This is a genomic window from Kitasatospora sp. NPDC040550 (assembly GCF_055594965.1).
The window spans coordinates 1-53,449 of the sequence record NZ_JBVIWC010000010.1 but is presented as its reverse complement, the minus strand read 5'-3'; the positions used below and the strand labels follow the sequence as shown (position 1 = coordinate 53,449).

At 73.2% G+C, this 53,449-nt stretch carries 60 protein-coding genes and 2 pseudogenes (1 of these 62 cut by a window edge); 33 read left to right on the top strand and 29 right to left on the bottom strand.

The window, feature by feature from the left end; genetic code table 11:
* A protein-coding gene (locus ACZ58X_RS16950) for a glycerophosphodiester phosphodiesterase (RefSeq protein ID WP_470334405.1) crosses the window boundary here: on the bottom strand, positions 1–347 show its 5' end (the start). The gene continues 445 nt to the left of window position 1, outside the view; 347 of the gene's 792 nt are visible here — the first part of the coding sequence; the start codon lies at positions 345–347; its stop codon lies off the left edge, out of view.
* Positions 348–436: 89 nt separating this feature from the next.
* Positions 437–799: a hypothetical protein gene (locus ACZ58X_RS16945; RefSeq protein ID WP_470334404.1), complete on the bottom strand. Its 363-nt coding sequence runs from the start codon at positions 797–799 to the stop codon at positions 437–439.
* A gap of 110 nt (positions 800–909) precedes the next feature.
* Between ACZ58X_RS16945 and ACZ58X_RS16940 the strand changes: the two genes are divergently transcribed.
* The 5 genes from ACZ58X_RS16940 (at position 910) to ACZ58X_RS16920 (ending at position 5,045) form a co-directional block, all read left to right on the top strand.
* The gene (locus ACZ58X_RS16940; protein ID WP_470334403.1) at positions 910–2,451 is read left to right on the top strand and encodes an ATP-dependent DNA ligase; all 1,542 of its coding nucleotides are present in this window, start codon (positions 910–912) and stop codon (positions 2,449–2,451) included.
* A 206-nt stretch (positions 2,452–2,657) separates the two neighbouring features.
* On the top strand, positions 2,658–2,876 hold the full coding sequence (locus ACZ58X_RS16935) for a ferredoxin (protein ID WP_470334402.1): 219 nt from the start codon (positions 2,658–2,660) through the stop codon (positions 2,874–2,876).
* Positions 2,877–2,969: 93 nt separating this feature from the next.
* Positions 2,970–4,181 (top strand): cytochrome P450, encoded by a 1,212-nt coding sequence (locus tag ACZ58X_RS16930; protein WP_470334401.1) that lies wholly within the window; start codon positions 2,970–2,972, stop codon positions 4,179–4,181.
* A 242-nt stretch (positions 4,182–4,423) separates the two neighbouring features.
* Positions 4,424–4,600 carry a hypothetical protein gene (locus tag ACZ58X_RS16925; protein ID WP_380402469.1) on the top strand — a complete coding sequence of 59 codons (177 nt, stop codon included), beginning with the start codon at positions 4,424–4,426 and terminating at the stop codon, positions 4,598–4,600.
* A 103-nt stretch (positions 4,601–4,703) separates the two neighbouring features.
* Positions 4,704–5,045 carry a hypothetical protein gene (locus ACZ58X_RS16920; protein ID WP_470334400.1) on the top strand — a complete coding sequence of 114 codons (342 nt, stop codon included), beginning with the start codon at positions 4,704–4,706 and terminating at the stop codon, positions 5,043–5,045.
* A gap of 117 nt (positions 5,046–5,162) precedes the next feature.
* On the opposite strand, the gene ACZ58X_RS16915 is transcribed toward ACZ58X_RS16920, so the two are convergent.
* From ACZ58X_RS16915 to ACZ58X_RS16905, 3 genes are all read right to left on the bottom strand, one after another.
* Positions 5,163–5,447: a DUF427 domain-containing protein gene (locus ACZ58X_RS16915; RefSeq protein ID WP_470334399.1), complete on the bottom strand. Its 285-nt coding sequence runs from the start codon at positions 5,445–5,447 to the stop codon at positions 5,163–5,165.
* Positions 5,448–5,600: 153 nt separating this feature from the next.
* Complete coding sequence (locus ACZ58X_RS16910; protein ID WP_470334398.1) at positions 5,601–5,837, bottom strand: DUF6296 family protein; 237 nt, start codon at positions 5,835–5,837, stop codon at positions 5,601–5,603.
* Positions 5,838–5,860: 23 nt separating this feature from the next.
* On the bottom strand, positions 5,861–6,097 hold the full coding sequence (locus tag ACZ58X_RS16905; protein WP_360230766.1) for a DUF2277 domain-containing protein: 237 nt from the start codon (positions 6,095–6,097) through the stop codon (positions 5,861–5,863).
* Between the two features lie 204 nt (positions 6,098–6,301).
* Between ACZ58X_RS16905 and ACZ58X_RS16900 the strand changes: the two genes are divergently transcribed.
* Positions 6,302–7,570, top strand: a complete 1,269-nt coding sequence (locus tag ACZ58X_RS16900) for an MFS transporter (protein ID WP_470334397.1) — start codon at positions 6,302–6,304, stop codon at positions 7,568–7,570.
* A 3-nt stretch (positions 7,571–7,573) separates the two neighbouring features.
* Here ACZ58X_RS16900 and ACZ58X_RS16895 read toward each other — a convergent pair whose 3' ends face one another.
* Positions 7,574–8,887: an alpha/beta hydrolase gene (locus tag ACZ58X_RS16895; protein WP_470334396.1), complete on the bottom strand. Its 1,314-nt coding sequence runs from the start codon at positions 8,885–8,887 to the stop codon at positions 7,574–7,576.
* Between the two features lie 48 nt (positions 8,888–8,935).
* Here ACZ58X_RS16895 and ACZ58X_RS16890 point away from each other — a divergent pair, with 48 nt between their 5' ends.
* On the top strand, positions 8,936–9,397 hold the full coding sequence (locus ACZ58X_RS16890; protein WP_380525108.1) for a MarR family transcriptional regulator: 462 nt from the start codon (positions 8,936–8,938) through the stop codon (positions 9,395–9,397).
* Between the two features lie 92 nt (positions 9,398–9,489).
* Here the strand turns inward: ACZ58X_RS16890 and ACZ58X_RS16885 are convergent, their stop codons facing one another.
* The 6 genes and pseudogenes from ACZ58X_RS16885 to ACZ58X_RS16860 all read right to left on the bottom strand — a co-directional run bounded on the left by ACZ58X_RS16885 (position 9,490) and on the right by ACZ58X_RS16860 (position 13,207).
* On the bottom strand, positions 9,490–10,008 hold the full coding sequence (locus ACZ58X_RS16885) for a gamma carbonic anhydrase family protein (protein WP_470334395.1): 519 nt from the start codon (positions 10,006–10,008) through the stop codon (positions 9,490–9,492).
* A gap of 58 nt (positions 10,009–10,066) precedes the next feature.
* Positions 10,067–11,419, bottom strand: a complete 1,353-nt coding sequence (locus tag ACZ58X_RS16880; protein ID WP_470334394.1) for a serine hydrolase domain-containing protein — start codon at positions 11,417–11,419, stop codon at positions 10,067–10,069.
* A gap of 185 nt (positions 11,420–11,604) precedes the next feature.
* Positions 11,605–11,811: pseudogene (locus ACZ58X_RS16875) on the bottom strand (DJ-1/PfpI family protein); the annotation flags it as partial.
* A 231-nt stretch (positions 11,812–12,042) separates the two neighbouring features.
* A complete protein-coding gene (locus tag ACZ58X_RS16870) occupies positions 12,043–12,189 on the bottom strand; it encodes a hypothetical protein (protein WP_470334393.1) in 147 nt (48 codons plus the stop codon).
* Positions 12,190–12,599: 410 nt separating this feature from the next.
* Positions 12,600–12,788, bottom strand: a complete 189-nt coding sequence (locus ACZ58X_RS16865; protein ID WP_470334392.1) for a hypothetical protein — start codon at positions 12,786–12,788, stop codon at positions 12,600–12,602.
* On the bottom strand, positions 12,785–13,207 hold the full coding sequence (locus tag ACZ58X_RS16860; RefSeq protein ID WP_470334391.1) for a deoxynucleotide monophosphate kinase family protein: 423 nt from the start codon (positions 13,205–13,207) through the stop codon (positions 12,785–12,787). Before ACZ58X_RS16860 ends, ACZ58X_RS16865 begins: the two co-directional genes overlap by 4 nt.
* Positions 13,208–13,551: 344 nt before the next feature.
* Between ACZ58X_RS16860 and ACZ58X_RS16855 the strand changes: the two genes are divergently transcribed.
* The 9 genes from ACZ58X_RS16855 to ACZ58X_RS16815 all read left to right on the top strand — a co-directional run bounded on the left by ACZ58X_RS16855 (position 13,552) and on the right by ACZ58X_RS16815 (position 18,211).
* Positions 13,552–13,863 carry a hypothetical protein gene (locus tag ACZ58X_RS16855; protein WP_470334390.1) on the top strand — a complete coding sequence of 104 codons (312 nt, stop codon included), beginning with the start codon at positions 13,552–13,554 and terminating at the stop codon, positions 13,861–13,863.
* A complete protein-coding gene (locus ACZ58X_RS16850) occupies positions 13,787–14,311 on the top strand; it encodes a DUF6879 family protein (RefSeq protein WP_470334389.1) in 525 nt (174 codons plus the stop codon). Before ACZ58X_RS16855 ends, ACZ58X_RS16850 begins: the two co-directional genes overlap by 77 nt.
* Positions 14,312–14,335: 24 nt before the next feature.
* Positions 14,336–15,184, top strand: a complete 849-nt coding sequence (locus ACZ58X_RS16845) for a helix-turn-helix domain-containing protein (protein WP_470334388.1) — start codon at positions 14,336–14,338, stop codon at positions 15,182–15,184.
* A gap of 98 nt (positions 15,185–15,282) precedes the next feature.
* Positions 15,283–15,501: a hypothetical protein gene (locus ACZ58X_RS16840; RefSeq protein WP_470334387.1), complete on the top strand. Its 219-nt coding sequence runs from the start codon at positions 15,283–15,285 to the stop codon at positions 15,499–15,501.
* Between the two features lie 46 nt (positions 15,502–15,547).
* The gene (locus ACZ58X_RS16835; RefSeq protein WP_470334386.1) at positions 15,548–15,676 is read left to right on the top strand and encodes a hypothetical protein; all 129 of its coding nucleotides are present in this window, start codon (positions 15,548–15,550) and stop codon (positions 15,674–15,676) included.
* A gap of 123 nt (positions 15,677–15,799) precedes the next feature.
* Positions 15,800–16,222 (top strand): hypothetical protein, encoded by a 423-nt coding sequence (locus tag ACZ58X_RS16830; RefSeq protein ID WP_470334385.1) that lies wholly within the window; start codon positions 15,800–15,802, stop codon positions 16,220–16,222.
* The gene (locus ACZ58X_RS16825) at positions 16,219–16,974 is read left to right on the top strand and encodes a hypothetical protein (RefSeq protein ID WP_470334384.1); all 756 of its coding nucleotides are present in this window, start codon (positions 16,219–16,221) and stop codon (positions 16,972–16,974) included. Before ACZ58X_RS16830 ends, ACZ58X_RS16825 begins: the two co-directional genes overlap by 4 nt.
* Entirely contained in the window at positions 16,941–17,681 is a 741-nt protein-coding gene (locus tag ACZ58X_RS16820; protein WP_470334554.1) for a protein kinase domain-containing protein, read from the top strand. The genes ACZ58X_RS16825 and ACZ58X_RS16820 overlap by 34 nt, the downstream gene beginning before the upstream one ends.
* A complete protein-coding gene (locus tag ACZ58X_RS16815; protein WP_470334383.1) occupies positions 17,678–18,211 on the top strand; it encodes a GNAT family N-acetyltransferase in 534 nt (177 codons plus the stop codon). Before ACZ58X_RS16820 ends, ACZ58X_RS16815 begins: the two co-directional genes overlap by 4 nt.
* Before the next feature lie 257 nt (positions 18,212–18,468).
* Here ACZ58X_RS16815 and ACZ58X_RS16810 read toward each other — a convergent pair whose 3' ends face one another.
* On the bottom strand, positions 18,469–19,035 hold the full coding sequence (locus tag ACZ58X_RS16810; protein WP_470334382.1) for a DJ-1/PfpI family protein: 567 nt from the start codon (positions 19,033–19,035) through the stop codon (positions 18,469–18,471).
* A gap of 328 nt (positions 19,036–19,363) precedes the next feature.
* Between ACZ58X_RS16810 and ACZ58X_RS16805 the strand changes: the two genes are divergently transcribed.
* The gene (locus tag ACZ58X_RS16805) at positions 19,364–19,912 is read left to right on the top strand and encodes an RBBP9/YdeN family alpha/beta hydrolase (RefSeq protein WP_470334381.1); all 549 of its coding nucleotides are present in this window, start codon (positions 19,364–19,366) and stop codon (positions 19,910–19,912) included.
* A 4-nt stretch (positions 19,913–19,916) separates the two neighbouring features.
* Positions 19,917–20,552: a hypothetical protein gene (locus ACZ58X_RS16800; protein WP_470334380.1), complete on the top strand. Its 636-nt coding sequence runs from the start codon at positions 19,917–19,919 to the stop codon at positions 20,550–20,552.
* Between the two features lie 108 nt (positions 20,553–20,660).
* Here ACZ58X_RS16800 and ACZ58X_RS16795 read toward each other — a convergent pair whose 3' ends face one another.
* Positions 20,661–22,970 (bottom strand): transglycosylase domain-containing protein, encoded by a 2,310-nt coding sequence (locus ACZ58X_RS16795; RefSeq protein WP_470334379.1) that lies wholly within the window; start codon positions 22,968–22,970, stop codon positions 20,661–20,663.
* A gap of 244 nt (positions 22,971–23,214) precedes the next feature.
* The gene (locus ACZ58X_RS16790) at positions 23,215–24,699 is read right to left on the bottom strand and encodes an alpha/beta hydrolase (protein WP_470334378.1); all 1,485 of its coding nucleotides are present in this window, start codon (positions 24,697–24,699) and stop codon (positions 23,215–23,217) included.
* A 198-nt stretch (positions 24,700–24,897) separates the two neighbouring features.
* On the opposite strand from ACZ58X_RS16790, the gene ACZ58X_RS16785 reads away from it, so the two are divergent.
* Positions 24,898–26,217, top strand: a complete 1,320-nt coding sequence (locus tag ACZ58X_RS16785; RefSeq protein ID WP_470334377.1) for a YibE/F family protein — start codon at positions 24,898–24,900, stop codon at positions 26,215–26,217.
* A gap of 30 nt (positions 26,218–26,247) precedes the next feature.
* Here ACZ58X_RS16785 and ACZ58X_RS16780 read toward each other — a convergent pair whose 3' ends face one another.
* Both ACZ58X_RS16780 and map read right to left on the bottom strand, forming a co-directional pair.
* On the bottom strand, positions 26,248–26,673 hold the full coding sequence (locus tag ACZ58X_RS16780) for an acyl-CoA thioesterase (RefSeq protein WP_470334376.1): 426 nt from the start codon (positions 26,671–26,673) through the stop codon (positions 26,248–26,250).
* A 61-nt stretch (positions 26,674–26,734) separates the two neighbouring features.
* Entirely contained in the window at positions 26,735–27,502 is a 768-nt protein-coding gene (map, locus tag ACZ58X_RS16775; protein ID WP_470334375.1) for a type I methionyl aminopeptidase, read from the bottom strand.
* A gap of 86 nt (positions 27,503–27,588) precedes the next feature.
* Between map and ACZ58X_RS16770 the strand changes: the two genes are divergently transcribed.
* Positions 27,589–27,858 (top strand): helix-turn-helix domain-containing protein, encoded by a 270-nt coding sequence (locus ACZ58X_RS16770; RefSeq protein ID WP_380408291.1) that lies wholly within the window; start codon positions 27,589–27,591, stop codon positions 27,856–27,858.
* Positions 27,859–27,945: 87 nt separating this feature from the next.
* Here the strand turns inward: ACZ58X_RS16770 and ACZ58X_RS16765 are convergent, their stop codons facing one another.
* The 3 genes from ACZ58X_RS16765 to ACZ58X_RS16755 form a co-directional block, all read right to left on the bottom strand.
* Entirely contained in the window at positions 27,946–29,340 is a 1,395-nt protein-coding gene (locus tag ACZ58X_RS16765; RefSeq protein WP_470334374.1) for an ABC transporter substrate-binding protein, read from the bottom strand.
* Positions 29,341–29,462: 122 nt separating this feature from the next.
* Positions 29,463–30,359, bottom strand: a complete 897-nt coding sequence (locus tag ACZ58X_RS16760; RefSeq protein ID WP_470334373.1) for a carbohydrate ABC transporter permease — start codon at positions 30,357–30,359, stop codon at positions 29,463–29,465.
* On the bottom strand, positions 30,356–31,276 hold the full coding sequence (locus ACZ58X_RS16755; protein ID WP_470334372.1) for a carbohydrate ABC transporter permease: 921 nt from the start codon (positions 31,274–31,276) through the stop codon (positions 30,356–30,358). Before ACZ58X_RS16755 ends, ACZ58X_RS16760 begins: the two co-directional genes overlap by 4 nt.
* A 261-nt stretch (positions 31,277–31,537) precedes the next feature.
* Between ACZ58X_RS16755 and ACZ58X_RS16750 the strand changes: the two genes are divergently transcribed.
* The gene (locus ACZ58X_RS16750) at positions 31,538–32,200 is read left to right on the top strand and encodes an SMI1/KNR4 family protein (protein WP_470334371.1); all 663 of its coding nucleotides are present in this window, start codon (positions 31,538–31,540) and stop codon (positions 32,198–32,200) included.
* A gap of 52 nt (positions 32,201–32,252) precedes the next feature.
* On the opposite strand, the gene ACZ58X_RS16745 is transcribed toward ACZ58X_RS16750, so the two are convergent.
* The 3 genes from ACZ58X_RS16745 to ACZ58X_RS16735 all read right to left on the bottom strand — a co-directional run bounded on the left by ACZ58X_RS16745 (position 32,253) and on the right by ACZ58X_RS16735 (position 35,300).
* Positions 32,253–33,014: an SDR family NAD(P)-dependent oxidoreductase gene (locus ACZ58X_RS16745; RefSeq protein WP_470334370.1), complete on the bottom strand. Its 762-nt coding sequence runs from the start codon at positions 33,012–33,014 to the stop codon at positions 32,253–32,255.
* Complete coding sequence (locus tag ACZ58X_RS16740; protein ID WP_470334369.1) at positions 33,011–34,576, bottom strand: MFS transporter; 1,566 nt, start codon at positions 34,574–34,576, stop codon at positions 33,011–33,013. Before ACZ58X_RS16740 ends, ACZ58X_RS16745 begins: the two co-directional genes overlap by 4 nt.
* Before the next feature lie 145 nt (positions 34,577–34,721).
* Positions 34,722–35,300: a TetR/AcrR family transcriptional regulator gene (locus tag ACZ58X_RS16735; protein ID WP_470334368.1), complete on the bottom strand. Its 579-nt coding sequence runs from the start codon at positions 35,298–35,300 to the stop codon at positions 34,722–34,724.
* A 152-nt stretch (positions 35,301–35,452) separates the two neighbouring features.
* Between ACZ58X_RS16735 and ACZ58X_RS16730 the strand changes: the two genes are divergently transcribed.
* A complete protein-coding gene (locus ACZ58X_RS16730; protein WP_470334367.1) occupies positions 35,453–35,920 on the top strand; it encodes a DoxX family protein in 468 nt (155 codons plus the stop codon).
* Between the two features lie 3 nt (positions 35,921–35,923).
* Here the strand turns inward: ACZ58X_RS16730 and ACZ58X_RS16725 are convergent, their stop codons facing one another.
* Both ACZ58X_RS16725 and ACZ58X_RS16720 read right to left on the bottom strand, forming a co-directional pair.
* On the bottom strand, positions 35,924–36,220 hold the full coding sequence (locus ACZ58X_RS16725; protein ID WP_360230722.1) for an MTH1187 family thiamine-binding protein: 297 nt from the start codon (positions 36,218–36,220) through the stop codon (positions 35,924–35,926).
* 167 nt (positions 36,221–36,387) lie between these two features.
* Positions 36,388–37,908 (bottom strand): SulP family inorganic anion transporter, encoded by a 1,521-nt coding sequence (locus ACZ58X_RS16720; RefSeq protein WP_470334366.1) that lies wholly within the window; start codon positions 37,906–37,908, stop codon positions 36,388–36,390.
* 618 nt (positions 37,909–38,526) lie between these two features.
* Between ACZ58X_RS16720 and gcl the strand changes: the two genes are divergently transcribed.
* Complete coding sequence (gcl, locus tag ACZ58X_RS16715; RefSeq protein WP_470334365.1) at positions 38,527–40,308, top strand: glyoxylate carboligase; 1,782 nt, start codon at positions 38,527–38,529, stop codon at positions 40,306–40,308.
* A gap of 148 nt (positions 40,309–40,456) precedes the next feature.
* Complete coding sequence (locus ACZ58X_RS16710) at positions 40,457–40,945, top strand: glutathione peroxidase (RefSeq protein WP_470334364.1); 489 nt, start codon at positions 40,457–40,459, stop codon at positions 40,943–40,945.
* 79 nt (positions 40,946–41,024) lie between these two features.
* Here the strand turns inward: ACZ58X_RS16710 and ACZ58X_RS16705 are convergent, their stop codons facing one another.
* Both ACZ58X_RS16705 and ACZ58X_RS16700 read right to left on the bottom strand, forming a co-directional pair.
* Positions 41,025–41,897, bottom strand: coding sequence for a glycosyltransferase family 2 protein (locus ACZ58X_RS16705; protein ID WP_470334363.1), 873 nt, complete (start codon positions 41,895–41,897; stop codon positions 41,025–41,027).
* A 452-nt stretch (positions 41,898–42,349) separates the two neighbouring features.
* Entirely contained in the window at positions 42,350–43,288 is a 939-nt protein-coding gene (locus tag ACZ58X_RS16700; RefSeq protein WP_470334362.1) for a LysR family transcriptional regulator, read from the bottom strand.
* Between the two features lie 96 nt (positions 43,289–43,384).
* Here ACZ58X_RS16700 and ACZ58X_RS16695 point away from each other — a divergent pair, with 96 nt between their 5' ends.
* The 6 genes from ACZ58X_RS16695 to ACZ58X_RS16670 all read left to right on the top strand — a co-directional run bounded on the left by ACZ58X_RS16695 (position 43,385) and on the right by ACZ58X_RS16670 (position 48,553).
* Positions 43,385–44,089, top strand: coding sequence for a succinate dehydrogenase cytochrome b subunit (locus ACZ58X_RS16695; protein ID WP_470334361.1), 705 nt, complete (start codon positions 43,385–43,387; stop codon positions 44,087–44,089).
* Positions 44,086–46,035, top strand: coding sequence for a fumarate reductase/succinate dehydrogenase flavoprotein subunit (locus tag ACZ58X_RS16690; RefSeq protein ID WP_470334360.1), 1,950 nt, complete (start codon positions 44,086–44,088; stop codon positions 46,033–46,035). Before ACZ58X_RS16695 ends, ACZ58X_RS16690 begins: the two co-directional genes overlap by 4 nt.
* On the top strand, positions 46,032–46,769 hold the full coding sequence (locus tag ACZ58X_RS16685; protein WP_470334359.1) for a succinate dehydrogenase/fumarate reductase iron-sulfur subunit: 738 nt from the start codon (positions 46,032–46,034) through the stop codon (positions 46,767–46,769). Before ACZ58X_RS16690 ends, ACZ58X_RS16685 begins: the two co-directional genes overlap by 4 nt.
* A gap of 388 nt (positions 46,770–47,157) precedes the next feature.
* Positions 47,158–47,469, top strand: a complete 312-nt coding sequence (locus ACZ58X_RS16680; RefSeq protein WP_470334358.1) for a hypothetical protein — start codon at positions 47,158–47,160, stop codon at positions 47,467–47,469.
* Positions 47,470–47,579: 110 nt separating this feature from the next.
* A complete protein-coding gene (locus ACZ58X_RS16675) occupies positions 47,580–48,188 on the top strand; it encodes a DUF6232 family protein (protein WP_470334357.1) in 609 nt (202 codons plus the stop codon).
* On the top strand, positions 48,185–48,553 hold the full coding sequence (locus ACZ58X_RS16670; protein ID WP_470334356.1) for a hypothetical protein: 369 nt from the start codon (positions 48,185–48,187) through the stop codon (positions 48,551–48,553). Before ACZ58X_RS16675 ends, ACZ58X_RS16670 begins: the two co-directional genes overlap by 4 nt.
* A 77-nt stretch (positions 48,554–48,630) precedes the next feature.
* Here ACZ58X_RS16670 and ACZ58X_RS16665 read toward each other — a convergent pair whose 3' ends face one another.
* The gene (locus ACZ58X_RS16665) at positions 48,631–49,569 is read right to left on the bottom strand and encodes a DUF2797 domain-containing protein (RefSeq protein ID WP_470334355.1); all 939 of its coding nucleotides are present in this window, start codon (positions 49,567–49,569) and stop codon (positions 48,631–48,633) included.
* A 177-nt stretch (positions 49,570–49,746) separates the two neighbouring features.
* Here ACZ58X_RS16665 and ACZ58X_RS16660 point away from each other — a divergent pair, with 177 nt between their 5' ends.
* Positions 49,747–50,379 carry a maleylpyruvate isomerase N-terminal domain-containing protein gene (locus tag ACZ58X_RS16660; protein WP_470334354.1) on the top strand — a complete coding sequence of 211 codons (633 nt, stop codon included), beginning with the start codon at positions 49,747–49,749 and terminating at the stop codon, positions 50,377–50,379.
* Positions 50,380–50,412: 33 nt separating this feature from the next.
* Here ACZ58X_RS16660 and ACZ58X_RS16655 read toward each other — a convergent pair whose 3' ends face one another.
* Positions 50,413–50,595, bottom strand: a complete 183-nt coding sequence (locus tag ACZ58X_RS16655) for a hypothetical protein (protein WP_470334353.1) — start codon at positions 50,593–50,595, stop codon at positions 50,413–50,415.
* Between the two features lie 297 nt (positions 50,596–50,892).
* On the opposite strand from ACZ58X_RS16655, the gene ACZ58X_RS16650 reads away from it, so the two are divergent.
* Together ACZ58X_RS16650 and ACZ58X_RS16645 are read left to right on the top strand one after the other, a co-directional pair.
* Complete coding sequence (locus ACZ58X_RS16650; protein WP_470334352.1) at positions 50,893–53,139, top strand: restriction endonuclease; 2,247 nt, start codon at positions 50,893–50,895, stop codon at positions 53,137–53,139.
* A 205-nt stretch (positions 53,140–53,344) separates the two neighbouring features.
* Positions 53,345–53,449 (top strand): annotated as a pseudogene (locus ACZ58X_RS16645) (ABC transporter ATP-binding protein); the annotation flags it as partial.

Below are 53,449 nucleotides of genomic sequence, written 5' to 3'. Positions count from 1 at the left end.
CGCACGGCGGGCGCCGCCTTCACGTCCACGTTGAACCGGGCGCCGGGGAACGCCCCGAGCAGGTCCTCCAGCAGCGGCACCGGCTCGGTGCCGCCGATCCGGGCCCGCCGGACGGTCTCCCAGGGCAGGTCGGCGACCGCCCCGGCGCGGTCGGTCACCCGGTCGAGCCGGGAGTCGTGGAAGGCCACCAGCACGCCGTCGGCGGTGGCGTGCACGTCCGTCTCCAGGTAGCGGTAGCCCAGCGCCACGGCGGCCTCGAACGCGGCGAGCGAGTTCTCCGGGTGCCCGAGCTCACCGCCCCGGTGCGCGAAGGCCAGCGGCCCCGGGTGGTCGAGGAAGGGGTGCATGCGGTGCTCCGAGCTGCTGGGAAGGGACGCCGCGCGGCCCGCTCCGACGGCGCCGCGGCCCCGCGCGCGTTACAGTATTACGCATCCTGTCAAGGAGTAACGGCAGTGGGCGTCGGCTCCGGCGACGCCCAGGACTGTCCGTCCTCTAACGGTCCGGTGGTCGGGCGCTCCTCGAACGCGTCGGTGCGGCGCAGGTCGTAGAGGTAGGACTTGCCGGCTTTCCAGCTGCGCCAGGGGCCGAGCGGCGGGAACGGCCCCTGGCCCGTACGGCCGGACAGCGGCCAGCCGTTGGCGGTCCCGTCGGCACCCACGGTGCACCAGCCCCGCTCGGGCAGCCACCGGCACCACACGTCGAGGTCCAGGCGACGGAAGGACGGTCGGCCGTTGAACTCGCCGTCCCTGCGGTAGCGGTAGGTCAGGCCGTCCGCCCGGCGCACGAACTCGATCGACACGGCCGCTCCACCTCCCCGGTCAAGTGCTGGACGGGAAAGGCTACGTGCCGGGGTTGTCGGGGTGCGGGGCCGGGGGGCCGCGCCGATGCTGGGGGTGGAGGTGGCGGCGGATGGGGTTGCGGCGGTTGGCGGAGGTGTCGCGCGAGGTGGCGGCGGAGCCCGGGCGGCGGGCGAAGGTGGGCCTGTTGGCGGGGTGTCTGCGGGAGCTGGGGGCCGAGGAGGGGGCGGCGGCGGTGGTGCTGCTGTCGGGTGAGGCGCAGCGGCTGCGGACGGGGGTCGGGTGGGCGGCCCTGCGGGACCTGCCGGCGCCGGCGGTGGCGGCCTCGCTGGGGGTGCGGGAGGTGGAGCGGGAGCTGGAGCGGATCGCCGGGGTGCACGGGGCGGGGGCGCGGGCCGAGCGGCGGCGGCTGCTCGTGGGGCTGTTCGGGCGGGCGACGGAGGTGGAGCAGGGGTTCCTGCGGGCGGTGCTGGTCGGGGACCTGCGGCAGGGGGCCCTGGACGCGCTGGTCGGGGACGCGGTGGCGCAGGCGGCCGGGGTGCCGGTGGCGGCGGTGCGGCGGGCGTTGATGTTCCGGGGGTCGGCGCGGGCGGTGGCGCTGGCCGCGCTGGGCGGTGGCGCGGAGGCCCTGGCGGGGTTCCGCCTGGAGGTGGGGCGGCCGGTGCGGCCGATGCTGGCGGCGGCCGCACCGGACGTGGCGTCGGCGCTGGAGCGGACGGGTGCGGCTGCGCTGGAGTGGAAGCTGGACGGGATCCGGGTGCAGGTGCACCGGGACGGCGGGGAGGTCGGGGTGTTCACCCGCGGCCTGGAGGACATCACGGCGCGCGTCCCCGAAGTGGCGGAGGCGGCGCTGGCGTTGCCGTTGCGGTCGGCGGTGCTGGACGGCGAGGCGATCGCGCTGGGCGCGGACGGGCGGCCGCGTCCGTTCCAGGAGACCGCGGCGCGCACCGCCACCCGGCGGGATCCGGACCGGCTGCGGGCCGAAGTCCCGCTCAGCGTACGGTTCTTCGACCTGTTGCACCGGGACGGCGAGGACCTGGTGGACCGGCCGGGCCGGGACCGCTGGGCGGCACTGGCCGGGGCCGTACCGGCGGATCTGCGGGTGGCCCGGATCGAGACCGGGGACCGGGCGGAGGCGCTGGCGTTCTTCCGCGGGGCGCTGGCGCTCGGCCACGAGGGGGTGCTGGTGAAGGACCCGACGGCCGGGTACGCGGCCGGGCGGCGCGGGGCGGGCTGGATCAAGGTGAAGCCCCGGCACACCCTGGACCTGGTGGTGCTGGCGGCGGAGTGGGGCAGCGGCCGGCGGCAGGGGTTCCTGAGCAATCTGCACCTGGGGGCGCGGGCGGCGGGCGAGCCGGGCCTCGGCCCGTGGGTGATGCTCGGGAAGACCTTCAAGGGGCTGACCGACGCCACGCTCGCCTGGCAGACCGCCGAGCTGCTCGCCCGGGAGGTCGACCGGGACGCCCGGACGGTGCTGGTGCGGCCGGAACTGGTCGTCGAGATCGCCTTCGACGGCCTCCAGCGCAGCCCCCGCTACCCCGCCGGGCTGGCCCTGCGGTTCGCCCGGGTGGTGCGGTACCGGCCGGACAAGAGCGCCGCCGAGGCCGACACCGTGGCCGCCGTAAGGGAGTTGGCCGCCGCCGAGGGCCTGTGAGGCCGTCCGCACCGCCTCGCCCGACGGCGTAGCGCCGGTTGAAACGCATTGCGCGGCAAGGACGTTCACGCAGGAGCCGAATCGGCCATTCTTCACGATCCGTCCGCCGTACCCCTCCGTAGGCGGACCAGCGGCGGCTAGGTTGACCGTGACAACGAGAGGCGGCCGCCGGGCAGCCGGCGGCGCCCTGGCGAGAGGTGCCCGACATGCAGGTGAGCGTCGACCGGGATCGCTGCTGCAGCTCCGGGATGTGCGTGATGAACGCCCCCGCGGTCTTCGACCAGGACGAGCGCGACAGCCTGGTGAGGCTCCGTCAGATTGTCCTGCTGCCGGAGCAGTTCGACGACGTCAGACTCGCCGCCGACCTGTGCCCGGGCCGGGCGATCACCGTCACCGAGGAGGAGCCCGCCCAGGCCGGGGCCTGACGGTCCCCCGCCGCCGGCCCCGCAGGCCGCCCGCACACGTCCCGGACTCCCGACACCCCACCAGGACACCCGCGACACGAGGAGACCCCCGCCTTGACCGCCATACCCGCCGCCCCCGCCGTCCCGCTGCTGCCGGCCCCGCACTCCGGCGGCTGCCCGTTCGGCCCGCCGCCCGCGTACACCGAAGCCGCCGCCACCGCGCCGATGACCAGGGCCGAACTGCCCGACGGCGACTCCTGCTGGCTGGCCACCGGCTACACCGAGGTCCGCACCGTGCTGTCCGACCGGCGGTTCAGCGCCGACGTGCGCCACCCGGCGTTCCCGCTGCTGGTCGCCGGCGCCCGCGAGGAGCTGATCACCGACAACCCGACCTTCCTGCGCCTCGACGACCCCGAGCACGCCCGCCAGCGCCGCATGGTCACCGGGGACTTCCTGGTCAAGCGGGTGGAGGCGCTGCGTCCGGAGATCCAGCGGATCGTGGACGAGGCACTGGACCGGATGACCGCGGGCCGGACCGCGGCCGACCTGGTCACCGACTTCGCGCTGCCGGTGCCCTCGCTGGTGATCTGCTCGCTGCTCGGCGTGCCGTACGAGGACCGCGACCGCTTCCAGGGCCTGAGCCGCACGCTGCTCAGCCGGGACAGCACCGTGGAGGAGCTCCGGGTGGCCCAGGACGAGGTCCAGGACTACCTGCGCGACCTGACGGCCCGCAAGCGCGCACAGCCGGAGGACGACGTCCTGAGCCGGCTCGCGGCGCGGGACGACCTGAGCCCGGACGACGTGGCCAGCACGGGCGTGCTGCTGCTGATCGCCGGGCACGAGACGACCGCGAACATGATCTCGCTGTCCACCGCGCTGCTGCTGGAGCAGCCGGAGCAGATCGCCAGGCTCGCCGACCCGGCCGCGCTGCCCGGCGCGGTGGAGGAGCTGCTGCGGCTGCTGACCATCGTGCACACCGGCCTGCCCCGGGTCGCGCTGGAGGACGTGGAGCTGGGCGGGGTCACCATCCGGGCCGGGGAGGGCGTGATCGCGATGCTGTCCACGGCCAACCGGGACGAGGCGGTGTTCGGCGGCGGCGACCACCGCTCGCCGGACGAGCTGGACCTCGACCGGGACGCCCGGCGGCACCTGGCGTTCGGCTTCGGCGTGCACCAGTGCCTGGGGCAGCCGCTGGCCCGCGCCGAGCTGCAGATCGCCCTGGAGACGCTGTTCCGGCGGCTGCCGGGGCTGCGACCGACCGGTGAGCGGCACTTCCGCACCGAGTCGTTCATCTACGGGATGCGGTCACTGCCCGTGACCTGGTGAGGCGACTGGCCTGGCGATCCCGCTGGCCTGGCGATCCGGCGCCCCGGTGGGCCGGGCGGTTCGCCGGGCGGGCGGGCTCGCCAGGCCGGGCGGTTCGCCGGGGCGCCGGCCACCGGGTGCGCGGGTCACCCGGCTGGCCCCGGCGCCGGGGCGGAGGCAGGCTGGAGGGGCGAGAGACAGACCCGGCCCAGCCGCGCCTGCGTCCGGGCGCGCCGGAGCCGGCCGAGGAGACGGAGCCCGCGATGACCGACATGAGCGAACGCTCCGCAGTGAGCACCGACCGCGAGGAGGACGTCCGCGCCGCCGATCCGGAGGAGGGGGTCACCTCGATGCAGAACCTGCACGCGCAGGACACCTCCCAGGCGGAGGGCGACCCCATCCTGGACGAACCCGGCGCGAGGGGCCCGGACCGGGCCTGACCGTCCGCCACACCGATCCGACCGCCCGGCGGGACCGGGCGGTCCTTGTGACCGCAGGTGTCGTTGCCCGGTCGGCGGCGCACCGGCGGGGGAGGATAGGCGCATGACCGAACACGATCAAACCGACCGGCAGACCCGGCCGCCCACGGACCCGCGCACCTCGTGGGCGACCTGGACCACCCAGTCGATCATCAGCGGCCCCGGCGGGGTCACCACCACCGAGGTCGGCCCCATCTCCGGCGACCTCACCGTGCACACCACGTGGGTGGACGGCGAGGCACGGCTGACCGTCCAGTACACCGGCGCGCTGGACTGGTACACGGTGTCCGGCAGCCCGGTGGCCGCGACGGACGAGAGCACCGCGCGAGCCATCCACCAGGCGATGGTGAACGGCGTCAAGACCGGGCACGGAGCGGTCGCCCCGCCCCCGGCCCTCGGCGGCTGACCGCACCCCGGTACGGAACGCAACAGAACGAAGCGGAACGGAACGGGACGGCCTCCGGCGCGGCACGGCGCGGCCCCCGTGGCCGGCCGACCGGGCACGGGGGCCGCGCGGCTGCCGCTACTCGCTGATCTCCACCCCGCGCCAGAAGGCCACCCGGCCCCGGACGTGCTCCGCCTCCGGCTTCGGGTCGGCGTAGTACCAGGCGGCGTCCGGGTTGGCCTGCCCGGCCACCTCCACCGTGTAGTAGTTGGCCGTCCCCTTCCAGCTGCACACCGTGGTGGTGTCGGAGGGCCGCAGGAACTCGGCCCGGACCGCCTCCAACGGGAAGTAGTGGTTGCCCTCGACGAGGACGGTGTCCTCGCTCTCGGCGACGACGGTGCCCTGCCAACTCGCTGTGGTCATGGGCCGATTGTGCCGCACGAGCGCGACCGTGACCCGCGCTTCGGGAGGATTGTGCGGCCCGGGGCGGTTCGGGGCGGCCGAGACGGCGTGGACGGCTCAGGGCGGCGTGGGCGACTCAGCGCGGTGCAGGCGATTCAAGGCGGTGCAGGCGGCTCAGGGCAGCGGGTGGGCATGCACCGGCAGGTGCGGGGTCTGGTGGCCGCCGCTGGCGAGCATCCTGACCTCCCCGGCATCGCTGATCTCGGCCCGGACGATCCCGCTGGCGTCCTCGTAGACGGGGTGCCCGCCCGGGCCCTTGGCGCTGGTCCGGGCGACCACGACCACGTCCTGCGGGGCCTGGGTACCGGGCGTGCCGGGGAAGGTGAGGGCGTAACGGTCGACGGGTTTCATCAGCGGATCCTGTTCCTCACGTCTCAGACGCTCGCCCCGGCGGCACGGGCGTGCGAGCCCCGCACCTCCAGCTCGTCGAGCAGCCGGGCGGTGGCCTCGGCGACCGCGTCCACGGCCCGGTCGAACGCCTCCCGGTTGTGGGCCGCCGGCGCACGGAAACCGGACACCTTGCGGACGTACTGCAGCGCGGCGGCGTGGAAGTCCTCCTCGTCGGCATCGGGCGTGACGGGCGGGCGCAGCGTCTTGATGTTGCGGCACATGAACCCAGTCTTGCGCGCGGGGGCCGCCGAGGCGAGCCACCTGCGCCGCACGCCCCCGATTCGTCACACGGGCCTCACGGGGACGTCATCCGGGCGGATTAGGATTTCCGACGAACGAATTCCCTCGCCCACGCACCTCGCCTCGCCACGCCACGCCACGCCACGCCACCCGGCCGGGCGCGGGCATCACCCCGGAGTCACCCCTTGCCTCTCGCGCTGTTCGCGCTGGCCGTCACCGCTTTCGCCATCGGGACCACCGAATTCGCCGCCATGGGGCTGCTCCCCCAGGTCGCCGACAGTCTGCACGTCTCCATCCCGCAGGCGGGCTGGCTGATCTCCGCGTACGCGCTGGGGGTGGTGATCGGCGCGCCGCTGCTCACCGCCCTGGCCGCCGGGAAGCCCCGCAAGGCGGTGCTGGTGGCGCTGGCCGGGCTGTTCGCGACCGGCAACCTGCTGTGCGCGCTGGCCCCCGACTTCTGGACGCTGGCCGCCGCGCGGCTGGTCACCGGACTGCCGCACGGCGCCTTCTTCGGCGCCGGGGCGGTGGCCGCCGCCGAGCTGGTGGCACCGGACCGGCGGGCCCGGGCGGTCGCGGTGATGTTCTCCGGGCTGACCGTCGCCAACATCGTCGGCGTCCCGGCCGCGACCCTGCTCGGCCAGCACCTGGGCTGGCGGGCGACCATGCTGGTGGTGGTGCTGATCGCCGCCGCCGGGACGCTCGCCATCGCCCGGCTGGTGCCGGCCCTGCCCTCCCCCGGCCAGTCCGGGCTCCGGCACGAGCTGCGGGCCTTCCGCAGCGGCCAGCTCTGGCTGGCGCTGGCCACCGTGATGGTCGGCTGCGGCGGGATGTTCGCCTGCTACAGCTACATCGCGCCGCTGCTCACCGAGGTCTCCGGGTACGCGACCGGCTCGGTGACCGGGGTGCTGGCGCTGTTCGGGGTGGGGATGACCCTCGGCAACGTGATCGGCGGGTTCGCCGCCGACCGGGCACTGCGGCCGACCGTCTGCGTCTCGTTCCTGCTGCTCTCGGCGACGCTCGCACTCTTCGCGGTGACCGCCCACGCCCGCTGGTCGGCGGCCGTCACGGTGGTGCTGATCGGGCTGTTCGGCTTCGCGATCGTCCCGGCGGTGCAGACCCTGGTGCTGCAGAAGGCGCGCAGCGCTCCCACCCTGGCCTCGGCGACGGTGCAGGGCGCGTTCAACCTGGCCAACGCCCAGGGGGCCTACTTCGGCGGGCTGGCCCTGGCCGCCGGACTCGGCTGGACCTCGCCGACCCTGGTGGGGGCCGGACTGGCCGCGGCCGGCGCCGTGGTCGCGGTGCTGGCCTGGGCGGCCGACCGGCGCCCGCCCGCCCCGGTGCCGTTGGAACCGGCCGCGGAGCGGACGGGCGCGGGCCCATCGGCTGCGGAGCGGACGGGCACGGGCCTGTCGACCCCGGAGCCGACGGGCGTGCCGCTGGCACCAGCCCCGTAGGAGTCAGCCGCGGCGCAGCGCGGTGAGCTCCGTCGGGGCGGCGCCGCGCCACCAGGTGGGGTCGGCGGAGCCGTCGGTGGTGCGCCCGTCGCGGTGGACGTAGTGCCGGACGTCGCGGCCCGGGTCGGCGAACTCGCCGGCCAGGGCGCGCTCCAGCCACTCCGCGCCGAAGCGGAAGGCCTCGGCGGCCACCCCGCCGAGCGGGTGGAACTCGTCCTCGTAGACCCGCAGCTCCTTCGGGGCCCGGACCCGCTCGAAGCTCGCCAGGGCCTGGGCGAGGTCGGTGAGCTCGTCGAACTCGCCGATCCCGTAGAGCACCGGACAGGTGATCTCGGCCACCAGGTCGCCGAGCGGCATGCGGTGGGCGAGGTCGCGGTCGAAGGCCTCCTCGTCGGTGTACCCGGCCATGTACATGTAGTTGTTCTTGAAGGTCGGCTGGGCCCGCTCGAAGATCGTCGCGAAGTCCCCGGTGACGGCCTCGAAGGCGGCGAGCGCGGCGATCCGGCGGTCGGTGGCGGCGGCCCGGGAGCCCCAGTAGCCGCTCATCGAGATGCCGAACATGCCGATCCGGTCGGCGTCGACCTCCGGGAGCCCGGCCAGGTGGTCGAGGTAGCGGCCGATCGCCCGCTCGTAGTTGCCGAGGTCGACGGTCAGCCCGCCGGCCCGGGTCCGGCCCTGGCCCGGGCCCTCGATGGAGAGCGCGACGATGCCGCGAGAGGTGTAGTAGCGCTCGGCCGCCCAGATGTAGTCCTCCTTGATCATGTCCATCCCGGGGCCGAGGATGACGGCGGGCGCGTTCTCGACCCGCCCGGCGGGCAGGTGCAGCAGGGCGTGGATCGTCGAGCCCTCGAAGTCCAGCACCACCCGGCGGACCCGGCCGTCGCGCAGGGCGCCCACGCGGTCCACGCAGTGGTCGGTGTGGGCGCGCAGCACCGCCTTGCGCGGGTCGGTGGCGTCGAAGATCGAGTACTGGGCCCGGCCCCACATGACGGCGGCCCGCAGGTAGAGGTCGGCGGCGGTCTGCGCGAAGCCCGCGCGCTCGTGGTGGGCCGCGCGCTCCTCGGCCTGGCCGGCCACCGTCGCCCACGCCTTGGGCAGCATGGCACCGCTCCTGACCAGGGCGAAGACCTTGGCGAAGTCGGTGTGGTCGTGGCCGAGCTGCTCCATGGTCCCGACGGCCTCGGGGTGCAGCGCGTCGAAGCCGCCCTGGGCGAGGGCGATGTCCAGGGCCCAGTTCTGGCCGGTCGAACGGATGGTCATGACGGTCTCCTCCTGGAGCGAGATAGATAAGTACTTAGTGACTAAGTACTTATTCATTAAGTACTGAGGCTAGGCTGTTGTCAACCCGCCGAGGAGGACCCCGCCATGACGACCGCACCGCCGCCCGCCCCCGAACGCGCCCAGGCGCTCGACCGCCTGGCCCGCGCCGCCTACCGCCTCAGCGCCGCGGACTCCCGGCTGCGCGGGCGCGCCACCCGCACCCCGGGCGCCCTGTCCCTCACCCACGCCCGGGCCCTGCGCACCCTGGCCGAGCGGGGGCCGCTCAGCATCACCCAGCTCGCCGCCGGCACCGAGACCACCGGTCCGGCCACCACCCAGCTGGTGAACGGCCTGGTCAACGCCGGCTACGTCACCCGCACCCGCCCACCCGAGGACAAGCGGTCCGTCCTGGTCGCCCTCACCGAGGACGGCCGGGCCCGGCACGAGCAGCGCCAGGCCGCCCTGGCCGAGGCCCTGCACGCCGACCTCGACGACTACGACGAGGAGGCCCTGGACCGGGCCGCCGAGGTGCTGCGCCGGCTGTCCGCCGTCTACGACCGGCTGTAGCGGCGGACGCCTGGCGCGACGAAGGGCCGGCGCGGCGGCGGACCGGCGCGGCGGCGGACCGGTGGAGCCGCGGACCGGTGCGGCGAGAGGCCTCAGACCTCCCGGTGCGCCTCGGCGAGGAGCAGGTAGCCCTCGCCGTTGGCCTTGATCCCGGCCCGCTCCTCCTCGGTCAGCTCCCGGCGGACCTTGGCCGGGACGCCCGCGACCAGCGAGCCGGGCGGGACGTCCGTCCCCTGGGTCACCACCGCACCCGCCGCGACCAGCGAACCGGTGCCGATCCGGGCGCCGTTGAGGACGGTGGCGTTCATCCCGACCAGGACGTCGTCCTCGACGGTGCAGCCGTGCAGCACGGCGTTGTGGCCGACCGAGACCCGCTCGCCGACCACCAGCGGGAAGCCGGGGTCGGCGTGCAGGGTGCAGTTGTCCTGGATGTTGCTGCCCGCGCCGACGGCGATCGACTCGGCGTCGCCGCGCAGTACCGCCCCGTACCAGACGCTCGCCCCGGCGGCGACGGTGACGTCCCCGACCACGACGGCGTTCGGCGCGAGGAAGGCGCCCGGGTCGACGGTGGGCACCTTGCCCCCGACGGTGGCGATCAGCGGCTCTGCCATGACTGGATCCTCCTGATGGTGATCGGCTGCACTGTCGCCGGTCAGCGTAGGGGGGCGGTCAGGGCGTCGGGAGGGCGAGGTCGGGGGCGGCGGCGGACGCCTGCGGGCCGCACAGGGCGGTGACGATCACCTTGTTCCAGGCGGCGCGGCCGGCGGCCTGGTCGGGCACGTCGTAGATCGTGGTGTCGGCCGCGAACTGGCGCGTGCCGTCCGGGGAGCCGAGCATCATCGTGATGTAGCCGGGGATGCCGCCGGAGTGGCCCCAGAACGTTCCGCAGGGCGTGTCCACGCGCTGCAGGCCGAGACCGTAGGCCTGTCCCCCGCCGTGCGCGGTGGTCTGCTCCATCGCGGCGAGTTCGGCCGGCCGCAGCAGCCGGCCGCCGAGCAGGGCGCGCAGGAAGGCGGTGAGGTCGGCGGTGGTGGAGACCAGGCCGCCGGAGGGGCCGGCCATCGAGGGGTTGAGCAGGGTGACGTCCACCGGGCCGCCGGGGAGCTTGAAGTAGCCGTGGGCGTGCGGGCCGGGGATCAACGGGAAGTCCCCGGGGTACCAGGTGCCGGTGAGGCGCAGCGGGCGGATGATCCGGCGGGCGACCTCGTCGCTCCAGCTGTGGCCGGTGAGCTTCTCGATGATCATCCCGATCAGGACGTAGTCGGCGTTGGAGTACTTCCAGTCCTGCCCCGGGGCGAAACTCGGCGGGTACCTGTTCGCGATGTCCACCAGGTCCTGGAGGCGGTAGGAGCGGTAGCGGCCGCCGTCCAGCCAGTCCTGGCCGTCGAAGCGGAAGGCCGGGTCCTTGGTGTAGTCGGCGACGCCGCCGGTGTGGTCGAGCAGTTGACGGACGGTGATCTCGGTGCTGTTGGGGACGATGCCGGGCAGCAGGCACTCCAGCCGGTCGTCGAGGTCCAGCCGGTGTTCGCCGACCAGTTGGAGCAGGGTGGTGGCGACGAAGGTCTTGGTGGCGCTGCCGATCCGGAAGCTGCCCCTGGGGTCGGCCGGGTCCCTGCCGACGAGGTCGGCGACGCCGGTGGCGTTGCGCCAGGCCAGGCGGCCGTCGGCGCGGACGGCGGCGAGCGCGGAGGTCCCGTAGCCGGGGTCGGTGATCGCGGCGAGGGCGGCGTCGGCGGCCGACCAGTCGCCGGGGCGGCCGGTGGCACCGTCCGCCGCGGCACCGGTGCCGCCGTCACCGGCGATGTCGCCGGTGTTCTCGTCGGTGCCGTCGCCGACCCCGAGGCCGGCGGCGGTGAGGTGGAGGGCGCCGCGGCAGCCGGCCGCCGGGCGCGGTTCGGCGGGCGCGGCGAGGGCGACCGGGGCGAGGGCGGCGAGCAGGCCCGCGGCCGCGGCGGCCGTGACGGCGGCGCGCAGCAGCGGGTGGCGGAGCCGGCGGGCGGGGGCGGTCGGATGGGCGGTCATGCCGTTCTCCCTGGGTCAGCGCGCCGGATCATCAACTCCGACTGTTTCCATCGTTGTTGACACCATGGCAGCGCTGGCTGCGGCGGTCGTCAGCCTCCGGGAGGGCCCGCTACCCCGACCCCGGTCCGGGGCCGTACCCGGAGACGTCTCGGGGTACGGCCCGGGGCCGGGCAGCCGGTGGTGGGTCAGGACACCGGGGCCTTGGTGCGCAGGACCTCGATGAAGGCGCGCAGCCAGGCCGGGTGGTCGGGCCAGGCGCGGGCCGAGACGACCACGCCGTCCACCACCGCCTCGCCCTCCACGAACTCGGCGCCCGCCGCCTTGATGTCCGGGGCGAGCGCGGGGTAGGCGGAGGTGCGGCGGCCGTCGAGCACCCCGGCGGCGGCGGCCATGCCGGCCGCCCAGGTCTGGAGGAACGGCTTCGCCTCCATGTTCAGGATGCTGGTCACCGAGGGGGCGAGGTCGCCGGTCTCGGGTGGACGTAGTAGCGGCTGCCCTTCTGGTGGATCGTGCGGACGCCTTCGGACATGGGCTCTCTTCTCTGTTGCGGGCATGCAAAAGCCCCGACTGTCCAAGTGGACAGCCGGGGCTGACGAAGCCTTACTTACCTTACTTACCCTTACCTATCGCTGGCCGCGCAGCAGCTCCCAGAGGACGGGGCCGGTGACGCCGACAGCGGCGGCGGTCGTAGTCGGCCAGCCGACCTGGCCGTGGAGGGCCCCTGCGGTCAGGACGCCGTGGGCGTAGACCGCCACGTCTCGCCAGGTCACGGGCCTATCGGTCCTGGTCAGGGGCATCTGGTTGCGCTGTGCCATGATGGGGGTGTTCCTTTCGGGTCTCTGATAACCACACGCGAGGAACATGCGGGCCACCCCTGCCAGGGGGTGGCCCGCACTCGCATTGACATCTTAGGGCCCGTCAGATCTCGCCTCCAAATCGCCAGGTCGCAAATTGATCGAACAGGCATCTGTGCAGGTCAGAGGCGATCCAGGCGAAAACGTGGTTTAATTTGACACAAGGCCAGCGGCTGCACCCATCAAGCCCCCATAGTTGACATGCAACGCATTTTCGGGAGTTATATAACTTCCGCTCGGCAAAATTGATATAGTTTATTTTGCATTCCCCGCCTGGAATTCTTGAATAATCATTCCGCCAGCGGGAATCCCGCGACGTCGGCTCATCAGCCGAGCGTGGGCAGGGTGTCCGAGTAGCCGGACACCTCGGCCTCGACGCGGGCGTTCGCGGCCTTCTCGTCGGCCTCGCGCTCGTCCGGCGTCAGCGGGTCCGGCACGGGGGCGTAGACGAAGAGGACGTTCTCGATCGCGGCAGAGGTGCGGTCGATTGCGTCGAAGCGCTCGCTCAGGGTCATTCGGTGACCTCCAGGGCGTCGCGGATTCGGGTGTGGAAGTCGGCGAGAGAGCCGGTGTTCGAAACGGTGCGGTCGGCGTGCTCGGGGCCGAGCTGTTCGCTGGGGTGGTCGCGGCTGGCCCCGCCCCGGTCGATAGACCAGACCGTGAACCCCGCCTTCCGCAGGGCGGTGACCTCGTTGTCGAAACGCACGTTGGTGACCACGACCGGCCGCTGCGAGGTGGCAGCGGCGCGGCGGCACTGGTCGATCCAGAAGTCCAGGTCGACGTGGCGGCAGATGCCCTCGGTGCCGAGCCGCTGCAAGAGCCTGCGGGCCTCTGGGAACCTGTCCTTCGCCGCCTCCCAGCCGTAGCGGTCCACCGCGTCGGCCAGCCGGACCGGGGCCGGGGCGTCCACCCCCAGCAGCTCAGTGTCCACCATCGGGTCGATGCCGCCCGGGTACGGCTACCGACTCCGAGCCGTGGCCGGCATCGAGCTATCCATCTCCGCGCCGCTCCCGCTCCCGGAGGAAGAGGAAGCGCCAGGTGACACCAGGCTCCACCCCGGTTACTCTGAGTGACAGCGCGTGACCCGTCCCGGAAGCGGAACGAGCAGAGCGGAATCCACCAGGGCTGCGGGTCACCGTCGTCAGCTGAACTCCGGGGCTGAGCCGGCGGCTCATCAGAAAATGAAATGCCTGACAGGGTCTCCGCCCACAGGCAATCCTGGTTCTGGCGCCAACGACCATGCAAGATCGCGCAAGTGAAGCGACAGAAGGGGTGGCGATGACGATACGGTTCATTGGTATCGACCCGGAGACCGGACAGGGGAACAGCCCGACCGTCTGGGTGGATGAGGGGAACGGGGACTTGCTGGTCCAGACCTACGTTGCCGACGAAGCGTCGATCAACGGCGTCCTCGCCGCTGGCCACGGCCCGGACCACGAGAACACGATCCCAGCGCACGAGGGAGTGCTTCGGATTCCGGCCCGCATGGTGCCGATTCTCAGAAGGGCGTGTGATGAGGCAGAGCGTTCCCAGCTTCTTCGAGATGCTGGACTCGGCGACGAGCACGGCGGTACACCTGGAACTGCGTGACCAGTACAGCGTCGCCGAGGAAGCCTCTGAACTCGCCAAGTGGCACCGCGGCGAAGCCGTCGACGTTGACCCCGACTCGGAGTACTGGAGCGGGTGGAGCGACCTCGTCCGCCGCACGGTCGCCCGAGGCGTCCAGGTGCGCCGGGCTCGCGTCGTCTCGGTGCCGGTCACGGACTACGTCCGATATGAGCACCACATCACGAGCGTGAACCTCGCCATCGGCGAGCAGGTCCGTTGGCTGCCTCGCAGGGAGGCGTCGGGCATTGCCCTGCCGGGCAACGACTTCTGGCTCGTGGACGGCCGTGCAGTTCGCTTCAACCTGTTCGACGGCCCCGGGGCGGCGCTGGACCCCCAGTACTCCGAGGACGTGGCGGTCGTAGAACTGTGTGCCAACGCCTTCGAAGCGGTCTGGGAGCGCGGAGTGGAGCACGAGAAGTTCGTCGTCTGATCTCGTACGCAGGACCGCCGGATCATGCCCCTGTCTCCCTCGTCCAGTGCGCAAAGCGCCCGAGAGACGATCGCCAAGAGGTTGAAAGCCCTCCAGCAGGATGCTGGCCTGACAGGGCATGATCTGGCCCTGCGGACGGGTTTCAGCGAGTCCAAGGTCTCGCGGATCGCAGGCGCAAAGACACCACCTTCTGCCGATGACATCCAGCGGTGGTGCGCTGCCTGCGGCGCTGAGGGCGAGGCTCCCGACTTGGTAGCCGCCAGCCGCGCTGCCGACGAGATGTACGTCCAGTGGAAGCGGCTGCACCGCACCGGGATGAAGCACGCGCAGGACGCGATCCTGCCCCAGTTCGAGAACAGCCGGCACATCCGGATGTACTGCTCCAACGTCATGCCTGGCATCGCTCAGCGCCGTGAGTACGCCCGCGCGCTGATGGGGACCATCACAGCGTTCCAGGACACACCGAACGATGTTGATGCTGCCGTCGAGAGTCGACTGCAACGGGATCGCTATCTCCACCAGGGGAACTGCACCTTCGCATTCGTCCTGGAGGAGACGGTCCTGTACTACCCCCTGGGCGACGATGAGGCCATGGCCGATCAGCTGCACCACCTGCTGGACATCATGGCCCTGCCGCGCGTCAGCCTCGGAGTGATCCCCTTCCGAGCCCCCCGAACCATGTGGCCGCTCGAAGCCTTCTACATGTTCGATGACCGGCAGGTCGACGCTGAGCTGCTCACCGCCATCGTCAAGATCACGACTCCAGGTGAGGTTGCCGCGTACTCGAAGGCGTTCCGCATTCTCTCGGGCATGGCGGTGCACGGCCGCGAGGCGCGGACCCTGATTGAGCAGGCCATCCACGCCCTCGGGTGAATCCGTGCAAGACGGTGCAAGACAGTGGCACCGTCTGTAGCCGAGTCCCTACGGTCTATCACGCACCCCCCACCGCCACGGCGAAGGAGGACAGACCGATGGCGAGACGTACCCCCACGCGTGAGTACCACGAGGGCGTGACCGGGCCGAGCACATACGAGTTGAGCCGGGCCCCCGCCGGTTGGAGCCCGTTGGACGACTACCGGGCGGCCAACCCTGCCGGCCGAGCCCCCTCGGTGGGCTCCCTGCTCCAGCGGGACGCCGTGCTCTCATCCTGCTCCTGCCGGGACTGCCTGGCCCGCAGAACGGCGGCGTGACCACCGTGCCCAAGGCCGACCGCGGGCGGCTGGAACCGCCGCCGCTGTGCCCGGTCTGCTTCCTCCAGGCGTCGTACGACTCCCGACGCCGCTGCCGGTGGCCATCGCCCAGACGGTCGCCCTGGTCCTGCTGGCACTCGTGGCCACCGCGCTCATCGCTTCCGGCCGCTTCTGACCGTCACGCCGCGCCCCCAGCGCGCCCCGTGAAGTCCCGACCTGCATTGATGACGGGCCGGGCACCACGCACGACTGCCCGTCCACCCCCGGCCGGGCAGAGCCAACCCGATTGGAGAGGCACATGAGCACCGCCAGCACCCCCGACTCCACCGTGGAGCTGGACGAGTTGGGCAAGTTCTTCACCATCGCCGCACGACAGATCGACGCGGGCCGGACCGCCCCGCAGATGTTCTCCGCCGCGATCGACGCGGCGTGGCACTGTCTCGCCGCGGACTCGGCCTCGCACGACGCCTTCGGCCTCCAGCACGCCGGCCGCAAGTTGGCCCACGTCGAGAGCTCGGGCACCGGCTTCATCTCGTGGGTGAGCGCCTACGAGGAGGCGTACGGGCCCCTGCCGGAGATCTGGTTCACCGACGCCGGGGGCACGCTCGACACCGAGGCCCTGGCCCGCTACCGCGAGACCGGCGAGGTCTGGGCCGAGTGGGACTGCTCGCCGGCCCCGGGCGACGGGGACGACCTGACCCCGGCGGCGTCCTACTTGTGATCACCGCACCATTCGACGGAGCGTCCCGGCCGACCACCGGGGCGCTCCGCCTCACCGAGGCCCGCACCGAGAACCCCATCAGCGTCGACGTGGACGGCTACCTCGCCACGCTGGACGAGCACTGCCCGTTCCTGCTCCCCTCCACCCGCCGGGGGATGACCGGCTGGACCGTCTACGAGATCACGCCGGGCAGCCACCGGTACGCGGTGGAGGCCGAGTTGTTCCATGCCGGAGTCCAGGCCGCGGAATGGGTCCGCCCACTGATGAGCCGCCCCTTCGGGGTCCTCGCGTGCGAGAACATCGTGCTGCGCGGGCACTGCGAAGGCGCGTCCAACCGTGAGCTGATGGCGTGGCCGCACTGGGCATTGAAGAACCTGTACGCCCAGGTCGGGGTCATGTTCGGGAAGTTCGCCCAGGGCGCGGTCGAGACCGGCCGGCGCGGGCAGAGCCTCCCGCCGTCGCCGTTCTCGTTCCTCCCGGTGCGTGCGGGCGTCCGGCCGCTGGATCCGAAGTTTCTGGAGGGGACTCCCGACCTCGCCATGGCACTGTCCGTGGCGGCCGACGACGGCCGGGACGTCTTCGAGCACATCCCCTGTGAGTGGAAGGCAGTACGAGAATGGGCAAGTTCACTTCCGCGGCCGCAGCGGCGCTCAAGGCCGCAGAGGCCGTCTGCGGCCCGGTCGAGCTGGAGGAGATCAGCAACCGGCGGGGCTCGGCGGTGTGGAAGGCCGGCGGCCCCAAGGGTGCGGTGAGCATCAAGCTCGGCACCGGCTCCGCCGCCGAGGTCACCGCCAGGGAAGCCTCCGTGCTGGACCAGCTCCCCGGATACACCGTCACCGCCGGCCGCTTCACCGACGGCATCTGGTACGTCACCCCGTGGCTGGCCGGGCCGTCCACCTGGGACGTCTTTCGCGCCGTACGCACGGGCGGCGACGGGAAGGTCGAAGCCCTCGCCGCTGCGGTCGCTTTGTGCCGCGCCGTAGCCGACCTGCACGCCGCCGGGTGGGTGCACGGTGATCTCCAACCCCAGCACGGCATCCACACCGAGCAGGGCGTCCGGCTCCTCGACTTCGCATGGTCCCGGAAGATCGGCACGACGCCGTGGACGACGTTCGACGGCACGATGATCCACCTCACCGCGCCCGAGCTGGCCGCCCGGATCATCAACGGCCCCCAACCCGTCGAGACCACCCAGACCGCCGACGTCTACGCCCTCGCCGGAACCCTGTGGACCTGCCTCACCGGCACCTGGCCACTGGACTACGAGACCGCCGGACTCGGCAAGGCAACGCCGCTGGAGGCCATCCGCAAGGCCATCGCCCACCGCGCCGTACCGCTGTCCATCACCCTGCCCTGGCCGTCCCTCCAGGCGCGCCTACGGCACGTCCTGCTGGCCGTTCCCGACGACCGGCCGACCGCCGCCGAGCTGACGATGCTCGTGGAAGCAGCGGACGCGTGATCGAGCTGCGGGAGCTGGTCCCCGGCGACGCCGACGCCCTGCTGCGCATCTACAGTGCCGAGGCGACGAAGTACCTGGGCAGGGCCCCGATGGACGCCGCCGAAGCCCGGTTCTACACCCGCACCGCCGCAGCCTCCGCAACGTCGACGCCACGCGCGCTCTACACCCTCGGGCTCGACGCCGCCGGTGACCTCCTCGGGGTCGTCAAGCTCCACCTTGACCGACCCGTCGCCGCGATCAGCTACATCCTGCGCCCGGACACCTGGGGCCGCGGCTGTGCCACGGAGGGCGTCCGCAGAGTCCTTGCCCTGGCCTTCGGGCACCTCGGGCTGCCGGAGGTCCGCGCCAAGCACCACCCGGACAACCCCGCCTCCGGACGAGTCCTGGTGAAGGCCGAGTTCGCGCCCACCGGCGAGCACGCCGGGTTCCTCACCTACACCATCCGGCCGCCATCGGCCGCCGGCCCCTCCCCGCACACCCGGAGTATCCCGTGGAACGCGCCGTCCTCGTCCTGCTCGTCTACGCCGTGACCGGCGGCCGTGACGGCGGCGCGCAGCAGCGGGTGGCGAAGCCGGCGGGCGGGGGCGGTCGGATCGGCGGTCATGCCGTTCTCCCTGGGTCAGCGCGCCGGATCATCAACTCCGACTGTTTCCATCGTTGTTGACACCATGGCAGCGCTGGCTGCGGCGGTCGTCAGCCTCCGGGAGGGCCCGCTACCCCGACCCCGGTCCGGGGCCGTACCCGGAGACGCCTCGGGGTACGGCCGGGCCGGGCAGCCGGCGGCGGGTCAGGACACCGGGGCCTTGGTGCGCAGGACCTCGATGAAGGCGCGCAGCCAGGCCGGGTGGTCGGGCCAGGCCCGGGCCGAGACGACCACGCCGTCCACCACCGCCTCGCCCTCCACGAACTCGGCGCCCGCCGCCTTGATGTCCGGGGCGAGCGCGGGGTAGGCGGAGGTGCGGCGGCCGTCGAGCACCCCGGCGGCGGCGGTGATCAGCGGGCCGTGGCAGATCTGCGCAACGGGCTTGTCGCCGGCGAAGAAGTGCCGGGTGATCCGCTGCACGTCCGGGTCGTTGCGCAGGTACTCGGGGGCGCGGCCGCCGGGGATGACCAGGGCGACGTAGTCGGCCGGGTCCACGTCGGCGAAGGCGAGGTCGGCGGGCCAGGTGTACCCGGGCTTCTCCGTGTAGGTGTCGTAGCCGTCCACGAAGTCGTGCACCACGAACTGCAGGCGCTTCTTGGTCGGGGCGGCGATGTCGACCTGGTAGCCCTCCTCGCGCAAGCGCTGGTACGGGTAGAACACCTCCAGCGACTCGGCGGCGTCCCCGGTGACGAGCAGGATCTTCGATGTCATCGCCGACATCCCTCCACGTGGTCGAACCTCGGTCCTGGTACGGGCCCGGGCGCGGTGGCCGCCGCGCCCGGGCCCGGTCCAACCTCCCGTACCCGTCGCGCCGTTGGCAACAGGGCGCACCGGGCGTACGGCGGCGCACCACGCGGCGCACGCGCCGGTCGCGAGCCGCGCGTGCCGGGGCGGGAGCGGGTGCGGCGGCGGGGGCGGCGCCCGGCTGTGGGGGCGTCGTGGGCGAGGCCTAGACTCTCGTGCTGCCCGCCCACCGACCGCCCACGACCCGTCCACCGGCCGTCCACCGGCCGCGGCCGGAACCGCCCCGGAGGAGCCCATGACCGACCGTACGACCTACCTCGTCCTCCCCGGGTACCAGAACTCGGGCCCGGAGCACTGGCAGACCCGCTGGGAGGCCGCCGACCCGGAGGCCTTCCGCCGGGTCGAGCAGGCCGACTGGGACCACCCGGACCGGACGGACTGGGTGGCGCGGGTGGACGCGGCGGTGGACGCGGCGGCCGCCGACGGGCCGGTGGTGCTGGTGGCGCACAGCCTGGGCTGCGTCACCGCCGCCGACTGGGTGGCCGGTGCGTCCGCCGGGCGGACCGCCGCCGTGCGGGGCGCGCTGCTGGTCGCCCCCGCCGACGTGGACCACGCCGACATACCGGAGGTGCTGGGCTTCCGGCCGGTGACGCTGGAGCGCTTCCCGTTCCCGACCGTCGTGGTCTCCTCCACCGACGACCCGTGGATCACCCCGGAGCGGGCCCGGGAGTTCGCCCGGGCCTGGGGCTCCCGCTACGTCGAGCCGGGCGCGTACGGACACCTCAACGCGGACTCCGGGCTGGGCGACTGGCCGGAGGGCCGGAAACTCCTCGCGGAGCTGTGAGCACATGACCGGGGGGACCATGGACGAGTGGACGCAGCCGCGCCGGCGCCACCGGACGCCGCGGGCCAGGCGGCTGCTGGCCCGGCTGCTGCTCGCCGCGGGGGCGGCGGCCGTCCTGCTGTACACCGAGGGCCAGTGGGAGAGCCGCTCGGGCGGCCTGATGCTGGTCGCCGACCTGCTGAACCGGCCGGAGCTGCTGCTCGGCGGCGCGCTCGGCGCGCTGATCGCGGCCGCCTGGCTGAGCGACCGCCGCACCGCCGTACGGGCCGCCACCCGGGCGGTCACGGTGACCGCCGGGGTGGTGTTCCTGCTCGGCGTGCTGGCCGCGCACAAGGTGTCGGCGGCCGAGACCCGCAGCCGGGAGGACGCGCCGGCCGGGGCCCAGCGCTCGCTGGTGGTGGTGCACCGCTCGTACGACTCCGGGCCACAGGCCGGTGAGCACTGGCAGGTGCTGCTGGAGAGCGGGCAGGGCTGGTCGGCCCGGCGCTGGCTGCTCGCGGACGTCGGCGGCGGCCCGGACGACGCCCGGCTGGTGACGGCGAGTTGGACGGGACGCACCCAGATCACCGTGGTCACCGACTCCTACCGGCGGGTGTTCAACCTCGACCAGGACACCGGCGATCCGGTCGAGGCGCGGTAGCGCAGGCGCCCCCGGCCCGTGCGGCCCCGGCCCATGCGCCCCCGGCCCATGCGCCCCCGGCCCGTGCGGCCCCGCCTGAGTGCGGGGCCGCGGGCGGGGCCGCGGGCGTCACCGGTCCGACGGGTCCGGGGAGTCCGGCGCGGTGGTGGGGGCCGAGCGGCCGACCGTGCCGCCGTCCGACGGGGAGTTGCCGCGCGGGCGGCCGGTCGAGCCCGGGCTGGGCGCTCCGGTGCAGGTCGCCGAGGACGGTGAGCCGGTGACGGTGCCGCACCCCGGGGTCGGCCGGACCGGGTCCGGGATGTGGACGGTGGTGAACTCCTTCTCCGGCATGGTCCGCACCGCGTCGCTCATGGCCTGCTGCCAGATCGGCCCCGGGCCGGTCGCCCCGAACACCTCGGGCTGGTACTGGCCGCCGATCCGGATGTTGCGCATCGGCACCTTGACGCCCGGGCTGCCCAGCCAGACCGAGCCGGCCAGGTTGCCGGTGTAGCCGGTGAACCAGGCCGACTTCTTCTCGTCCGTGGTGCCGGTCTTGCCCGCGATCTGGCGGTCGTCGTCCAGCCGGAGGTCCCGCGCGGTGCCGCCCTTCTCGGTCACCCCGAGCAGCACGCTGTTGATCACGTCGGCGGTGTCCGGGGACATCACCTGGTCGCAGCGGGCCGGGGCCACCGGGACGTCCTTGCCGTCCACCGTGGTGATCCGGTTGATCGCCACCGGCGCGCAGTAGGAGCCCCGGGCGGCGAAGGTCGCGTAGACGTTGGCCATGGTCAGCGGGCTGACCTCCTGGGTACCCAGGCCGAGGGCGGGCACCTCCTGCAAGGGGTCGCCGCTCGCCTTGCCGGTCACGCCCAGCTTGTTGGCCATCTGCTTGACGGCGCAGAGCCCGATCTCCTGCTCCATCTGCACGAAGTAGGTGTTGACCGAGAGCGCCATCGCCTGCTTGAGCTGGTACGGCCCCTTCTCGCTCGGGCTCTCGTTGGGGATCGTCCCCTCCTTCTTGCCCTTGCTGAGGTTCTTCCAGGTGCCGTCGCAGGTCTTCATCGTCGGCCAGTCCATCCGGTTCGGCGAGTCGTACTGCTGGGTCGGCGACAGGCCGGCCTCCAGGGCGGCGGCGGCCACGATCGGCTTGAAGTTGGAGCCGGGCTGAAAGCCGATGCCCCCGCCCATCGCCGCGTCCACGTTGAGGTTGACGACGGTCTGGTTCTTCTCCTTCGCCAGGCCGTACGGGCGGGTCTGGGCCATCGCCAGGATCTTGCCGCTGCCGGGCTCGACCATCGTCATCGCCGCCGAGACCGGGTCGGTGACGTACACCTTGGTGGAGACGGCGTTCTGCGCGGCGGCCTGCTTGTCCGGGTCGAGGGTGGTGTAGATGTTCAACCCGCCGGTGTCCCACAGCTTCTTGCGCTCGGCGGCGCTCTTGCCGTAGGCCGGGTCCTGCTTGACCACGTGGCGGACGTAGTCGCAGAAGAAGCCCATGCCGGCCTGGGCGGTGATGCAACCGTTCTGCGGGTCCTTGTAGTTGAGGCCCAGCGGGGCGGCCTTGGCCTCGGCCGCCTGCTGGGCGGTGATGTGCTTGTTCTCCACCATCTTGTCGATCACGGTGTCCCGGCGCTTCTGCGCGGCCACCGGGTGCAGCTTCGGGTCGTACTGGGAGGGGTTCTGCACCAGCCCCGCGAGCATCGCCGCCTCGGGGAGGGTGAGGTCCTTGGCGTCCTTGCTGAAGTACCGCTGGGAGGCGGCCTGGATGCCGTACGCCTGGTGGCCGTAGAAGGTGATGTTCAGGTAGTTGGTGAGGATCTGCTCCTTGGAGAGGTCCTCCTCCAGCTTGATGGCGTACCGCAGTTCCTGGATCTTGCGGCCCAGGGTCTTGCGCTGCGCCTCGCGCACCGCCACCGGGTCGTCCCCGGCCATCTCGACGTTGACGTTCTTCACGTACTGCTGGGTGAGGGTGGAGGCGCCCTGCACGGCGGCGCCGCTCTCCGCGTTCTTGGTGATCGCCCGCAGCACGCCCTTGAGGTCGACCGCGCCGTGCTCGTAGAAGCGCGCGTCCTCGATGTCCACCTGGGCCTTGCGGATCAGCGGTGACATCTGCTCGGCGGTCAGCACGGTGCGGTCGCGCTCGTAGACCTTGGCGATCAGGCCGCCCCTGGCGTCGTAGATCTGGGTCGCCTGGGTGAGCGGCGGGGTCTTGAAGTCGTCGGGGATGCTCTCGAAGCCCTCGGCGCCGCTCTTGGCGCCCAGTCCGACCGCGCCCGCGCCCGGGAGGATCAGCCCCGCCAGCAGGACGCCGCCCAGCACGCTGGAGCCGAGGAAGGTGGCCGCATGGCGCAGGATTCCGAGCGGGGTCTGACGGCGCCTCGGGCGCGGGACCCAGGTGTCGCCCGGGTCCGGGGCAGGTATGCGGCTCTTCGGTGACATAGTTCGAACATTACGGCCGTGAATCCCCACCGTGGGGGGCCTGTTGGCGAACTATTGTCACAAAATCGCGACAGGTTCGACTCATGTGTGAGGGTCGAACGTGGGTACACGCAGGGACAAGGGCCGTTCGTCCACGGCCCGTTGCCCTACGGCCCGTTGTCCCCACGGCCCGTTGCCCTGCGGCCGGTTGCCGCCGCTGCCCCGCCTCCCCGCCGCCCCGCTTGCCCCGCCGCCCGGGTCGGCGTCAGCCGGCGGCCGGGCAGAACACGTCCCCGGCCGGGCGACGGCCCGTCACCAGGAAGTCCGTCACCGCCGCGTCGCCGCAGGCGTTCCCGTTCGCCAGGTAGACGTCGTGGCCGCCGGAGTCGACCGTCACCATCCGGGCCCGGTCGCCGAACGCCGCCCGGAGCCTGAGCGCGCCGGAGTACGGGGTGGCCGGGTCGCGCAGGTTCTGCGCCAGCAGGACGTTCGCCGGGCCCCGGCCGGTCACCCGCACCGGCGGCTCGGCCGGCGCGAACGGCCAGAAGGCGCAGGGCATCACGTTCACCGGCATGCCCGCGGTGAGCGGCCGGGCGGTCCGGTCGGCGGCCGCGTCCTTGGCGTAGGCCGCCGGGTCGGCGGGCCAGCGGACGTCGTTGCAGAGCGTGCCGACGGATACCGCGAGGGTGTTCTGCACCGCCGCGTCGGGCGGCACGACCGGGGCGGGCAGCGGGCGGCGGCCGAGGCCCGCCAGCATCAGCCGGGCCAGGTCGGGGAACTCGGCGTCCGCGTACAGGCTGTTCAGCATGGACTCGCGCAGCACGTTGCCGTTCAGCTCGGCAGGGTTGGCGCCGGGCCAGGGCAGCGGGGCCGCGTCCAGCCGGGCGGCGAGGTCCAGGAACAGCGGGCGCACCTGCTCGGGGGTGTCCGCGACCCGGTCCGGATTGTCCGGCGCCGACGCCCACGCGGCGAAGTCGGGGAAGCGGTCCTCGGCGCCCCGGCCGAAGGCGGCCAGCCAGCCGCGGCCGACCTTCGACGGGTCCGGGTCGTCGTTGCTGTCCAGCACGATCCGGTCGGTGCGCCCGGGGAACATGGTGGCGTAGACGGCGCCCGCGTAGGTGCCGTACGAGGTGCCCCAGGCGGAGAGCTTGCGCTCGCCGAGGGCCTGGCGGATCCGGTCGATGTCGCGGGCCTCGTTGGCGGTGGAGATGCTGCGCAGCACCGGGCCCCCGTTGCGCGCACAGGTCTCGGCGACCCGGCGGGCGGTGGCCAGGTTGGTGTCGATCGAACCGTCGGCGGCCGGCCAGGGGCGCAGCTTGACCATCGCCAGGTCGGAGTGGTCCAGGCCGCAGCTGACCGGGGTGGAGCCGCCGACGCCGCGCGGGTCGAAGCCGACCAGGTCGAAGCGGTCCAGGACGGACTGCGGGAGGCGCCCGACGGCGCTCGTGGGGAGGCCGATGCCGGAACCGCCCGGCCCGCCGGGCACGGTCAGCAGCACGCCGCGGCGCAGGCCCGGCTTGGCGGTGGCGATCCGGGAGACGGCGAGCGTGATCTGTTGGCCGTCCGGGTCGTTGTAGTCCAGGGGGACGGTGAGGTCGGCGCACTGCTGGCGGGGGTCGACCCGGCCCTGGCAGGTGGTCCAGTCGAGGCCGCCCGCACCGGAGTGCTCCGGGGCGGCGGCGGCAGCGGGGAGGGCGGTCAGCACGGTGACGGCCAGGGTGGCGAGGGTGGTACCGGTGAGCTTCGACATGCCCAAGAGTCTGCTGCGGCAGGGGAATCGGGCCCATGCCGCCAGCCGGTCGATCGGTGGTGGGGCAATCCCCCGTCGGCGGGCGGGGGCCGCCCCGCACCCGGCGGCGGCGCGCCGACCGTTCGGGTCCTGCGGGACGACGGCGGGTCGTAGGTCGATGATTTCGGGTGCTGTGGAGGAGATCTGAGGAGGCGTGAGGTGACGGCAGGGAACCCGCACGACGGGATCGCGCTCGTGCACGAGCACGAGCAGGAGCACCCGCACGGGGGGCCCGCCGCGCCCGTGGGGCACGCCGCGCCTGTGGGGCACAGCCACGCGCACGCCCACGCCCACGGGCCCGCCGCGCCGGTCTCCGCCCACCTGCGCAAGGTGATCGCGGCCGTGCTGATCCCGTTCGCGCTCGCCGTCGCCGTCGGCCTGGTGGTGCTCTGGCCGGGCGGGGTCCCGGCCCACCAGCACACCGGGCTCGGCTTCGACCAGCAGATCCGGCACGGCCGGGTCACCCGGATCCAGGAACTGCCCTGCGTCGACCTCGGCCCCGCCGACCGGGGCACCTGCCGGCAGGGCACCGTGGAGGTCACCGACGGCCCGGACCGGGGCCGCACCTTCACGGTGGTCGTCCACCCGGCCGAGTCACGGCACTACGAGGTCGGCGAGCGGGTCGTCCTCACGTACGCGCCGAACGCCCCGGCGGACCTGCGCTACAGCGTCGTCGACGTGGACCGGAACCTGCCGATGGGCGTGCTCGCCGGGCTGTTCGCCGTCGTCGTGGTGGTGATCGGCCGCTGGCGCGGGGTCGCCGCGCTGGTCGCGCTGGCGATCAGCTTCGCCGTGCTGTCGCTGTTCATCCTGCCCGCCATCCTGCGCGGTTCGGACCCGCTGCTGGTGGCGATCGTCGGCGCCAGCGCGATCATGCTGATCGCCCTCTACCTGTGCCACGGGCTCTCCGCCCGCACCTCGGTGGCGGTGCTCGGAACGCTGGCGTCGCTGGTCCTGATCGGGGTGCTCAGCCTGGTCTTCGCCGCCTGGGCGCAGCTGACCGGCGACACCTCGGAGGAGACCGGGCTGGTCCACGGCCTCTACCCCGGCATCGAGATCCGCGGCCTGCTGCTCGCCGGGTTCGTGATCGGCTCGCTCGGCGTGCTGTTCGACGTGACGGTCACCCAGACCTCGGCGATCTGGGAACTGCACGAGGCCGACCCGACGATGGGCGCCGGCCGGCTCTACCGGACCGGCATGCGGATCGGCCGCGACCACATCGCCTCGACCGTCAACACCCTGGTGCTCGCCTACGCGGGTGCCGCGCTGCCGCTGCTGCTGCTGTTCTCCGTCGCGCACCGGACGCTGGTGTCGGTGGCCACCAGCGAACTGGTCGCCGAGGAGATCGCCCGCACCCTGGTCGGCAGCATCGGACTGGTCGCGGCGGTGCCGGTCACCACCGGTCTGGCCGCCCTGATCGCGGCCGCCGACCACCCCCGGACGGCGCCGGTCCCCGGCGGGCGGCACCGGCCCGCCTGACGCCCCTGGGGAAGGGAGCGCAACGGGAGGTCAGAGGCCGAGCAGCCCCGGATTCGAGGCCAGGGCGCGCAACGGCTCGCGCGGGTCGGCGACCAGCCGGCGCGCCGCCAGGTCGAGGATGCCGCCCACCCCGGTGACCTCCGCGGCCGGCACGCCGTCCTCGCGGGTCAGCCGCTGCACCACCTGGAAGGTCTTGCCGCCCAGCCAGACGAACGCGCAGCTGATGTCCACCGTGTCCCCGGCGCGCAGCTCCCGCAGGTACTTCACCGTGGTCTCCAGCACGACCGGGCCCACGCCCTCGGCCACCAGATCGGCCTGGCGGATGCCGGCCGCGTGCAGGTACTCCCAGCGGGCGTGCTCGGCGTACTGCAGGTAGACGGCCTGGTTCAGGTGGCCCTGGGTGTCGGTCTCGTAGCCGCGTACGGTGACCCGTGTGGTGAAGTCCTGATCGGTCATGCCCCGCACGGTACTCCGGCGGGACGGGCCCGAGGGCGTAACGTCCGTCACCACGCGGGGGCTACGGGAGGGTGAGGATGCGCGGGCCGTCCTCGGTGACGGCGACGGTGTGCTCGATGTGGGCGGCCCGGGTGCCGTCGACGGTGCGCAGGGTCCAGCCGTCCGGGTCGGTGTCGTAGTCGTCCCGGCCGCCGGCCGTCAGCATCGGCTCGATGGCCAGCACCAGGCCCGGGCGCAGCGGGTAACCCCGGCCGGGGCGGCCCTCGTTGGGGACGTGCGGGTCCTCGTGCATCCGGCGGCCGATGCCGTGGCCGCCGAAGCCGTCGAGCAGCCCGTACCGCGCGGAGCGGGCCACCGAGCCGACGGCGTGGGCGATGTCCCCGATCCGGTTGCCGACCACGGCGGCGGCGATCCCGGCCTCCAGGGCCCGCCGGGTGGCGGCGATCAGCTCGGCGTCCTCGGGGCGGGCGGGGCCGACGGTGAAGCTGACGGCGGAGTCGCCGCACCAGCCGTCCAGGACGGCCCCGCAGTCGATGCTCACCAGGTCGCCGTCGCGCAGCCGGTAGCCGTCCGGGACGCCGTGCACGACCGCGTCGTTCACGGAGGCGCAGATGACGGCGGGGAAGGGCACCGGCGCGAAGGCCGGCCGGTACCCGAGGAACGGCGAGGTCGCCCCGGCGGCCGTGAGCACCCCCCGCGCCACCTCGTCCAGCTCCAGCAGGCTCACGCCCGCCGCGGCCTCCCGCTGCACGGCCGCCAGCGCGTTGGCGACCACCCGCCCGGCCTCGCGCATCGCGTCGAGGGCGGCGTCCGACTTGAGTTCGACCATGGTGAACCTCTCCCCTGGATCCAATTCTTATACCGGTATTTGTATCACGGTTCCCGAGGAGGGGCGGGCGCCCTACACTCGACGGCATGGTGAGGACTCCGCTGACCCCGTGGGAGCGCGAGCGTGGGGAGCGCTTCGGGGCGCTGCTGCGCGAGGCGCGTGGCGAGCGCAGCATGGTCGAGGTGGCGGCGGTGGCCGGCGTCTCGGCGGAGACGCTGCGCAAGATCGAGACCGGGCGGGCGCCGACGCCGTCGTTCTTCACCATCGCGGCGCTGGCGTTCGCGCTGGACCTGTCGCTGGACGAGCTGGCGGGCGCGTGCGCGCTGCCCGAGGACGACACCGCGCTCTCCGCGTAGGACGGACCGACGGACTCTGGGACGGCGACGGCCCGCCCGGGCGCGTGCTGCGCCGGGCGGGCCGTCGGTCGGGGCGGGTGACCGGCCTCAGCCGACCGAGCTGTTGTAGCTCTCGATCGCGGGCTGGAGCTCCTTGGCCGCGTCGGCGAGCGCCTGCTGGGCGGTCTTGCCGCCGGCCACGGTCTGCTCGATGGCCGTCTCCACGCCCTTGCGGGCCTGCGGCATCACGCCGAGCAGACAGCCGGCGGTGGCCGGAGTGGGCTTGGTGGCCTTCAACTGGTCGATGGCCGTCTGGAACTGCGGGTACTTGCCGACCCACTCCTTGTCCTTCGGGTCGTCCAGGGACTTCCTGTTGACCGGGAAGTAGCCGGTGCCGGTGTGCCAGACGGCCTGCTGCTCGGGGCCGGTGACGAACTTCTCGAACTCCCAGGCCGCCCGCTTCTCGGCGTCCGAGTGGCCGGGGCCGCTGATCCACAGCGAGGCGCCGCCGATCACCGGGCCGCCCTGGTCGGCGGCCGTCACCTTGGGGAAGGGCGCGGTGCCGACACCGAACTTGGCGGCCTCGGTGTAGCCGCGCAGCACGCCGGTGGACTCCAGGTGCATGGCGACCGTGCCGGACTTGAAAGCGGCCTGGGCGTCGTCGGTGACCCGGCCGGTGTTGGCCGCGTAGCCGCCCTTGACCAGGTCGGCCCACCACTGGACGATCTGCGCGCCCTGGGCTGAGTCGAACACGACCTTGGCCGCCTTGTTGCTGCGGCCGTTGTCGTTGTCGCAGTACATGGTGCCGGACTCGGCGAGCAGCTCCTCGACGAACCAGCCGTAGATGGCGGCCCCGAAGCCGTAGCGGACGGTCTTGCCGTCGGCGTCCTTCTTGGTCAGTTTCTTGGCCAGGTCGCCCAGCTCGTTGAGGTCCTTCGGCGACTGCGCCGGGTCGAGGCCGGCCTCCTTGAAGGCGTCGGTGTTCAGGTAGAGCAGCGGCATCGAGGAGTTGAACGGCATCGAGACCAGCTTGCCGTTGGCCGAGTAGTAGTTGCGGATGTTGGGGTCGAGGTCGTCCAGCGAGTAGCCGTCCTTGTCGGCGAAGGCCTGGGCGGGGACGGTCTGCTTGGAGTCGATCATGAAGCGGGTGCCGATGTCGTAGACCTGCACCAGGGCGGGGGTGCCCTTCTGCTGCACCGCGGCCTTGTACTTGGTGACCAGCTCGTCGTACTTGCCCTGGAACTGCGCCTTGACCTCGATCTTGCCCTGGTGGGCCGCGTTGAAGTCCTTCACCAGGCCGTTCAGCACGTCGGCGTTCTTGCCGGTCATCGAGTGCCAGAACTCGACGGTGGTGACGCCGGAGGCCTGGTCGAGCGCCTGGGCGCCGGGCGCCCCGGCGTCGGCGGAACCCCCCGAACCGGCGTCCGAGCCGCTGGAGCCGCAGGCGGTCAGGGACAGGCCGGCCACCAGCACGGCCGCGAGCGCGCGTGCACTCTTCTTCACGAGGGATCCTTCTTCTTCCGGTTGACGAGCGGGATGTACGGGCGGGGTGTACAGGCGGGGCATACGGGCGGGATGTACGGGCGGGGCATACGGGCGGGGCGGACGATCCGGTACGGCGCGGCTCAGCGGACGGCGCCCGCGGTGAGGCCGCGGACGATGAAGCGCTGGCCGAAGACCACCAGGGCGAGGGTGGGCAGCAGGGAGAGCACCACGCCGGCCAGGATCAGGCCGGGGTCGGCCATCTCGGCGTCGCGCAGCGAGGTGAGGCCGATCTGCAGGGTCTGCATCTCGGCGGTGCGGGTGATGATGAGCGGCCAGAAGTACTGGTTCCAGGCCGACAGGAAGACGTAGATCGACAGTGCGGCCAGGGCCGGCTTGTTGAGCGGCACGACGATCCGCCACAGGAACCGCCAGTGCCCGGCGCCGTCGATCCGGGCCGCGTCGCGCAGTTCGCCGGGCAGCTGGCGGAAGGCCTGCCGCAGCATGAAGGTGCCGAAGCCGGAGGCGAGGAACGGCAGCACCAGGCCGAAGTAGGTGTTGCCGAGGCCCCAGCCCGACAGCGTCAGGTAGTTGGGGATGATGATCGCCTCCCAGGGGACCATCAGTGTCGCCAGGAACAGCCCGAACACCGCGGCCCGCGCCTTCATCGGCAGGAAGACGAAGGCGTACGCGGCCAGGATCGAGGTGACCAGCTGGGCGAGGGTGATCGCGGTGGCGGTGATCGCCGAGTTGGCGTACTGCCGGAACAGCGGGATGGTGTCGACGGCGCCGGAGAAGTTCCGTCCGGTGACCGAGTGGGGCACCAACGCGGGCGGGTAGGAGGCGAGTTCGGACGGCTCCATGAAGGCGCCGACGACCGCGTAGTACACCGGGAAGGCGACCGTGACCACGGCGACGGCGAGCAGCAGGTAGACGGCGGCGCGGCCGAGCAGGTCGCGCGCGGAGCGGCCGGCCAGCGGACGGGCCTTCGGGCGGGGCGGGGCGGCCTGGGCCCGGGCCTCAGTGACAGCCGTGCTCATGCGTAGTGCACCTTCCGCTCCAGGACGCCGAACTGGACGGCCGTGCAGGCGAGGACGACCAGCAGCAGCACCACGGCCTGGGCGCTCGCCGTGCCGAAGTCGCTGGAGCCGTAGGCGAAGGCCTTCTCGTAGACCGAGTAGACCAGGGTCCGGGTGGAGCCGTCCGGCCCGCCCTTGGTGAGGATGTGGATCTGGCCGAAACTCTGCAGTGCGTGGACGGTGGAGACCACCGTCAGGAAGAACAGGTTCGGGCCGAGCATCGGAACGGTGATCGACCGGGCCAGCCGCAGGCCGGAGGCGCCGTCGATCCGGGCCGCCTCGACGACCTCGCCCGGGATCGAGCCGATGCCCGCCGAGAGCACCAGCACGTTGTAGCCGAGGTTCATCCAGACCGTGGTCAGGGCCACCGAGAACAGCGCGTACCGGGAGTCGGTCAACCAGCCGACCGGGCCGAGCCCGAGGTGCGACAGCAGGCCGTTCAGCACCCCGCTGGCCGGGTTGTAGAACACCGCGAAGACCACCGAGGCGCTGGCCACCGAGAAGGCGAAGGGCAGCGCGAAGGCGGAGCGCAGCAGCCGTACGCCGCGGATCCGGTTCTCCAGCAGCAGCACCAGCACCAGCGCGCCGAGCACCCCGGGCACCACGGTGAGCAGGGTGAACAGCGCGGTGGTGACCAGCGTCCGGCCGAAGTCGGCGGAGGCCAGCAGGTCCGTGTAGTGCTTGAACCCGACGTAGCGGGAGGGCGCGCCGAAGAGGTCGTTGGCGTGCCCGCTGAGGTAGATCGTCCGTCCCAGTGGATAGCCGATGAACAGGACGAAGACCACCAGGGAGGGCAGCAGGAAGGCCCAGGCGAGCCCGTGCTCGCCCCAGCGGCTTCGACGGCCCGCGAGGGGCACGGGGTGCGGTGCGGTCGGCATCGGTGGCACGTCCGCCTTTCGTGTGTTGGTTCCGGCCGAAACCGTGTCCTGCCCGAACGACGGCGCGGGAACCCCGCGGTGATCAACCGGTGTCCCCGGGATTACGCGTTCGCGTCAGATTTCGGCCGGTCGTGCGCGCAACAGCCGCTCCCGGCCCGGCGGCCGACCGGGCGCGCGCGGTCGGCACCCGGCCCTCGGCGGCTGTCGGCGGCTGTCGGCGACCGGCACCACGCTGTCAGCAGGGTGCCGTACGGTGCGCGGGTGAACGAGACGGATTTCGACATGCGGGCCGCGATGGCCGGAGCGCCGGACGGCCGGGCGGGCGCCTGGGCACTGGTCCGGGGCTTCGCCGCGTACTGGGGCGAGCCGCTGGGGCCGCGGGACGGCTTCCCCGAGGCCGAACTGGACGCGGCCGAGGAGCGACTGGGGCTGCGGCTGCCGGTGGCCCTGCGCGAGGCGTACCGGCTGTTCGGGCGCCGGGCCGACCTCACCAGCTCCCAGGACGTGCTGCTGACGCCGGACGAGCTCCACGTGCTGGACGGCGCGCTGGTCTACCGCGCCGAGAACCAGGGCTGCGCGCACTGGGGTGTGCTGCTGGCGGACCTGGCGCAGGAGGACCCGCCGACGGTGGGCCGGCCGGACCTCGCGGACAAATCGCAGGAGCGCTGGGAGCCCTGGGAGGAGCGCTTCTCCACGGCGGCGGCGGTGATGGCGATGAGCGAGAAGCTGCTGGAGGAAGCGGAGTTGAGCGTCTTCTTCGAGCCCGGCGACGAACAGCCCGACGGACTGCAGGAGTTGCCCGCGCTCGGCTGCCACTTCCGGTGGTACGCGGGGCCGGACGTGCTGCTGCTGCGGATCGAGGAGGACTTGATGGTCGCCCGGGCCCGTACCGAGGAGGCACTGGACGCACTCCAGAACCGCTGAACGGCTCCGACGACCCCGTGGCACAGGGGCGTCGGAGCCGTCACGGACGGGCTCAGGCGGTGACGCCGCCGTCCAGCACCAGGTCGGCGCCGACGGTGTAGCCCGCCTCGTCCGAGGCCAGGTACAGCACGGCGGCGGCGATCTCCGCGACCGCGCCGGCCCGGCCGACCGGCACCTCGGCCTTCATCCGGTCGCTCTTGTCGCTGTCGCTCTCGCCGGGGCGGGTCGACATCGGGGTGTCCACCGGGCCGGGGCTGACGGTGTTGATCCGCACGCCCTCGCCGATGTGGTCGCGGGCGGCGGAGCGGGTCAGCGCGGTGACGGCGGCCTTGCTGGCGTTGTAGGCGCCGGCGCCGTCGGCCCGCTTGTGGACGCCCAGGTTGGACGAGACGTTGACGATGGCCCCGCCGCCGTGGGCTCGCATGTGGCCGATCTGGTGCTTCATCGCCAGCAGGGTGCCGGTCACGTTGACGTCGAAGACCCAGCGGAACTGGTCCTCGTCGATGTCGGCGATCGGACCGGCGGCGCCGAAGACCCCGGCGTTGTTGACGGCGACGTCCAGTCCGCCGAACTGCTCGACGACCTCCCGGACCAGCCGGGCGGCGTCCTCACTGTTCGTCACGTCGCCGGTCAGCGCGACGGCCTTGCCGCCGGCCCGCTCGATCAGCTCGACGGTCTCGGCCAGCGGGCCGAGGCTGCGCCCGGCGACCGCGACCCGGGCGCCCTCCGCGGCGAAGGCGAGCGCGATCCCCCGCCCGATGCCGCTGCCGCCGCCGGTGATCAGGACAGACTTGTCGGCGAAACGCGTGCTCATGAGGTGAACTCCTTGATCCGAGTGGTGCGTTCAGGTGCGTTGGTGGTGCTCGTGGTGGTGCTCGTGGTGGTGGTCTTGGTGGTGCTCGTCCCGACGGTGCCCCCGGTGGCGCCGCCCCTGGGCAGGACCGCGACCGCGACGGCGGTCAGGGCCAGCCCGGCGGCGGCCGCGGCGAAGGCCGCCGCGTAACCGCCGACGACGGTCGGACGGGTGGCGGCGAGGGCCATCAGAGCGGCCAGCCCGGCGGTGGGGCCGAGCTCCATGGCGGTGTTGAAGACGCCCGCCGCCAGGCCGGTGCGTTCGGGCGCCACGCCGCTGGTGGCGAGCACGGCCGCCCCGGCGAAGGACGCGGCGGCGCCGGCGGGCAGCAGGAGCAGTCCGGGCAGCAGCCCGGTGGGGTAGCCGCTGGCGGGGTCGAGCCCGGCCAGCAGGGCGAGTCCGGCCGCCTCCAGGGCGAGACCGGCGGCGGTGACCGGCACCGGACCGTACCGGGCGATCAGCGGCCCGGCCAGCCGTCCGGACAGCAGCAGGGCGACCGCGTACGGCACGAACGCGGCGGAGGTGTCGGCCGCGCTCCAGCCGCGCAGTTGCTGGAGGTAGAGCGAGAGCAGGACGAAGGCCAGGGCGGTGCCCGCGGAGGTCGCCATCACGGTGACCAGGGCGGTGGCCCGGCGGCGGTCGGCGAGGAAGCCTGGCGGCAGCAGCGGGTCGGCGGTGCGGCGCTCGGCGCCGGCGAAGGCGAGCAGCAGGAGCACGCCGACGGCGAACGGCGCGAGCACGCCGGGGCTGCTCCAGCCGTGCTCGGTGGACGCCACCAGGGCGTAACTCGCCGCGCAGACACCGGTGGTGGCGAGCAGCGCGCCGCGCAGGTCGAGCGCCGGGCGGCGGCTCACGGGGGCGGGTGCGTGGTCGGAGGCGGGTGCGTGGTCGGAGGCGGGTGCGTGGCCGGAGGCGGGAGCGGTGTCGGTCTTGGCGTCAGGCTCGGCGTCGGGAGCGCTGTCGGGCTCGGGCAGGGTGCCGGAGCGGAGCAGCCCGGCCAGCGCGACCAGGACGGGCACCGCGAACAGCCAGCGCCAGGAGACCACGGCAGCGATCGGCCCCGACACCACGCTGCCGGCCGTCGCGCCGATCACGGAGAGTCCGCCCCAGGTGGCCATCGCCCGCCGGTAGGCGGCGGGTTCGGGGTACAGCCGGCGGACCACGGCGACCGCCGCCGGGGCGGCGAGGGCCGCGCCCGCGCCCTGGACGAAGCGGCTCGCCAGCAGGACGGGGTAGTCCGGTGCGAGGGCGCAGGCGACCGAGGCGACGGCGAGCAGCGCCAGGCCCCATCTGAGCATCCGGCGGCCGCCGTGACGGTCCGTCAGTCGCCCGCCGAGCAGTAGCAGGGCCGCGAAGGAGAGCCCGTACGCGGCGCTGAGCAGCAGGACGTCGGACGGGCCGAGGCCGAGCTCCCGGGCGACCAGGGGAAGCGGCACGGTGAGGATCATGATCGTGAAGATCAGCACCGCCTGGACGACGCCGAGCAGCGCGAAGCTCCTCCGGGCGTTCGTGGTGACACTCATGGACTCCCCCCACACCAAATTTTTAAGAACGTTCGGTCCAGAATCGGGACGGCAAAAGACGACACAAAGACGGCACAGGACGGCGAAGGACGCCGGGCCGACCGAGCCGGAGACACCCCCGTGGGCCGCCGGTTCGGACCGGAGCTCAGTCCAGCAGCGTCAGTGCCTGCTCGGCGGCGTCGCGCACCCGGGGCTCGCCGTCGGCGGTCTTGCCCACCACCCGGATCCCCTGCAGCAGCACCACCAGCATCCGGGCCAGCGCCCGCGGCTCCCGCCCGGCCGGCAGTTCGCCCTGGGACCCGGCCCGCAGCAGGGCGGCGGTCAGCGCCGTCTCCAGGTGGTCGTAACTGACCTCCACCCGGCGGGCCGCCGCCTCGTCGTGCGGGGCGAGTTCGACGGCCGTGTTGGTGATGAAGCAGCCGCGCCTGCGGTCCTCGTCCCCCATTCCCGCATATCGGCGCACCAGGGCGCGGACGGCCGGCAGCACCGGGCCCGGCTGGGACAGCTCGGCCAGCAGGCCGGGGTTGTGCTGTTCGTTGTAGCGCTCCAGCGCACGCAGGTAGAGCTCGTGCTTGCTGCCGAAGGTCGCGTAGATGCTGGCCCGGGCGATGCCCAGCCCTTCGACCAGGTCGGCCATCGAGGTGGCCTCGTAGCCGCGCCGCCAGAACAGTTCGAGAGCTGCCTGGAGCGCCGTGTCCGGGTCGAATTCCTTGGTCCGCGCCATGACCGGAACAGTAGCCCTTTCAAGACCGATCGGTCAAGAAAGAGCGGAGAGTGGTCCAGACCGTTATCTGACGGAGCATTGCCAAGTGGACTAGACCAAGCCTAGCCTTACCGCCCCATCCCTCCTTCTCCCCCCACAGGAGGCGTTCCGGCATGCCCGCACACATCCCCCCGACCCCCCAACAGGCCGTCGAGGCCGCGCGACCGCTCGTCCTGACGGTCTACCGGATCGTCGTCGGCCTGCTCTTCGCCTGCCACGGCGCCGCCGCACTCTTCGGCGTCCTCGGCGGCACCAAGGGCGGCGGCAGCATCCCGCCCGGCCAGTGGCCCGGCTGGTGGGCCGCACTGATCCAACTCGTCGGCGGCGCCCTGGTGCTGCTCGGCAGCGGCACCAGGGCGGCCGCCCTGCTCTGCTCCGGCTCGATGGCCTACGCCTACTTCACCGTCCATCAGGAGAACGCCCTGCTGCCACTGCAGAACGGGGGCGAGGCCTCGGTGATGTTCTGCTGGGCCTTCCTGGCCATCGCGGTGCTGGGCTCCGGCCCGTACTCCCTGGACCGGCTGCTCGCCGCCCGCCGGCCGGACGCCGGGCCCAGCCCCCAACCCACCTCGACCGGCTGAGCCTCAGCCCTCAGCGAGGTACCGCTCGACCGAGGCGACCTTGGCGGTGAGGCCGTCGGTGACCCCGGCCCGGTCGTCGATCTTGATGACCGTGCTCACCCGGTCGCTGTGCGCCTTCACCGCCTCGATCGCCGCCTTGATCACCGGCATCACCTCGTCCCACTCCCCCTCGATGCTGGTGAACATCGCGTCCGTCCGGTTCGGCAGCCCGCTCGCCCGCACCACCCGCACGGCCGCGGCCACCGCCTCCCCCACGTCCTCGCCGATCCCCAGCGGGGTCACCGAAAAAGCTGCGATCACGGTCTGCGCTCCTTGACGTCCGACGACACCTGGTCGCGGCCCGGACCGCTCCGGGCCGCGACCAGGCTAACCGGGGTCGCCGGACTCTCCGGGCTAACCGGGGTCGCCGGGGTCGCCGGGGTCGCCGGGCTCTCCGGGGCCACTCGGCCGGTTCGCCGGAGGAACCGTCAGACGACGGTCGGCAGCGGCGGTTCGACGGCGAGCGGGGCGCTGGCGCGGGCCCGGTGCTGGTCGGCCCAGGAGGTGAGGGCCAGGGTGCAGGCGTGGTCCAGGTGGCGCAGGCCGGACCAGTCGAGTTCCACCGGGCGGTCGCCGGGCAGCCGTTCCAGGGTGTCCAGCAGGCGGGGCAGCCGCAGGAAGGTGGCATTGCCGCTGAGGCGGACCCGGTGCAGGGGCCGACCGTCCGTCAGCACCACCTCCTCGACGGCGATCTGCAGGTGCGAGGTCTGCCAGGCGGACTTGGCCACGGCCAGGCCGACCCCGATCAGCACCCCCTCGAACAGGTCGGTGGCGACCACGGCGAGCGCCGTCGTGACGAGCACTACCGCCTCGCCCCGGTGCCCCCGGCACAGCGCGGCGATCCGGCGCAGCGGCACCAACGTGGCCCCGGCATACACCAGGACGGCGGCCAGCGCGGTGAGCGGGACCAGCCCGAGCACCCCGGGCAGCAGGGCGGTGAACAGCAGCAGCCACAGCCCATGCAGGAAGCGCGCGGCCCGGGTGCGGGCGCCCGCCTGGACGTTGGCCGCGCTGCGCACGATCACGGCGGTCATCGGCAGCGCGCCGAGCAGCCCGCAGACGGTGTTGCCGATGCCCTGGGCGGTGAGTTCGCGGTCGTAGTCGGTGCGCGGGCCGTGGTGCATCCGGTCGACGGCGGCGGCGCTGAACAGCGTCTCGGCGGAGGCGATCAGGGTGAAGGCGACGACGGTGCCGATGCCCGCGGCGCCCGCCAGGCCGCCGAGCGCGGCCGGGTCGGGCAGCCGGACGACGTCGAGCAGCCCGGCCACCCGTACCCGGGCCACCGGCAGGTCGGCCGCGGCGGTGACGGCGGCGGCCAGGCCGACCGCGGCCAGCGGCGCGGGGACGGTACGGGCGGCGCGGCCCGGCAGGTGCTTCCAGCCGACGAGCACCAGCAGGGTGCCCAGCCCCAGCGCCACCGCGGCGGGGTTGGCGGCGGCGGTGGCCGCGTCGGCGAGCAGGGCGGGCAGTCCGGCGAACTTCTGCGGGCCGGTGCCGGGGGCGGTCCGGTCGGCGAGGGCGTACAGCTGGCCGGACACCAGGGTCAGCCCGATGCCCGCCAGCATGCCGTGCACCACCGAGGCGGACATCGCCCGGAACCAGCGGCCGAGCCGCAGCGCGCCCATCCCGAGCTGGAGCAGGCCGGAGACGAGCACCAGCGGGCCGAGGGCGGCGAGGCCGAAGCGCTGGACGGCGTCGGCGACCAGCACGGTCAGCCCGGCGGCGGGCCCGCTGACCTGGAGGCTGCTGCCGGGGAGCAGGCCGACGACCAGGCCGCCGACGATGCCGGTGACCAGCCCCAGCTCGGCCGGGACGCCGGAGGCGACGGCGACCCCGACGCAGAGCGGGAGGGCGACCAGGAACACCACCAGCGAGGCGGGCAGGTCGTGCCGCCAGGGGACGGCGCGCAGCACGGCGAGCGGGGGGCGGCGGCGGGGCGGCGGGCTCATCCGGTCACCGCCGGGGGCCGGGCAGGGGTGCGGCGCATGGCTGCGCTCCTTCCGCGCGCCCACCGCTGCGGGGGCGCGCCGTTGCGGACCGGGGAGGGTGGGAGGGGACTGCCACGGGCGGCGGGCGGGGAGGCGGGCCGGCGGGGAGGCGGGCCGACGGGCCGACGGGGAGAGGCGAGCCGGAGAGGCGGGGCAGGCCGACGGGAGGGCGGGCCGGGAAAGACGTACGGAGCGGAGGCGAGGCGGTGGTCGGACCGCTGCGGTCGCAGCGCGCGCCCCCTGCCGTGGCCGGGTCGGGATGTGCCGGGCCCGGCGTGCCACCGACGGTACCCAGGGCGGCGGGGTGGCCCGACACCCGGCACCGTCCCTTCACCGGCACTGCACGCCGGCTGCGCGATCCGGCGCGGAGCCTCCGCTTCCCCGGGCACACCAGCGCGAGAGCTGTGCACTTGTCCGAACGACTCCCCCGGGCCGGCTTCCACATTCTGTTGAAGTCCCCTTGACGCCCCGCCGGGCCCGACCCTACCGTGTTTCCACATACAGAAACCGTTCTTCCGTATGGTGGAATTCAGGAGATGAGCCCTCCGAGCCACTGCGGGCCGACGCAGGAGAGACCCGATGCCTCGTATGACAGCCGCCCGCGCGGCCGTGGAGATCCTCAAGCTCGAAGGCGTCGATGTCGCCTTCGGTGTCCCGGGTGCCGCCATCAACCCCTTCTACGCCGCCCTCAAGGCCTCCGGCGGGATCAGGCACACCCTGGCCCGGCACGTCGAGGGCGCCTCGCACATGGCCGAGGGCTACACCCGTGCCAAGGCCGGCAACATCGGCGTGTGCATCGGCACCTCGGGCCCGGCCGGCACCGACATGATCACCGGCCTGTACTCGGCGATCGCCGACTCCATCCCGATCCTGTGCATCACCGGCCAGGCCCCGGTCGCCCGCCTCCACAAGGAGGACTTCCAGGCCGTCGACATCGCCTCGATCGCCAAGCCGGTCACCAAGGCGGCCACCACCGTCCTGGAGGCCGCGCAGGTCCCCGGCGTGTTCCAGCAGGCCTTCCACCTGATGCGCTCCGGCCGCCCCGGCCCGGTCCTGATCGACCTGCCGATCGACGTCCAGCTGACCGAGATCGACTTCGACCCGGAGGCCTACCAGCCGCTGCCGGTCTACAAGCCGACCGCCAACCGGATCCAGATCGAGAAGGCCATCGCGCTGCTCCAGGAGTCCGAGCGCCCGCTGATCGTGGCCGGCGGCGGCGTCATCAACGCCGACGCGGCCGACCTGCTGCTGGAGTTCGCCGAGCTGACCGGCGTCCCGGTCATCCCCACCCTGATGGGCTGGGGCATCGTCCCGGACGACCACGAGCTGAACGCCGGCATGGTCGGCCTGCAGACCTCGCACCGCTACGGCAACGAGAACTTCCTCGCCTCCGACTTCGTCCTCGGCATCGGCAACCGCTGGGCCAACCGCCACACCGGCGGCCTGGACGTCTACACCGCGGGCCGCAAGTTCGTCCACGTCGACGTCGAGCCCACCCAGATCGGCAAGATCTTCGCCCCCGACCTCGGCATCGCCTCCGACGCCAAGGCCGCGCTGGAGCTGTTCGTCCAGGTCGCCAAGGAGCTCAAGGCCGCCGGCACCCTCAAGGACCGCGGCACCTGGGCCGCCTCCACCCAGGAGCGCAAGGCGCAGCTCCAGCGCCGCACCCACTTCGACAACGTGCCGCTCAAGCCGCAGCGCGTCTACGAGGAGATGAACCGGGCCTTCGGACCGGAGACCCGGTACGTCACCACCATCGGCCTGTCCCAGATCGCCGGCGCGCAGATGCTGCACGTCTACAAGCCGCGGCACTGGATCAACTGCGGCCAGGCCGGGCCGCTGGGCTGGACCATCCCGGCCGCGCTGGGCGTCGCCACCGCCGACCCCGAGGGCCAGATCGTCGCGCTCTCCGGCGACTACGACTTCCAGTTCATGATCGAGGAGCTGGCGGTCGGCGCCCAGCACCGGATCCCGTACGTCCACGTCCTGGTGAACAACTCCTACCTCGGCCTGATCCGCCAGGCACAGCGGGGCTTCGACATCGACTTCCAGGTCAAGCTGGAGTTCGAGAACATCAACGCCCCCGAGCTGGGCGTCTACGGCGTCGACCACGTCAAGGTCGCCGAGGGCCTGGGCTGCAAGGCGATCCGGGTCACCGAGCCGGAGGGCCTGCTGCCGGCCTTCGAGGAGGCCAAGAAGCTGGCCGCCGAGTTCCGCGTCCCCGTCGTGGTCGAGGCGATCCTGGAGCGGGTCACCAACATCTCGATGAGCGGCAACGACATCGACAAGGTCAACGAGTTCGAGGAGCTGGCCACCCTCCCCGAGCACGCGCCGACCGCGATCAAGCCGCTGGCGCTCTGACCCCGTGGGGGGCGGGGGCGTACGAGCCGCTCCGTACGCCCCCGCCCCCGCGGAACACCGGCGGCGCCGGCACGGTTGAGCCGTCCGGGGCCGCTACGGTGTGCCCGGGCGAGACCCCCGCTGCCAACCTGCCGAAAGGACCACCACCGTGAGCCTGTACGACATCCCGCTGCGCACCCTGTCCGGCGAGCCCGCCTCGCTGGGCGACTTCAAGGGCAAGGCGCTGCTGCTCGTCAACGTCGCCTCCAAGTGCGGGCTGACCCCGCAGTACACCGGTCTGGAGAACCTCCAGAAGCGGTACGCCGAGCGCGGGTTCACCGTGCTGGGCTTCCCGTGCAACCAGTTCGCCGGGCAGGAGCCGGGCAGCGCCGAGGAGATCCAGAGCTTCTGCTCCACCACCTACGGCGTGACCTTCCCGCTGTTCGAGAAGATCGACGTCAACGGCGACGACCGGCACCCGCTCTACCAGCAGCTGACCGAGGTCGCCGACGCCGAGGGCACGGCCGGTGACGTCAGCTGGAACTTCGAGAAGTTCCTGATCTCGCCGGACGGCACCGTGGCCGCCCGGATCCGGCCGCGCACCGAGCCGGAGTCGGCCGAGCTGACCGCCGCGATCGAGGCCGTCCTGCCGGCCTGATCACAAACCGACGGACCGGCCCCCGGGACCCACCCGGGGGCCGGTCCGTCGTTCCGCACCCGGCCCGGGCGGCTGCGGCCTAGATGATCGGGGGCCGGCCGAGCCGGGTCATGGTCCACACCGTGCGCCAGCGCATCGGCTTGCGCCGACCGCACGGTGTGCGCCAGCCCTCGCCGAAGCCCGAGAACCACGCCTTCAACCCGGCCACGTTCCGCGTGCGGGCGACCGTGAGCGCCACCCACACGCCGAGGTAGACCGGCACCAGCACAGCGGGCAGGTGACGGCGTGCGAGGTACACGCGGTTGCGGGCGTTCACCCGGTAGAAGAACGAGTGCCGGGTCGGACTGGTCCGCGGGTGCTGCAGCAGCAACTCCGGAGCGTAGAGCACCCGCCAGCCCGCATCGAGCGCCCGCCAGGCCATGTCGGTCTCCTCGTGCGCGAAGAAGAACGCGTCCGGCCAGTCCCCGACCTGCCGCAGCATCTTCATCGACAGCCCATGGCCGCCGCCGAGGAAGCTGGTCACCTCGCCACCACGCATCGGATCACCGGCCCGCAGCCGGGGAACGTGGCGGCGCTGGGTCAGCCCGGTCTCGTCGGCGATCCGGAAGGATACGACGCCCAGCCGGGGGTCGGCCTCGTACAGGTCCTCGATCCTCGCGAACACGTCGTCGGCGACCAGCAGGCCGTCGTCGTCCAAGTCGATCACCACGTCCACGTCACGCAGATGCTCCAGCGCCACGTTCCGGCCGCCGGTCACCCCGAGGTTCTCGGCCAGCTCGACGCCCTCCACCCACGCCGGCAGCTCCGGCAACGGGCAGCCCTGGGCAACCACCACGACCTTCGCGGCCTGGACGGTCTGCATCTCCACCGAGGCCAGCAGCTCGGCCAGTTCCTTCGGCCGCGTGCCCATGGTCAGCACCGCCACGCCCAGCTTGATGCCCACCGAACCCATCCCTTCGAGGAAACAGACATGACCCGACGAACGCACCGCTCGGGCGCCGCGTCGCTCAGAGAACTCGCCGAGAGGCGGATGCTTCCGGACCACCAGGTCATGGACCAGCCCACACTGGACTGGATCGCCGGGACGCGGCCCGAGGCCTCCGCCGCGCCGCCCACCCTGCCACACCGGCCGCTCATGCTGGTACCGGACGTCAGCTGGTTCGCGGAGCCCCGGTGCGCCGAATCCATCCACGGCGTCCGGCACAACGCCCGCGTCTCGCTGCTCTCATCGATCCTCGCCCAGGAGTGCGGACTCGACCGCGACCACACGGCCGCCCTCTGCGCCGCCGCTGCCGTCCACGACTGCCGGCGCCGCAACGACCGGGACGACCCCGGCCACGGTCGGCGGGCAGCAGCCTGGTTCACCGGCAACCGCGCCGTCGTCACCGGCCTCCTTCGTGGACATCACGACAGCAAAAGCCTTGTGCCGGGCGGGAGTTCGCCGTCCCTGGCGGCGTCGCGCAGGTGTGCCAGCAGGGTGGCGCGCAGGGCCTCGGCGGCGCGGGTGAGCGGCACCTCGTGGCCGTGGGCGACGGCGATGGTGCGGCCCAGGCCCGGTCCGGCGAAGGGCGTCACCGCGAGGCCCGAGCGGGCCGCGACCATGCCGGGCACCACGGCGGGGCCGAGCCCGGCCCGGACGAAGCCCAGTACGGCGTCCATCTCGCCGCCCTCGACGGCGAACTCCGGCTCGAAGCCCGCCGCCCGGCAGGCCGCCAGGGCCGCCTCCCGGACGTCGTAGCCCTCCCGGAACATCACCAGCGGGCGCCCGTCCAGCTCGGCCACCCGTACGGTGCGTCGGCGGCTCCGCTCGCCGCCCGGCCGCTCGGCGGAGACCAGCACCAGCGCCTCGTGCAGCAGCTCGGTGACGGCCAGGGCGGGCGCGGCCTCCCCGCTGGTCGGGGTGATGATCAGCGCGAGGTCCAGCTCCCCCGCCGCCAGCCAGCGCACGAGGTCGCGCGAGCCGCCCTCGCGCACCCCGAGCGCGACGCCCGGGTAGCGGTCCCGGAAGACCCGCAGCACGTCGGGCACCAGGCTGGTGCACAGGCTCGGTGGCGCGCCCAGCCGGACCCGGCCGCGGCGCAGCTGCACCGTCTCCTGGACGGCGAGTCGGGCGCTCTCGGTGTCCGCGAGGATCCGCCGCGCGAGCGGCAGCAGGGCGTCCCCGGCGTCGGTGAGGGCGATGTTGCCCCGGGTGCGATGGAACAGTTCGGCCCCCAACTCCCGTTCCAGCGACCGGATCTGCTGGGAGAGCGAGGGCTGGGCGACGTGCTCGGCCTCGGCGGCCCGGGTGAAGTGCCGGGTCTCGGCGACGGCCAGGAAGTAGCGGAGTTGCTGGAGCTGCACGCACCCAGGCTACGCCGCGACGATAGGCCCTGACTATCGTCACCAGCCGCATCATGTCTTGGACGCACCCTTGCCGCCGTCCCTACCGTTGCTGCCATGACAACCGCGACTCGGACGGCCCGGCATCCGTCCACCCTGGTGACCCTGTGGCGGTCGACCGTCGGCAAGAAGGCGGTCATGGCCGTCACCGGACTGGCGATGCTGCTGTACCTGGTCGCGCACATGCTGGGCAACCTCAAGGTCTTCTTCGGCCCCGACGACATCAACGGCTACGCGGCCTGGCTGCGCACCATCGGCCAGCCCTTCCTCGGCCACGAGTGGTTCCTGTGGATCGCCCGGGTCGGCCTGGTCGCCGCCGTCGTCCTGCACGGCGTCTCCGCGTACCAGCTCAGCCGCCGGGACCTCGCCGCCCGCCCGAGCAAGTACGTGCACCGGCGCCACCGGGCCAGCTACGCGACCCGCACCATGCGCTGGGGCGGGGTGATCCTCGGGCTGTTCATCGTGTGGCACATCCTGGACCTCACCACCCTCACCGTGAACCCGGTCGCCGAGCACGGCCACGTCTACCAGAACGTCGTGGGCACCTTCGGCCGCTGGTACAGCGACGTGTTCTACATCCTCGCGGTGGTGGCCCTCGGCTTCCACATCCGGCACGGCTTCTGGAGCGCCGCGCAGACCCTCGGCGCCAACAACGCCCGCCGCGACAAGGCACTCAAGCTGACGGCCGACGGCCTCGCGCTGGTGCTGACCGCGGGCTTCCTGTCCGTCCCCCTCGCCGTGATGTTCGGAGTGGTGAAGTGAGCAGCACGTACGCCGATTACGCGATCGGCGCGCCGATCGCCGACACCAAGGCCCCCGACGGGCCGATCGAACAGCGCTGGGACCAGCGGCGGTTCGACGCCAAGCTGGTCAACCCGGCGAACCGGCGCAAGCACACCGTGATCGTGGTCGGCACCGGCCTGGCCGGCGGCGCGGCGGGCGCCACCCTCGCCGAACAGGGCTACCACGTCGTCCAGTTCTGCTTCCAGGACTCCCCGCGACGGGCCCACTCGATCGCCGCCCAGGGCGGCATCAACGCGGCCAAGAACTACCGCAACGACGGCGACTCCGTCCGCCGGCTGTTCTACGACACCGTCAAGGGCGGCGACTTCCGCGCCCGCGAGTCCAACGTGCACCGGCTCGCCCAGGTGTCGGTGGAGATCATCGACCAGTGCGTGGCCCAGGGCGTCCCCTTCGCCCGCGAGTACGGCGGCCTGCTGGACACCCGCTCCTTCGGCGGCGTGCAGGTCTCCCGCACCTTCTACGCCCGCGGCCAGACCGGCCAGCAGCTGCTGCTCGGCGCCTACCAGGCGCTCTCCCGGCAGATCGCCGCCGGGAACGTCGAACTCCACCCGCGCACCGAGATGCTGGACCTGCTGGTGGTCGACGGCCGGGCCCGCGGCATCGTCGCCCGGGACCTGGTCACCGGCGAGATCCGCTCCTACACGGCGGACGCGGTCGTCCTCGCCACCGGCGGCTACGGCAACGTCTTCTACCTCTCCACCAACGCCAAGAACTCCAACGCCACCGCCATCTGGCGGGCCCACCGGCGCGGCGCCTACTTCGCCAACCCGTGCTTCACCCAGATCCACCCCACCTGCATCCCGCGCTCCGGCGACCACCAGTCCAAGCTCACCCTGATGAGCGAGTCGCTGCGCAACGACGGCCGGATCTGGGTGCCCAAGGCCCAGGGCGACACCCGCCCGCCCGGGCAGATCCCGGAGGAGGAACGGGACTACTACCTGGAGCGGATCTACCCCTCCTTCGGCAACCTGGTGCCCCGCGACATCGCCTCCCGGGCCGCCAAGAACGTCTGCGACGAGGGCCGCGGCGTCGGCCCCGGCGGCCAGGGCGTGTACCTGGACTTCGCCGACGCGATCCGCCGGATGGGCCGGGAGGCCGTCGAGGCCAAGTACGGCAACCTCTTCGACATGTACGAGCGGATCACCGCCGAGGACCCGTACCGGGTGCCGATGCGGATCTACCCGGCGATCCACTACACGATGGGCGGGCTCTGGGTCGACTACGACCTGCAGACCAGCGTCCCGGGCCTGTTCGCGATCGGCGAGGCCAACTTCTCCGACCACGGCGCCAACCGGCTCGGCGCCAGCGCGCTGATGCAGGGCCTGGCCGACGGCTACTTCGTGCTGCCGCCCACCATCAACGACTACCTGGCCCGCAACCCGGTGGCCGCCGTGCCCGCCGACCACCCGGTGCTCACCGAGGTCGAGGCGGAGGTCGAGGACCGGCTCAACCTGATCCTCTCCGTCGACGGCGACCGCACCCCGGACTCCTTCCACCGCGAGCTCGGCGAACTGCTCTGGGACGAGTGCGGGATGGCCCGCGACGAGGCCGGGCTCAAGCGGGCCCTGGCCCGGATCCCGCAGCTGCGCGCGGAGTTCTGGCGCCGGATCAAGGTGCCCGGCACCGGCCAGGAGCTCAACCAGTCGTTGGAGAAGGCCAACCGGCTGGTCGACTACTTCGAGCTCGCCGAACTGATGTGCCTGGACGCGCTGCACCGCGCCGAGTCCTGCGGCGGCCACTTCCGCACCGAGAGCCAGACCCCCGACGGCGAGGCCGCCCGGCGCGACGAGGACTTCACCTACGCCGCCGCCTGGGAGTTCACCGCCACCGGCGAGGCCCCCGTCCTCCACCGCGAACACCTCGAGTTCGAACACGTCCATCCCACCCAGCGGAGCTACGCATGAACCTCACCCTGCGCATCTGGCGCCAGGCGGGCCCGGACGCACCCGGCTCGATGACCACCTACCAGGTCAGCGGCATCAGCCCGGACATGTCCTTCCTGGAGATGCTCGACACCCTCAACGAGGAACTGATCACCCGCGGCGACCAGCCGGTCGCCTTCGACCACGACTGCCGCGAGGGCATCTGCGGGGCCTGCGGCATGGTCATCAACGGCCAGGCGCACGGCCCCGAGCGCACCACCACCTGCCAGTTGCACATGCGGCACTTCCGGGACGGCGACACCATCGACGTCGAACCGTGGCGGGCCTCGGCCTTCCCGGTGGTCAAGGACCTCGTGGTGGACCGCTCCGCCTTCGACCGGATCATCGGCTCCGGCGGCTACATCACCGCCCCCACCGGCAGCGCCCCCGACGCGCACGCCACGCCCGTCCCCAAGGAGGCCGCCGACACCGCCTTCGAGCACGCCGAGTGCATCGGCTGCGGCGCCTGCGTGGCCGCCTGCCCGAACGGCTCGGCGATGCTGTTCACCTCCGCCAAGGTGGTGCACCTCAACGTGCTGCCGCAGGGCGCGCCGGAACGCTCCGCCCGGGTGCGGAACATGGTCACGGCGATGGACGCCGAGGGCTTCGGCGGCTGCACCAACACCGGTGAGTGCGCCACCGCCTGCCCCAAGGGCATCCCGCTGCCCAGCATCGCGGCGATGAACCGGGAGTTCCTGCGGGCCGCCCGCGGCTGACACCCCTCCCCCGAGACGGTCGGCCCCTCGCTCCGGTGCTCGGGCGAGGGGCCGACGCCGTGCTGCCACGAGCGCGCCCTCCGACGCTCCCGTTCCACCGGGGGACGCCGTTCTCCGGGGCGTGCGACGGCAGTTCGCGCTCCCCGAACGAGTGGTGGAACGCCGCACGCGGTGCTTCCTGACCGAAAATCGCGCTACGGTGGTGCTCCGCTACGGAAGGACGGCATATGCCCGAGGTTCAGTCCTGCTCCGGCTGCGGCGGGTCCGGGGGGACCCAGAAGACCGAGGCAACGGTCGAACTGGACGAGGAAGGAAGCATGGTGCCCAGCGTTCACACCTTCTGGTCGCCGTGCGGTCGGTGCCACGGATCCGGGACGGTGATCGTCGGATGAGGTTGTGCTTCGAGTGCGTCGAGTGCGGTGGGCACTACCTGCCGCCGGAGGGCATGGTCTATCCGGACGGACCGGCCTCGCCGGTCTGGTGCTCCCCCTGCCAGACGTCCAAGCGCTCGGCGGGCCTTCGGGAGGACCCGCTGCTCGCCCGGGTCGCGCTGGCCGCCGCCCGGGCCGCGCTGGCCCGGCGTGCCGCCGAGGCCGTCGAGCCGGTCCCGGCCGGGCGCGCCGACGTTCGCCCGTCCCGTCCGCCGCTGTCCCGGCGGGCCCGCTCGGGGCCGGGCGGGGTGCGCGGCAAGCTGGGCTGAGCCGCTCCTCCGACGGTCCGTCAAGTACCGCTTTCGACAAAGCGCTTGTGCACGCCACGAGCCTGCTGGTTAATTGTCGTCGCTCGCTTGACAGCCTTGGGGGAACTCTCGTGCAACCGACCGAACCGGCGGCGCCCGGCCCGCCGCCGATGCCCACGTACGACCCGTCCGCCACCCGGGTGGCCGTCACCAACCGCATCCTCTGGATCGGGACGGCGGCGTACCCGCTGGCGACCGTCGCCCGGGTCAGCATCACGATCATCCTTCCCGACGTGCTCGGCGCGATCAAACGGTTCCTCAAGTTCATCGGGATCGTCATCCCGGCCGCCCTGGTCATCGCCGGACTCGACGCCCTCACCAGCTCCTCCCGCTCCTCGGGGTACGGCAGCAGCGACCAGGGCCCCAGCACCGGCACGATCGTGGTGGTGACCCTGCTCCTGGTGCTGTGCTACTTCCTGTTCGCCACCCTGCCGGTGCTGCTCCAGCGCCGGCTGCACGCGCTGACCGTCGACACGGCGGGCCCGCCGACCGCGCTGCTGGCCTGGCGGGACCCGAAGTACGCGTACGAGCTCCAGGCCAGGATCACCCACGCGATCGAGAACCCGCAGACCGAGTTCCAGCAGTTCGTCAGCAACGTCATGGTGGACCTGCGGCACTACCAGTTCGGCGACAACGTCAACATCTACGGCGGCCAGGGACACACGGGGGTCATCAAATGAGCGGCAGCGGACCGCAGTTCCAGTTCGGCGACAATGTCACCATGCACGGTGGCCAGGGCAACGTCGGCATCCAGCACAACCACGGGCCGGCCGGCGACCAGGCCCTGCCGCCGGAGCTCGCCGCCCTGTTCGCCCGCCTCACCGCCGTCGTCACCGAGTTGGCACGGGACGCTCGGCTGCCCGCGGAGGACCGGCAGAGCCTGGAGGAGACCCTGCCGGTGCTCAGCAACCCGGCCGGCCAGGAGCGGCGCAGCTGGCGCAACACCCTCCACCTGCTCACCGGGCTGACCCGCGAGCTGGGGGACGTCGCCGCGCCCGCGCTGGGCCTGGCGACCCAGCTGCTCGCGCTGATCAGCGGCCGCTGACCGGCCCCGGCGGCCGGGCGGGCCGGGAGCGGGCCCCGCGCTGTCGATGAGGAACTGGGCTCAGGGGACGCGCCTGCTCAGAACAGCGCCTCCTGGGTGTCCGGTTCCGGCGGGCGGACCCGCTCCTCCAGCACCAGCCCCGTGGAGGCCCGGCCGGCCACCGGCGTGAGCGTCCAGCCGGTCAGCCGCCGGGTGTCCAGCAGCAGCGGGCCGGAGCCGTCCGGCTGGTCGAGGAAGAGGTGCCGGCCCACCGGCGGGCGCAGCGTTCCGGCGATCACCGCGCCCGCGGCCAGGCCGGTGACCTCCCGGTAGGCCTCGGGGGCGCCGCCGGCCAGGCCGTAGCGCTCCACGTGGTCCACCACCGGGCGGTCCGCGAGCAGTTCCACGGCGTGCCCGTCCAGCAGCCGGTGCGCCCGGGCGCGGGCCTCCGTCAGCACGGTGCGGCGGTACGGGGCGTCGCCGTGCGACCACCAGTGGTCGGTCTTGAGCCGGGACTTGTACCGCTCGCGCGCCATGCCCGAGGCGGCGACGGTGAGTTCGGCGCGGCGCACCGCGGGCAGGCCGCCGCGCGCGGTGAACGCGTAGGCCAGCGCGCCCTGTTCCAGCAGTCGGCTGTCGCCGCGCTGCTCGGCGGTCAGGCCGACCTTCAACAGGCCCTCGCCGAACCAGGCGAGGTAGAGCAGGTAGGTGCGGCCGTCGTCGAGGATCTGGTCCCGGGCGAGCGCCAGGCCTCGGTCCACGCTCTGGCAGGCCGGGCACTGGGTGGCGCTGCCGCCCGGGTCGACCACCGCGTGGTGCGGGCAGGGCGTGCGCTCCGTCGCCCCAGCCAGCCACGCGCCCACGCAGCGGCGCGGGCCGCCGAGCAGCCAGCCGACCTCCGTACCGGGCGCCACGGCGCGCTCGTGCACCCGGGCGCCGTTCGCGGCGCAGAGCAGGGCCCGGCCTTCGTGCCAGCTCAGGCCGGTGGAGACCCAGCCGGCGGGCCGGTCCGGGTGCGGTGGTGCGGGGACCGTCACGGGCATCCCTCCCTGGAGCTCTTCGATCAGGTGAGGCTACCCGCTGCCACTGACAGCCCCGTCCTGCGGGGGCGGAGTACTCCTGCGGGGGTGGAGTACGTCGGCGCCCCGGACACCGACGACCCGCGCCGCGCCTTCCGTGGCCGCCGCCGCAGAGCCGCTGCTAGCGTCCGGCCCATGATCGACTCACCGACCCCGGACGACCTGGCCCTCGCCCTCCGCCTCGCCGTGGACGCCCTCGCGGGCGCCCCGGCGGGCGCGGACTGGTCCCGGCCCGCCGGCGCCCTCGACTGGAGCTGCTGGGAGACCGTCGAGCACCTGGCCGACGACCTCCTCGCCTACGCCGCCCAGCTGGGCCCCGCCCGACCGCCCCGCGACCGGTACGTGCCCTTCGTGGCCACCCGCCGCGCCCCGGGCGGCCCGAACAACTTCGTCCGCGCCGACCCGGCCGACGGCGTCCCCGGGCTGCTCGAGGTCCTCGACGCCAGCGGCGGGTTGATGGTCTCGATCGCCCGGGCCACCCCGCCGCAGGCCCGCGCGTACCACCCCTGGGGCCTCGCCGACCCGAGCGGCTTCGTCGCCATGAGCCTGGTCGAGACCCTGGTCCACCTGCACGACGTCACCCGGGGCCTCGGCCTCCCCTGGGACCCGCCGGCCGAGCTCTGCACCCGCACCCTGGCGCGCCTGTTCCCCGACGTCCCCCGCACCGCCGCCCCCTGGCCCACCCTCCTGTGGGCCACCGGCCGCGCCGCCCTCCCCGACCGCCCCCTGCGCACCGACTGGCGCTGGTACGCGGAACCGCGCGACTGACGGGCCGGCGCAGGGGCGCGTCGACCTGCCGGGCTACCGGACGGGCGCGTCGGCCTGGCCGGGGGCCGGGCCCCCGGCCGGCACCACGAAGGCGGGGTAGGTGTTGCCCGTGTCCGGGGCCCCGGTCGCGGCGGCCGGCCCCGCACCGGCCGCCAGCACGGCGATCCCGACGACGGTGGCCGCCGCGGCGGCGCGGACGGCACTGCTGATGTTCATGAACTCTCCCCCTGGGCCGGTTTCCTGACGATGATCCGCCGGGCCGCCCCCGCTGTCCAGCTCCGCGACACCCACCCGGCGACCCGCGCGACGCCCCCCGACGGCCGGGCCCCGCAGGGCCCGTACCCCCGTCGCCCGTCGGGTCGCCACCACCGGCCCGGGCGACGGGCAGCCGCGCAGGTCGCGGGGGCTTGGCCGGGCGGGGCGTCCACGTTCTATTCTGGCGGGCGCGGTCGGCGGTGGTGCCCGGAGGAGGCGCGGGGCGGCCGGGTCGGTGTGAGCGCGAAGGGGTGGCGGGTGGCGGGGCGGCGGAACAGCGGGGTGCTGGCGGTCTGGGCGGAGGCGCAGCGGCAGCAGCAGCGCCGGGAGGAGGCCCGTTGGCGCGCCGAGGCGGCGGAGTTGCGCCGGCACGAGCGGGCCCAGCGCGAGGCACAGCGGGCGGCCGCCCGGGACGAGCGGGAGGCGCAGCGCGCGTACCAGCAGTCGCGGGAGGCGGAGGCGGTCCGGCGGACGGCGGAACTGGACGCCCGGGTGGAGGAGTTGCGCGGGCTGTTGACGGCCGGTCTGGCCGCGCCGGCGTTCGGGCCGCAGGCCCTGCTGGCGCCGCGCCCGGTGCCGCCGTTCGATCCGGGGCCGCTGGGCGTGCCGGTGCCGATGCCGGACCAGACGTCCGCCGCCTACCACGTGCCGCCGCCGGACGCGGCGCAGGCCCGCAACGCCGGGGTGCGCCGGCAGTACGAGCAGTACCTGGCGCAGGCCCGGGCCCGGTTCGAGCAGGACTGGTACGCCGCGCAGGCCCGGGAGGCGGACCGGCAGTCCCGGCTGGCCGCGTACCACCGGGAGTACCTGGTGTGGGCGGAGGGCTTCCGCCGGCAGGAGGAGGAACGCGGCTCCGGCACCGAGGAGTTGCTGCGGCGGCTGCGGGCGGGCGAGCCGGAGGCCGTGCAGGAGTACTTCACGGCGGGGCTGTACGCCTCGGCGGCCTGGCCGGAGGGCTTCCCGCACCGGCTGGCGGCGGCCTGGGAGGTGTCGAGCCGTCAGCTGGTGGTGAACTGGGAGCTGCCCGGCCCGGACGTGGTGCCGGCGGCCGGGCGGGTGCGGTACGTGAAGACGGACGACCGCGAGGCGGAGGTGGCCCGGCCGGCGACCGAGCGCAAGGCGCTGTACCGGGAGGTGCTGGCGCAGTCGGCGCTGCGGGTGGCGGCCGAGCTGTTCCGGGCGGACCGGGACGGGATGCTGGACTCGGTGGTGGTGAACGGCTTCGTGCTGGGGATCGACCCGGCGACGGGCCGGGAGGCCGAGCGCTTCCTGTCCACGCTGACCGCGACCCGGGCCGAGTTCTCGGGGCTGGCGCTGGACCGGGTGGCCCCGGTGGAGTGCTTCCAGGGGCTGGGCGGCAAGCTGTCGGCGCGGCCGGAGCGGCTGGACGAGGTGAAGCCGGACCGGCTGCCGGAGTCGGTGGGCGGGAGCCTGGCCGGGCACTTCGGCGACGAGGACCCGGACCTCTTCGAGATGGACCCGCTGGACTTCGAGGACCTGATCGCCGAGTTGTTCCGGCTGCGCGGCTTCCGGGTGATGACGACGGCCCGCAGCGGTGACGTCGGGGTGGACGTGGTCGCCGAGGACCTGGACCCGGTGACCGGCGGCAAGATCGTGATCCAGGCGAAGCGGTACCGCAAGACCGTCCCGCCGACGGCCGTGCGCGACCTGGAGTCCACCGTGCGCCACCACGGCGCGATCAAGGGCATCCTGGTGACCACGGCGGGCTTCGGCAAGGGCTCGTACAGCTACATCGAGGGCAAGCCGCTGACCCTGGTGAGCGGGCCGGAGCTGGTGGAGCTGCTGGCCGACCAGGGGCTGCGCGGACGGCTCGGCGGCGGCGCCGGGGGCGGTCCGGGCACCGGGAGCGGCACGGGCGGTACGGGCGCCGGGAGCGGCACGGGCGGCGCCGGCGGTACGGGCGGCAGCGGCCTCAGCGCGGCCGACGGCGCGGGCGGCCCGGCGGCGGGCCGGGCGGAGCCGGACGCCCCGCACAGCAACCTCACGGTGAGCTGGCAGAGCCGGACGGCCGGCGGGGACCCGGTGGAGCTGGACGTCACGGCGTTCCTGTGCGCCCGTGGCCGGGTGCTGAGCGACGAGCACTTCGTGTTCTTCAACAACCCGCAGGACCCGGACGGCGCCGTCCGGCTGCACCCCACCCGCTCGGTGCCGGGCGAACCGGCCCGGGCGGCCCGGCTGAGCCTGGACCTGCACCGGCTGCCGGCCACCGTGGACGAGGTGGTGCTGGCGGTGTCCACCGAGGAGGACGAGCACCCGGCGCTGCCGCTCGGTCACGTGTACGGGCTGGCCGTCGCGGCGGAGTACGGGCCGGGGGCGGCCGGTCCGGCGAGGTGGCCGGGGGCGAACGGCGGCGTGCCGGACTCGGCGATGCTGCTCGGGAGCTTCCGACGGGCGTCCGCGGGCTGGCAGTTCGAGCCCTCGGCGCGGGTGGTGACGAACGGTCTGGCGGGGCTGGCGACGGCCTTCGGCGTCGCGGTGGAGTGACGGGCCGGGACTTTGGTCCCGAGCCGACCGGTGCGCGGTTCCGGGACTCAGGTCCTCAGGGGACGCGTCATACCTGAGGAGGAGAAGGCCCCCGTCGCACCGCCGGGTCGGCGGGGGCCGACCGTCCGATGGGCATACGAATCGAGCGCGACCCGCTTGGGAGGATGGATCGGTAGGAAAATCCGATTCGTTCCCAGGAGTCCACGTGTCCTTCCCCGCAACCGCCGTCCGTACCGGCCTGGCGGCCGCCCGCGCCACCGGTCTGAACAAGGTCTACGGGGAGGGGGAGACCCGGGTCGTCGCCCTGGAC

Bases quoted from the DNA above. Each gene is read 5' to 3' on its own strand.
- ACZ58X_RS16940 (WP_470334403.1), top strand. From the start codon at position 910: ATGGGGTTGCGGCGGTTGGCGGAGGTGTCGCGCGAGGTGGCGGCGGAG.
- ACZ58X_RS16935 (WP_470334402.1), top strand. From the start codon at position 2,658: ATGCAGGTGAGCGTCGACCGGGATCGCTGCTGCAGCTCCGGGATGTGC.
- ACZ58X_RS16925 (WP_380402469.1), top strand. From the start codon at position 4,424: ATGACCGACATGAGCGAACGCTCCGCAGTGAGCACCGACCGCGAGGAG.
- ACZ58X_RS16920 (WP_470334400.1), top strand. From the start codon at position 4,704: ATGACCGAACACGATCAAACCGACCGGCAGACCCGGCCGCCCACGGAC.
- ACZ58X_RS16915 (WP_470334399.1), bottom strand. From the start codon at position 5,447: ATGACCACAGCGAGTTGGCAGGGCACCGTCGTCGCCGAGAGCGAGGAC.
- ACZ58X_RS16910 (WP_470334398.1), bottom strand. From the start codon at position 5,837: ATGAAACCCGTCGACCGTTACGCCCTCACCTTCCCCGGCACGCCCGGT.
- ACZ58X_RS16905 (WP_360230766.1), bottom strand. From the start codon at position 6,097: ATGTGCCGCAACATCAAGACGCTGCGCCCGCCCGTCACGCCCGATGCC.
- ACZ58X_RS16895 (WP_470334396.1), bottom strand. From the start codon at position 8,887: ATGAATAAGTACTTAGTCACTAAGTACTTATCTATCTCGCTCCAGGAG.
- ACZ58X_RS16890 (WP_380525108.1), top strand. From the start codon at position 8,936: ATGACGACCGCACCGCCGCCCGCCCCCGAACGCGCCCAGGCGCTCGAC.
- ACZ58X_RS16885 (WP_470334395.1), bottom strand. From the start codon at position 10,008: ATGGCAGAGCCGCTGATCGCCACCGTCGGGGGCAAGGTGCCCACCGTC.
- ACZ58X_RS16880 (WP_470334394.1), bottom strand. From the start codon at position 11,419: ATGACCGCCCATCCGACCGCCCCCGCCCGCCGGCTCCGCCACCCGCTG.
- ACZ58X_RS16865 (WP_470334392.1), bottom strand. From the start codon at position 12,788: ATGACCCTGAGCGAGCGCTTCGACGCAATCGACCGCACCTCTGCCGCG.
- ACZ58X_RS16860 (WP_470334391.1), bottom strand. From the start codon at position 13,207: ATGGTGGACACTGAGCTGCTGGGGGTGGACGCCCCGGCCCCGGTCCGG.
- ACZ58X_RS16855 (WP_470334390.1), top strand. From the start codon at position 13,552: ATGACGATACGGTTCATTGGTATCGACCCGGAGACCGGACAGGGGAAC.
- ACZ58X_RS16850 (WP_470334389.1), top strand. From the start codon at position 13,787: ATGAGGCAGAGCGTTCCCAGCTTCTTCGAGATGCTGGACTCGGCGACG.
- ACZ58X_RS16845 (WP_470334388.1), top strand. From the start codon at position 14,336: ATGCCCCTGTCTCCCTCGTCCAGTGCGCAAAGCGCCCGAGAGACGATC.
- ACZ58X_RS16840 (WP_470334387.1), top strand. From the start codon at position 15,283: ATGGCGAGACGTACCCCCACGCGTGAGTACCACGAGGGCGTGACCGGG.
- ACZ58X_RS16830 (WP_470334385.1), top strand. From the start codon at position 15,800: ATGAGCACCGCCAGCACCCCCGACTCCACCGTGGAGCTGGACGAGTTG.
- ACZ58X_RS16810 (WP_470334382.1), bottom strand. From the start codon at position 19,035: ATGACATCGAAGATCCTGCTCGTCACCGGGGACGCCGCCGAGTCGCTG.
- ACZ58X_RS16805 (WP_470334381.1), top strand. From the start codon at position 19,364: ATGACCGACCGTACGACCTACCTCGTCCTCCCCGGGTACCAGAACTCG.
- ACZ58X_RS16800 (WP_470334380.1), top strand. From the start codon at position 19,917: ATGACCGGGGGGACCATGGACGAGTGGACGCAGCCGCGCCGGCGCCAC.
- ACZ58X_RS16795 (WP_470334379.1), bottom strand. From the start codon at position 22,970: ATGTCACCGAAGAGCCGCATACCTGCCCCGGACCCGGGCGACACCTGG.
- ACZ58X_RS16790 (WP_470334378.1), bottom strand. From the start codon at position 24,699: ATGTCGAAGCTCACCGGTACCACCCTCGCCACCCTGGCCGTCACCGTG.
- ACZ58X_RS16780 (WP_470334376.1), bottom strand. From the start codon at position 26,673: ATGACCGATCAGGACTTCACCACACGGGTCACCGTACGCGGCTACGAG.
- map (WP_470334375.1), bottom strand. From the start codon at position 27,502: ATGGTCGAACTCAAGTCGGACGCCGCCCTCGACGCGATGCGCGAGGCC.
- ACZ58X_RS16770 (WP_380408291.1), top strand. From the start codon at position 27,589: ATGGTGAGGACTCCGCTGACCCCGTGGGAGCGCGAGCGTGGGGAGCGC.
- ACZ58X_RS16760 (WP_470334373.1), bottom strand. From the start codon at position 30,359: ATGAGCACGGCTGTCACTGAGGCCCGGGCCCAGGCCGCCCCGCCCCGC.
- ACZ58X_RS16755 (WP_470334372.1), bottom strand. From the start codon at position 31,276: ATGCCGACCGCACCGCACCCCGTGCCCCTCGCGGGCCGTCGAAGCCGC.
- ACZ58X_RS16745 (WP_470334370.1), bottom strand. From the start codon at position 33,014: ATGAGCACGCGTTTCGCCGACAAGTCTGTCCTGATCACCGGCGGCGGC.
- ACZ58X_RS16740 (WP_470334369.1), bottom strand. From the start codon at position 34,576: ATGAGTGTCACCACGAACGCCCGGAGGAGCTTCGCGCTGCTCGGCGTC.
- ACZ58X_RS16735 (WP_470334368.1), bottom strand. From the start codon at position 35,300: ATGGCGCGGACCAAGGAATTCGACCCGGACACGGCGCTCCAGGCAGCT.
- ACZ58X_RS16730 (WP_470334367.1), top strand. From the start codon at position 35,453: ATGCCCGCACACATCCCCCCGACCCCCCAACAGGCCGTCGAGGCCGCG.
- ACZ58X_RS16720 (WP_470334366.1), bottom strand. From the start codon at position 37,908: ATGAGCCCGCCGCCCCGCCGCCGCCCCCCGCTCGCCGTGCTGCGCGCC.
- gcl (WP_470334365.1), top strand. From the start codon at position 38,527: ATGCCTCGTATGACAGCCGCCCGCGCGGCCGTGGAGATCCTCAAGCTC.
- ACZ58X_RS16705 (WP_470334363.1), bottom strand. From the start codon at position 41,897: ATGGGTTCGGTGGGCATCAAGCTGGGCGTGGCGGTGCTGACCATGGGC.
- ACZ58X_RS16695 (WP_470334361.1), top strand. From the start codon at position 43,385: ATGACAACCGCGACTCGGACGGCCCGGCATCCGTCCACCCTGGTGACC.
- ACZ58X_RS16685 (WP_470334359.1), top strand. From the start codon at position 46,032: ATGAACCTCACCCTGCGCATCTGGCGCCAGGCGGGCCCGGACGCACCC.
- ACZ58X_RS16680 (WP_470334358.1), top strand. From the start codon at position 47,158: ATGAGGTTGTGCTTCGAGTGCGTCGAGTGCGGTGGGCACTACCTGCCG.
- ACZ58X_RS16670 (WP_470334356.1), top strand. From the start codon at position 48,185: ATGAGCGGCAGCGGACCGCAGTTCCAGTTCGGCGACAATGTCACCATG.
- ACZ58X_RS16660 (WP_470334354.1), top strand. From the start codon at position 49,747: ATGATCGACTCACCGACCCCGGACGACCTGGCCCTCGCCCTCCGCCTC.
- ACZ58X_RS16655 (WP_470334353.1), bottom strand. From the start codon at position 50,595: ATGAACATCAGCAGTGCCGTCCGCGCCGCCGCGGCGGCCACCGTCGTC.